Annotated in this window: 60 protein-coding genes and 1 tRNA gene (1 of these 61 running past the window's edge); 37 read left to right on the top strand and 24 right to left on the bottom strand. The window is 62.6% G+C overall.

What is annotated here, in order from left to right; translation table 11 throughout:
- A protein-coding gene (locus ACFOJ9_RS34640; protein WP_109667244.1) for a DUF6481 family protein crosses the window boundary here: on the top strand, positions 1–35 show its final stretch. It extends 394 nt beyond the left edge of the window; the window shows 35 of its 429 coding nt (coding positions 395–429); its start codon lies beyond the left edge, outside the window; the stop codon is at positions 33–35.
- A gap of 73 nt (positions 36–108) precedes the next feature.
- Here ACFOJ9_RS34640 and sugE read toward each other — a convergent pair whose 3' ends face one another.
- Together sugE and ACFOJ9_RS34630 are read right to left on the bottom strand one after the other, a co-directional pair.
- Positions 109–423, bottom strand: a complete 315-nt coding sequence (gene sugE, locus ACFOJ9_RS34635) for a quaternary ammonium compound efflux SMR transporter SugE (protein ID WP_378986025.1) — start codon at positions 421–423, stop codon at positions 109–111.
- 207 nt (positions 424–630) lie between these two features.
- Positions 631–756 carry a hypothetical protein gene (locus ACFOJ9_RS34630; protein ID WP_013528464.1) on the bottom strand — a complete coding sequence of 42 codons (126 nt, stop codon included), beginning with the start codon at positions 754–756 and terminating at the stop codon, positions 631–633.
- Between the two features lie 211 nt (positions 757–967).
- On the opposite strand from ACFOJ9_RS34630, the gene ACFOJ9_RS34625 reads away from it, so the two are divergent.
- From ACFOJ9_RS34625 to ACFOJ9_RS34615, 3 genes are all read left to right on the top strand, one after another.
- Positions 968–1,777, top strand: a complete 810-nt coding sequence (locus tag ACFOJ9_RS34625; RefSeq protein ID WP_378986024.1) for a transglutaminase-like domain-containing protein — start codon at positions 968–970, stop codon at positions 1,775–1,777.
- Positions 1,778–1,875: 98 nt separating this feature from the next.
- Positions 1,876–2,841 (top strand): cation diffusion facilitator family transporter, encoded by a 966-nt coding sequence (locus ACFOJ9_RS34620; RefSeq protein WP_378986022.1) that lies wholly within the window; start codon positions 1,876–1,878, stop codon positions 2,839–2,841.
- 61 nt (positions 2,842–2,902) lie between these two features.
- Positions 2,903–3,307 (top strand): GFA family protein, encoded by a 405-nt coding sequence (locus tag ACFOJ9_RS34615; RefSeq protein WP_378986020.1) that lies wholly within the window; start codon positions 2,903–2,905, stop codon positions 3,305–3,307.
- Positions 3,308–3,313: 6 nt separating this feature from the next.
- On the opposite strand, the gene ACFOJ9_RS34610 is transcribed toward ACFOJ9_RS34615, so the two are convergent.
- Positions 3,314–4,585, bottom strand: a complete 1,272-nt coding sequence (locus ACFOJ9_RS34610; RefSeq protein WP_378986018.1) for a DNA recombination protein RmuC — start codon at positions 4,583–4,585, stop codon at positions 3,314–3,316.
- A 103-nt stretch (positions 4,586–4,688) separates the two neighbouring features.
- On the opposite strand from ACFOJ9_RS34610, the gene def reads away from it, so the two are divergent.
- Complete coding sequence (gene def / locus ACFOJ9_RS34605; RefSeq protein ID WP_378986016.1) at positions 4,689–5,219, top strand: peptide deformylase; 531 nt, start codon at positions 4,689–4,691, stop codon at positions 5,217–5,219.
- 3 nt (positions 5,220–5,222) lie between these two features.
- Here def and ACFOJ9_RS34600 read toward each other — a convergent pair whose 3' ends face one another.
- The gene (locus ACFOJ9_RS34600) at positions 5,223–5,480 is read right to left on the bottom strand and encodes a hypothetical protein (protein WP_378986014.1); all 258 of its coding nucleotides are present in this window, start codon (positions 5,478–5,480) and stop codon (positions 5,223–5,225) included.
- 153 nt (positions 5,481–5,633) lie between these two features.
- Between ACFOJ9_RS34600 and ACFOJ9_RS34595 the strand changes: the two genes are divergently transcribed.
- From ACFOJ9_RS34595 to truA, 5 genes are read left to right on the top strand one after another with little or no spacing between them, the layout of a single operon-like run.
- Entirely contained in the window at positions 5,634–5,921 is a 288-nt protein-coding gene (locus ACFOJ9_RS34595; RefSeq protein WP_378986012.1) for a plasmid stabilization protein, read from the top strand.
- Positions 5,918–6,343 (top strand): type II toxin-antitoxin system VapC family toxin, encoded by a 426-nt coding sequence (locus ACFOJ9_RS34590; protein WP_378986010.1) that lies wholly within the window; start codon positions 5,918–5,920, stop codon positions 6,341–6,343. Before ACFOJ9_RS34595 ends, ACFOJ9_RS34590 begins: the two co-directional genes overlap by 4 nt.
- Before the next feature lie 43 nt (positions 6,344–6,386).
- Entirely contained in the window at positions 6,387–7,340 is a 954-nt protein-coding gene (gene fmt, locus ACFOJ9_RS34585) for a methionyl-tRNA formyltransferase (RefSeq protein WP_378986008.1), read from the top strand.
- The gene (locus ACFOJ9_RS34580) at positions 7,337–7,843 is read left to right on the top strand and encodes a GNAT family N-acetyltransferase (protein ID WP_378986006.1); all 507 of its coding nucleotides are present in this window, start codon (positions 7,337–7,339) and stop codon (positions 7,841–7,843) included. Before fmt ends, ACFOJ9_RS34580 begins: the two co-directional genes overlap by 4 nt.
- A gap of 23 nt (positions 7,844–7,866) precedes the next feature.
- Positions 7,867–8,637 (top strand): tRNA pseudouridine(38-40) synthase TruA, encoded by a 771-nt coding sequence (gene truA, locus ACFOJ9_RS34575; RefSeq protein WP_378986004.1) that lies wholly within the window; start codon positions 7,867–7,869, stop codon positions 8,635–8,637.
- On the opposite strand, the gene ACFOJ9_RS34570 is transcribed toward truA, so the two are convergent.
- Both ACFOJ9_RS34570 and dapE read right to left on the bottom strand, forming a co-directional pair.
- A complete protein-coding gene (locus tag ACFOJ9_RS34570) occupies positions 8,604–9,239 on the bottom strand; it encodes a transporter (RefSeq protein ID WP_378986002.1) in 636 nt (211 codons plus the stop codon). The two genes, truA and ACFOJ9_RS34570, sit on opposite strands and share 34 nt — an antisense overlap.
- A 5-nt stretch (positions 9,240–9,244) precedes the next feature.
- Positions 9,245–10,438, bottom strand: coding sequence for a succinyl-diaminopimelate desuccinylase (dapE, locus tag ACFOJ9_RS34565; protein ID WP_378986000.1), 1,194 nt, complete (start codon positions 10,436–10,438; stop codon positions 9,245–9,247).
- 116 nt (positions 10,439–10,554) lie between these two features.
- Here dapE and ACFOJ9_RS34560 point away from each other — a divergent pair, with 116 nt between their 5' ends.
- On the top strand, positions 10,555–11,598 hold the full coding sequence (locus ACFOJ9_RS34560) for a 2-dehydropantoate 2-reductase (protein ID WP_378985998.1): 1,044 nt from the start codon (positions 10,555–10,557) through the stop codon (positions 11,596–11,598).
- Here the strand turns inward: ACFOJ9_RS34560 and ACFOJ9_RS34555 are convergent.
- The 4 genes from ACFOJ9_RS34555 to dapD form a co-directional block, all read right to left on the bottom strand.
- Positions 11,498–12,274, bottom strand: coding sequence for a hypothetical protein (locus tag ACFOJ9_RS34555; protein ID WP_378985996.1), 777 nt, complete (start codon positions 12,272–12,274; stop codon positions 11,498–11,500). The genes ACFOJ9_RS34560 and ACFOJ9_RS34555 overlap by 101 nt on opposite strands.
- Positions 12,275–12,287: 13 nt before the next feature.
- Positions 12,288–12,665 carry a DUF805 domain-containing protein gene (locus ACFOJ9_RS34550; protein WP_023810766.1) on the bottom strand — a complete coding sequence of 126 codons (378 nt, stop codon included), beginning with the start codon at positions 12,663–12,665 and terminating at the stop codon, positions 12,288–12,290.
- Entirely contained in the window at positions 12,658–13,020 is a 363-nt protein-coding gene (locus tag ACFOJ9_RS34545) for a DUF805 domain-containing protein (protein ID WP_378985994.1), read from the bottom strand. Before ACFOJ9_RS34545 ends, ACFOJ9_RS34550 begins: the two co-directional genes overlap by 8 nt.
- Before the next feature lie 72 nt (positions 13,021–13,092).
- On the bottom strand, positions 13,093–13,947 hold the full coding sequence (gene dapD, locus ACFOJ9_RS34540; RefSeq protein WP_378985992.1) for a 2,3,4,5-tetrahydropyridine-2,6-dicarboxylate N-succinyltransferase: 855 nt from the start codon (positions 13,945–13,947) through the stop codon (positions 13,093–13,095).
- A 145-nt stretch (positions 13,948–14,092) separates the two neighbouring features.
- Here dapD and ACFOJ9_RS34535 point away from each other — a divergent pair, with 145 nt between their 5' ends.
- Positions 14,093–14,938, top strand: coding sequence for an LOG family protein (locus ACFOJ9_RS34535; protein ID WP_378985990.1), 846 nt, complete (start codon positions 14,093–14,095; stop codon positions 14,936–14,938).
- A 125-nt stretch (positions 14,939–15,063) separates the two neighbouring features.
- On the opposite strand, the gene ACFOJ9_RS34530 is transcribed toward ACFOJ9_RS34535, so the two are convergent.
- Positions 15,064–15,777 carry a pyrimidine 5'-nucleotidase gene (locus tag ACFOJ9_RS34530; protein WP_378985988.1) on the bottom strand — a complete coding sequence of 238 codons (714 nt, stop codon included), beginning with the start codon at positions 15,775–15,777 and terminating at the stop codon, positions 15,064–15,066.
- Positions 15,778–15,936: 159 nt separating this feature from the next.
- On the opposite strand from ACFOJ9_RS34530, the gene ACFOJ9_RS34525 reads away from it, so the two are divergent.
- The 3 genes from ACFOJ9_RS34525 to ACFOJ9_RS34515 all read left to right on the top strand — a co-directional run bounded on the left by ACFOJ9_RS34525 (position 15,937) and on the right by ACFOJ9_RS34515 (position 18,534).
- Positions 15,937–16,698, top strand: a complete 762-nt coding sequence (locus ACFOJ9_RS34525; RefSeq protein WP_378985986.1) for a GGDEF domain-containing protein — start codon at positions 15,937–15,939, stop codon at positions 16,696–16,698.
- Between the two features lie 199 nt (positions 16,699–16,897).
- Positions 16,898–17,098, top strand: a complete 201-nt coding sequence (locus ACFOJ9_RS34520) for a hypothetical protein (RefSeq protein ID WP_378985984.1) — start codon at positions 16,898–16,900, stop codon at positions 17,096–17,098.
- Positions 17,095–18,534 (top strand): GMC oxidoreductase, encoded by a 1,440-nt coding sequence (locus tag ACFOJ9_RS34515; protein ID WP_378985982.1) that lies wholly within the window; start codon positions 17,095–17,097, stop codon positions 18,532–18,534. The genes ACFOJ9_RS34520 and ACFOJ9_RS34515 overlap by 4 nt, the downstream gene beginning before the upstream one ends.
- Before the next feature lie 145 nt (positions 18,535–18,679).
- On the opposite strand, the gene phhA is transcribed toward ACFOJ9_RS34515, so the two are convergent.
- Positions 18,680–19,516: a phenylalanine 4-monooxygenase gene (phhA, locus tag ACFOJ9_RS34510; protein ID WP_378985980.1), complete on the bottom strand. Its 837-nt coding sequence runs from the start codon at positions 19,514–19,516 to the stop codon at positions 18,680–18,682.
- A 140-nt stretch (positions 19,517–19,656) separates the two neighbouring features.
- Here phhA and ACFOJ9_RS34505 point away from each other — a divergent pair, with 140 nt between their 5' ends.
- The 3 genes from ACFOJ9_RS34505 to ACFOJ9_RS34495 all read left to right on the top strand — a co-directional run bounded on the left by ACFOJ9_RS34505 (position 19,657) and on the right by ACFOJ9_RS34495 (position 22,417).
- Complete coding sequence (locus ACFOJ9_RS34505; RefSeq protein WP_378985978.1) at positions 19,657–20,133, top strand: Lrp/AsnC family transcriptional regulator; 477 nt, start codon at positions 19,657–19,659, stop codon at positions 20,131–20,133.
- Positions 20,134–20,249: 116 nt separating this feature from the next.
- A complete protein-coding gene (gene bchE / locus ACFOJ9_RS34500; RefSeq protein ID WP_378985976.1) occupies positions 20,250–21,797 on the top strand; it encodes a magnesium-protoporphyrin IX monomethyl ester anaerobic oxidative cyclase in 1,548 nt (515 codons plus the stop codon).
- A 221-nt stretch (positions 21,798–22,018) separates the two neighbouring features.
- Entirely contained in the window at positions 22,019–22,417 is a 399-nt protein-coding gene (locus ACFOJ9_RS34495) for a RidA family protein (protein ID WP_378985974.1), read from the top strand.
- Between the two features lie 36 nt (positions 22,418–22,453).
- Here the strand turns inward: ACFOJ9_RS34495 and argB are convergent, their stop codons facing one another.
- Both argB and ACFOJ9_RS34485 read right to left on the bottom strand, forming a co-directional pair.
- Positions 22,454–23,347: an acetylglutamate kinase gene (gene argB, locus ACFOJ9_RS34490; RefSeq protein ID WP_378985972.1), complete on the bottom strand. Its 894-nt coding sequence runs from the start codon at positions 23,345–23,347 to the stop codon at positions 22,454–22,456.
- 106 nt (positions 23,348–23,453) lie between these two features.
- A complete protein-coding gene (locus ACFOJ9_RS34485; RefSeq protein WP_378985970.1) occupies positions 23,454–24,950 on the bottom strand; it encodes an amidase in 1,497 nt (498 codons plus the stop codon).
- Between the two features lie 152 nt (positions 24,951–25,102).
- Here ACFOJ9_RS34485 and ACFOJ9_RS34480 point away from each other — a divergent pair, with 152 nt between their 5' ends.
- The 4 genes from ACFOJ9_RS34480 to msrB all read left to right on the top strand — a co-directional run bounded on the left by ACFOJ9_RS34480 (position 25,103) and on the right by msrB (position 27,861).
- Positions 25,103–25,642: a sigma-70 family RNA polymerase sigma factor gene (locus ACFOJ9_RS34480; protein ID WP_378988247.1), complete on the top strand. Its 540-nt coding sequence runs from the start codon at positions 25,103–25,105 to the stop codon at positions 25,640–25,642.
- The gene (locus ACFOJ9_RS34475) at positions 25,639–26,364 is read left to right on the top strand and encodes an anti-sigma factor (RefSeq protein ID WP_378985968.1); all 726 of its coding nucleotides are present in this window, start codon (positions 25,639–25,641) and stop codon (positions 26,362–26,364) included. The genes ACFOJ9_RS34480 and ACFOJ9_RS34475 overlap by 4 nt, the downstream gene beginning before the upstream one ends.
- Positions 26,365–26,590: 226 nt before the next feature.
- Complete coding sequence (locus ACFOJ9_RS34470; RefSeq protein ID WP_378985966.1) at positions 26,591–27,148, top strand: fasciclin domain-containing protein; 558 nt, start codon at positions 26,591–26,593, stop codon at positions 27,146–27,148.
- Between the two features lie 209 nt (positions 27,149–27,357).
- Positions 27,358–27,861 (top strand): peptide-methionine (R)-S-oxide reductase MsrB, encoded by a 504-nt coding sequence (gene msrB / locus ACFOJ9_RS34465; RefSeq protein ID WP_378985964.1) that lies wholly within the window; start codon positions 27,358–27,360, stop codon positions 27,859–27,861.
- A gap of 120 nt (positions 27,862–27,981) precedes the next feature.
- On the opposite strand, the gene ACFOJ9_RS34460 is transcribed toward msrB, so the two are convergent.
- Complete coding sequence (locus ACFOJ9_RS34460; RefSeq protein WP_378985962.1) at positions 27,982–29,577, bottom strand: DHA2 family efflux MFS transporter permease subunit; 1,596 nt, start codon at positions 29,575–29,577, stop codon at positions 27,982–27,984.
- 22 nt (positions 29,578–29,599) lie between these two features.
- Positions 29,600–30,790, bottom strand: coding sequence for an HlyD family secretion protein (locus ACFOJ9_RS34455; protein ID WP_378985960.1), 1,191 nt, complete (start codon positions 30,788–30,790; stop codon positions 29,600–29,602).
- A 132-nt stretch (positions 30,791–30,922) separates the two neighbouring features.
- On the opposite strand from ACFOJ9_RS34455, the gene ACFOJ9_RS34450 reads away from it, so the two are divergent.
- Positions 30,923–31,657 carry a TetR/AcrR family transcriptional regulator gene (locus ACFOJ9_RS34450; RefSeq protein ID WP_378985958.1) on the top strand — a complete coding sequence of 245 codons (735 nt, stop codon included), beginning with the start codon at positions 30,923–30,925 and terminating at the stop codon, positions 31,655–31,657.
- Positions 31,658–31,680: 23 nt separating this feature from the next.
- Here the strand turns inward: ACFOJ9_RS34450 and ACFOJ9_RS34445 are convergent.
- The 6 genes from ACFOJ9_RS34445 to rpmH form a co-directional block, all read right to left on the bottom strand.
- A protein-coding gene (locus ACFOJ9_RS34445; RefSeq protein ID WP_378979099.1) for an IS5 family transposase occupies positions 31,681–32,432 on the bottom strand; the annotation gives its coding sequence in 2 pieces (ribosomal slippage) (positions 31,681–32,102 and positions 32,102–32,432; 753 coding nt in all).
- Positions 32,433–32,504: 72 nt separating this feature from the next.
- Positions 32,505–33,164, bottom strand: coding sequence for a ribosome biogenesis GTP-binding protein YihA/YsxC (yihA, locus tag ACFOJ9_RS34440; protein WP_024502094.1), 660 nt, complete (start codon positions 33,162–33,164; stop codon positions 32,505–32,507).
- Positions 33,161–33,799 carry a CatB-related O-acetyltransferase gene (locus ACFOJ9_RS34435; RefSeq protein ID WP_378985955.1) on the bottom strand — a complete coding sequence of 213 codons (639 nt, stop codon included), beginning with the start codon at positions 33,797–33,799 and terminating at the stop codon, positions 33,161–33,163. Before ACFOJ9_RS34435 ends, yihA begins: the two co-directional genes overlap by 4 nt.
- 472 nt (positions 33,800–34,271) lie before the next feature.
- Positions 34,272–36,086, bottom strand: coding sequence for a membrane protein insertase YidC (gene yidC, locus ACFOJ9_RS34430; RefSeq protein WP_378985953.1), 1,815 nt, complete (start codon positions 36,084–36,086; stop codon positions 34,272–34,274).
- A 14-nt stretch (positions 36,087–36,100) separates the two neighbouring features.
- A complete protein-coding gene (rnpA, locus tag ACFOJ9_RS34425; protein ID WP_378985951.1) occupies positions 36,101–36,454 on the bottom strand; it encodes a ribonuclease P protein component in 354 nt (117 codons plus the stop codon).
- Between the two features lie 16 nt (positions 36,455–36,470).
- Positions 36,471–36,605, bottom strand: coding sequence for a 50S ribosomal protein L34 (gene rpmH, locus ACFOJ9_RS34420; RefSeq protein ID WP_008833937.1), 135 nt, complete (start codon positions 36,603–36,605; stop codon positions 36,471–36,473).
- A gap of 273 nt (positions 36,606–36,878) precedes the next feature.
- Here rpmH and ACFOJ9_RS34415 point away from each other — a divergent pair, with 273 nt between their 5' ends.
- The 4 genes from ACFOJ9_RS34415 (at position 36,879) to ACFOJ9_RS34400 (ending at position 40,444) form a co-directional block, all read left to right on the top strand.
- On the top strand, positions 36,879–38,369 hold the full coding sequence (locus ACFOJ9_RS34415) for an ATP-binding protein (RefSeq protein ID WP_057142655.1): 1,491 nt from the start codon (positions 36,879–36,881) through the stop codon (positions 38,367–38,369).
- 285 nt (positions 38,370–38,654) lie between these two features.
- Positions 38,655–38,731, top strand: a tRNA-Arg gene (locus tag ACFOJ9_RS34410).
- Between the two features lie 283 nt (positions 38,732–39,014).
- On the top strand, positions 39,015–40,121 hold the full coding sequence (locus tag ACFOJ9_RS34405; protein WP_378979100.1) for an IS5 family transposase: 1,107 nt from the start codon (positions 39,015–39,017) through the stop codon (positions 40,119–40,121).
- Positions 40,118–40,444, top strand: coding sequence for a hypothetical protein (locus ACFOJ9_RS34400; protein ID WP_378979101.1), 327 nt, complete (start codon positions 40,118–40,120; stop codon positions 40,442–40,444). Before ACFOJ9_RS34405 ends, ACFOJ9_RS34400 begins: the two co-directional genes overlap by 4 nt.
- Here ACFOJ9_RS34400 and ACFOJ9_RS34395 read toward each other — a convergent pair.
- Positions 40,430–42,610 carry a DUF4435 domain-containing protein gene (locus tag ACFOJ9_RS34395; protein ID WP_378985949.1) on the bottom strand — a complete coding sequence of 727 codons (2,181 nt, stop codon included), beginning with the start codon at positions 42,608–42,610 and terminating at the stop codon, positions 40,430–40,432. The two genes, ACFOJ9_RS34400 and ACFOJ9_RS34395, sit on opposite strands and share 15 nt — an antisense overlap.
- A gap of 201 nt (positions 42,611–42,811) precedes the next feature.
- Between ACFOJ9_RS34395 and ACFOJ9_RS34390 the strand changes: the two genes are divergently transcribed.
- Both ACFOJ9_RS34390 and ACFOJ9_RS34385 read left to right on the top strand, forming a co-directional pair.
- A complete protein-coding gene (locus ACFOJ9_RS34390) occupies positions 42,812–43,117 on the top strand; it encodes a hypothetical protein (protein ID WP_378985947.1) in 306 nt (101 codons plus the stop codon).
- A gap of 190 nt (positions 43,118–43,307) precedes the next feature.
- A complete protein-coding gene (locus ACFOJ9_RS34385; protein WP_378985945.1) occupies positions 43,308–44,072 on the top strand; it encodes an SDR family NAD(P)-dependent oxidoreductase in 765 nt (254 codons plus the stop codon).
- Between the two features lie 65 nt (positions 44,073–44,137).
- On the opposite strand, the gene ACFOJ9_RS34380 is transcribed toward ACFOJ9_RS34385, so the two are convergent.
- Positions 44,138–44,839, bottom strand: coding sequence for a GntR family transcriptional regulator (locus ACFOJ9_RS34380; RefSeq protein WP_378985943.1), 702 nt, complete (start codon positions 44,837–44,839; stop codon positions 44,138–44,140).
- A 238-nt stretch (positions 44,840–45,077) separates the two neighbouring features.
- Between ACFOJ9_RS34380 and ACFOJ9_RS34375 the strand changes: the two genes are divergently transcribed.
- From ACFOJ9_RS34375 to gloA2, 8 genes are all read left to right on the top strand, one after another.
- The gene (locus ACFOJ9_RS34375; protein ID WP_378985941.1) at positions 45,078–46,118 is read left to right on the top strand and encodes an ABC transporter substrate-binding protein; all 1,041 of its coding nucleotides are present in this window, start codon (positions 45,078–45,080) and stop codon (positions 46,116–46,118) included.
- A 180-nt stretch (positions 46,119–46,298) separates the two neighbouring features.
- A complete protein-coding gene (locus ACFOJ9_RS34370; protein ID WP_378985939.1) occupies positions 46,299–47,381 on the top strand; it encodes an ABC transporter ATP-binding protein in 1,083 nt (360 codons plus the stop codon).
- Positions 47,381–48,307 carry an ABC transporter permease gene (locus ACFOJ9_RS34365; protein ID WP_378985937.1) on the top strand — a complete coding sequence of 309 codons (927 nt, stop codon included), beginning with the start codon at positions 47,381–47,383 and terminating at the stop codon, positions 48,305–48,307. The genes ACFOJ9_RS34370 and ACFOJ9_RS34365 overlap by 1 nt, the downstream gene beginning before the upstream one ends.
- On the top strand, positions 48,304–49,104 hold the full coding sequence (locus ACFOJ9_RS34360) for an ABC transporter permease (protein ID WP_378985935.1): 801 nt from the start codon (positions 48,304–48,306) through the stop codon (positions 49,102–49,104). The genes ACFOJ9_RS34365 and ACFOJ9_RS34360 overlap by 4 nt, the downstream gene beginning before the upstream one ends.
- A 47-nt stretch (positions 49,105–49,151) precedes the next feature.
- A complete protein-coding gene (gene ggt, locus ACFOJ9_RS34355) occupies positions 49,152–50,738 on the top strand; it encodes a gamma-glutamyltransferase (protein ID WP_378985933.1) in 1,587 nt (528 codons plus the stop codon).
- 87 nt (positions 50,739–50,825) lie between these two features.
- Complete coding sequence (locus tag ACFOJ9_RS34350; protein WP_378985931.1) at positions 50,826–52,352, top strand: acyl--CoA ligase; 1,527 nt, start codon at positions 50,826–50,828, stop codon at positions 52,350–52,352.
- A gap of 2 nt (positions 52,353–52,354) precedes the next feature.
- Positions 52,355–53,335, top strand: coding sequence for a 2-dehydropantoate 2-reductase (locus tag ACFOJ9_RS34345; RefSeq protein ID WP_378985929.1), 981 nt, complete (start codon positions 52,355–52,357; stop codon positions 53,333–53,335).
- Positions 53,336–53,411: 76 nt separating this feature from the next.
- Positions 53,412–53,795 carry an SMU1112c/YaeR family gloxylase I-like metalloprotein gene (gene gloA2 / locus ACFOJ9_RS34340; RefSeq protein ID WP_378985927.1) on the top strand — a complete coding sequence of 128 codons (384 nt, stop codon included), beginning with the start codon at positions 53,412–53,414 and terminating at the stop codon, positions 53,793–53,795.
- The last annotated feature ends 73 nt before the right edge of the window (positions 53,796–53,868 follow it).

Here is a 53,868-nt window from a genome sequence, read left to right as displayed (position 1 = left end):
CCGGCAGGACGCCTCCGGGCTTCTCCGCCCGCTAGCCTCGCGGCAAGCATCAAATTCAAGGTCAGGGTCGCCTCGCAGCGGCCCTGATCGTGTTTGTTTGCCGCTAGCTCAGGCGGCGAACTTCAGCCCCATGATGCCGCAGACGATGAGCGCGATGCAGGCCAGCCTGATCGCGGTGACAGGCTCGCCGAGCAGCCAGATGCCGAGCAGTGCCGTACCGACGGTGCCGATGCCGGTCCACACCGCATAGGCGGTACCGACGGGCAGCGCTTTCAATGCCAGGCCGAGCAGAGTGAGGCTGACGACCATCGAGGCAACGGTCAGCACGGTCGGCACCAGCTTCGAGAAGCCGTCTGTGTATTTGAGGCCGATTGCCCAGCCGATTTCGAACAGGCCGGCAAAAAAGAGAAGAATCCACGACATCGACAACGCTCCATCAGAGCATCGGACCGAAAATGATTTTCGGAGTCCGACGATCAATCAAACAATGGCGGGTCGTCCCGTCCGGATTTTTGGGGAAGCGCGAGGTCGTCCCCGCCACGCCAATATAGGAATTTCGGGCGCTCGATCAACAGCGACCGGCAACAGTGTTGCCGGCCGTAATCTTGTTCCGAAGCGGATGGGCCGGACCTACTTGTCCTTGAGCTTCATCGCCTTGACCGGCGGCGCCTTCAGGGCGGGAGCCGGGGCTGGCTTCTTGGCATCCTTCTTCGGCTTGCGGGCTTCCTTGCCTGCCTTCATCGCACCTTTAGCCATGATTCGTTCCTCCGATTGCGGGAAGCGAAGTGAAACAAGAGAACCGCCCGACTGCAAGGGGTTAGCGACTGCTGCCGCCGTCAGCGGATCGCTTTCAACCGGTTTCTAATTTGCTCGTAAACCCTGGCGGTCCATGTCATGGTCATTTTCGCACTGCAGCATCAACCCGTGCCTTCGCCGGGTGATCGTCAGGCAGGCCGTCAGGACGACAATGCGAATCCACATCGGCTGCGAGATGAGCTTCGACTTTCCGCAGGAAACGCCGCTCATCGCGATGCTGAATGTGCACTATTCGCGTGCCTCCGATCTCGAGCGGCCGGATTTCCTGATCTCCAACCCGCCGGTGCCGATCGAAAGCTATCGCGACAGTTTCGGCAACTGGTGCAACCGGTTCGTCGCCCCGCCCGGGCGTTTCACCTTTGGCACCGATGCCGTGATCCGCGATCCCGGCACCTTCGAGATGGGCGACCTGATGGCCTGGCAGCACGAGGTGCGCGACCTGCCGGCGGACACGCTGCTGTTTCTGCTGCCCAGCCGGTTTTGCGAGAGCGACCTTCTGGCAAGCGAGGCGTGGCGGCTGTTTGGGCATACGCCGCTCGGCATTCCACGCGTACAGGCGGTCTGCGACTTCGTCCACAACCATATCGTCTTCAACTACGGCAATGCGCGGCCGACACGCACCGCGGCGGAAGCCTATCGCGAACAGAGCGGCGTCTGCCGCGACTATGCGCATCTCGCCGTCACCTTCTGCCGGGCACTCAACATCCCGACGCGTTACTGCACCGGCTACATCAGCGACATCGGCATGCCGAAGCCGTGGGCGAGCATGGACTTCTGCGCCTGGATGGAAGTCTATCTCGGCGGCCGCTGGCATGTCTTCGACCCGCGCAACAATGCGCCGCGCATCGGCCGCATCCTGATCGCCTCCGGCCGTGACGCGGCTGATGTGCCGCTGACCCATATTTTCGGGCCGGGCACGCTTGCCGGCTTCAAGGTGTGGACCAGCGAGATCGTCGACTAGCCGTCGTCTTGAACGACCGGGCGGTTCGCGCGTTGTCATGCCTGTAGAGCTTCGGCGGTCTGGTCGTTAGACTGGGTGCCTCGAACGGGGACAACACCATGGCCGGGCATGGCGGCTCAAAAAAGGTGATCTACGCGGCACTCGCCGGCAATCTCGCCATCGCGGTGACCAAGTTCGCCGCCGCCCTCTTCACCGGCAGCTCGGCGATGCTGTCGGAAGGCGTGCACTCGCTGGTCGATACCGGCAATGGCGGCCTGCTGCTCTACGGCATGCACCGCGCCGCCCGTCCGGCCGACCGCACACATCCGCTCGGTCACGGCCGCGAACTCTATTTCTGGAGTTTCATCGTCGCACTTCTCGTCTTCGCGCTGGGCGCCGGCGTGTCGTTCTACGAAGGCGTGATCCACATCATGGCGCCGGAACCGGTCGCCAACGCTGAGGTGAACTACATCGTTCTGGGCCTTTCCTTCCTGTTCGAAGGCAGTTCGTGGCTGGTGGCGCTGAAGGAGTTCCGCCAGCAGAAAGGCAAGCAGGGCTGGCTGCGGGCCGTGCAATCGAGCAAGGATCCGAGCGTCTACACCGTGCTGTTCGAGGATAGTGCGGCGCTGCTCGGCCTGATCGTCGCCTTCGCCGGCATCCTGGCGGCGGAACTGCTGGAGATGCCGGAGCTCGATGGCGCCGCCTCGATCGGCATTGGGCTGATCCTTGGTGCGACGGCGATCTTCCTGGCCCGCGAAAGCAAGGGCCTGCTGATCGGCGAGCCGGCATCGCCCGAAGTGCAGAGACAGGTGCTGGCGATCGCCCAGCAGGATCCAGCGGTGCAGCGGGCGAACGGCGTGCTGACCGTCCATATGGGGCCGACAGAGATCGTCGCCGGCCTGAGCATCGAGTTCGAGGATCATCTGACGGCGCCGGAGATCGAAGCCTGCGTCGAGCGCCTGGAGGCGCGGCTGAAAAAGGAGATGCCGGAGATCACGCGGCTGTTCGTCAAGCCACAGACCACCGGCACCTGGGAACAAAGGCGCAAGCTGATCGAGACCGCATCCGATCCGGCTCTGGACTAGCGCTGCGCCATTGCCTCACGGTCTTCCCCGCTAAGATTAAAGGGACTTTGGAGGAGCGAAGATGAAAATCGACGGCGGCTGCCATTGTGGCGCCATCACTTACGAGGCGGAGGTCGATCCTGAAAAGACGAACATCTGCCACTGCACGGATTGCCAGCAACTGACGGGCACGGCTTTTCGCGTGACGGTTCCGGCGCCCGAAAGCAACTACCGCATCACCAAGGGTACGCCGAAAATCTACATCAAGACCGTGGCGAGCGGCGCCAGGCGCGCCCAGGCCTTTTGCGCCGACTGCGGTTCGCACCTTTACGCCACATCGGTCGGAGACGGTCCAAAGGTCTATGGAATTCGAGCCGGAACCGCGCGGCAACGCCAGGATTTGATCCCGACACAGCAGAAATGGCACCGCTCGGCGCTGCATTGGCTGCCTGAATTTCAAGGCATGACCACGGTGGAGGAGCAGTAGAACCGCTCAGTCGTCGCCTTCGACAACCCTCAGCCTGAGCTGTCCGGTTTTCGAATCGGCAACGCGCGGGCCGGGTTCGACCTTCGCCACCGGAGCCCGTGACGCGGCGTCCGCGGCGGCATCGCCTTCGGGCTGCGCGCCGAACTCCAGCGCCTCGATCTTCTGGCCGCGCTTGGTGACCTTCGACGTCGAAACCAGGATGTCGTCGATGTCCTTGGCCGATTGGCCGAAATGCACCTGCAGCTTGCGCACCCGCTCGTCGACACGCGCAACATCCTCCATCAGCCGGATGACCTCGCCCTGGATCAGGTGCGCCTGTTCGCGCATGCGGGCATCCTTGAGGATCGCCTGGATGACCTGGATCGACAGCATCAGCAGCGATGGCGAGACGATGACGATGCGGGCGCGGTGCGCCTTGTGAACGATCGCCTCGAAATTCTCGTGGATCTCGGCGAACACCGATTCCGACGGCACGAACATGAAGGCGGTGTCCTGCGTCTCGCCCTGGATCAGGTATTTTTCCGAGATATCGCGGACATGGATCTCGATGTCGCGGCGGAAGGCCTGCGAGGCGACCTTCTGCAGGTCGGCGCCGTCGGCGGCGCGGATGGCGTTCCAGGCTTCGAGCGGAAACTTTGCATCGATGGCAAGCGACGGCGCGCCGTTCGGCATCTTCACCAGGCAGTCGGGCCGGCTGCCGTTCGACAGTGTCGCCTGGAATTCGTAGGCGCCATGCGGCAGGCCGTCGGCGACGATCGCCTCCATGCGCGACTGGCCGAAGGCGCCGCGCGTCTGCTTGTTGGAGAGGATCGCCTGCAACTGCACGACCTGGCCGGCGAGCGACTGGATGTTACCCTGCGCGACGTCGATGATCGCCAGCCGCTCCTGCAATTTGGCCAGGCTCTCATGCGTCGATTTCGTCTGCTCGGTCATGGTCTGGCCGAGGCGGCCGGTCATGGCATCGAGGCGCTGGCCGATCGACTGCGTCAGTTCGGCTTGCCGTGCTCCGAACACTTCGGCGATAGCGCCCATGCGGCCCTGCATCTCGGCCTGCGATTGCAGAATGCCGGCCATCCGCGCCTCGGCATCGCGTGCATGATCGGCGGCTTCAGCTGCGGCGACAGCGCGCGCCTTAGCCGACCGCCACAGCGCGATGACAAGCGCCACGAACAGGCCAAGAAACAGCAAAGCGCCGAAGGCCAGCGCATGGCCGAGCGTGATCGTGGTGGCGCCAAGCCGGGCGACAGGCTCCGAAAGGATAGTGCTCAAATCATTCATGTGGACAGCATAGACGATTCGCCCTCATAGCACAGATCAAAACGTGAACGAGCCTCATGCCAACCGGTTGACGCTTTTCGCTGGAGGTCTTAGGTGGAACGCCATGCCGATCAAGCCGCTCATCATCCTTCCCGATCCCATCCTGCGCCAGGTTTCCAAGCCGGTGGAGCGTGTCGACGCGCCCTTGCGCAAATTAGCCGACGACATGCTGGCGACGATGTATGACGCGCCCGGCATCGGGCTGGCGGCAATCCAGATCGGCGAACCGCTGCGCATGCTGGTGATCGATCTGGCCAAGGAAGACGAGACGCCGGCGCCGCAGGTCTTCATCAACCCGGAAATCCTGGACAGCGCCGACGCGCGCTCCGTCTACGAGGAAGGCTGCCTGTCGATCCCGGACTATTACGCCGAGGTCGAGCGCCCGGCATCCGTCCGGGTCAAATATCTCGACCGTGACGGCAAGTTGCAGGAACTGGAAGCCGAGGGCCTGATGGCGACCTGCCTGCAGCATGAGATCGACCACCTCAACGGTGTCTTGTTCATCGACCATATCTCGAAGCTGAAGCGCGACATGGTGGTGAAGAAATTCAAGAAGCTCGCCAGGGACAAGGCGCCGAGTAAGCTGGCGGGATAGGATCTACTCTAGTAACCCGCGCAGAACCCATTCTTTACCTATCTCGATTCCCTTCGCGCCGATTTCGATTGCGAGCGCACGAGATTCCGGTGAGAAAAACAAAACCACGACGATCGCCCCTGCTACCAGAGGCTTGACGTAGACGACGACATTACTTTCCGTTCGCCTCGACAATTTGCCTTTCTCGTATTGCTCTTCAACCTTCTTGAATTCGGCAAAGGGTGGATTGCGTTTCCCAAAAGGCTTTTGATCTGGCTGCATATGGGGCTCCTAGGGATAGGTGCTCGAAATTATATGCCCAAATTATAGGTGTAGAGTTAACGAACTCTCTCGGTGGCAGCGGTGAATGATAGGAGCTCTTGTTGATCAAAGGCTTTGACGATGATATCCTTGATATCATGCATAGAGGTGGCTATGGGCGACATGCTGATCAGAGACATTCCTGAACCCTTGAAGCGCGAAATCGAACACGCGGCGCGCAAGGGCGGCCAGAGCCTGTCGGGCAAGGCGATCGATCTCTTGCGTAAAGGCATGGTCGCGGAGAAAGAAGCCAAACCGGAGCCGGGACTTTCCGCGTGGGATGCCATTCGTTCGGCGTTCGCTGCTGAGAATGCAATCGGTGATGAATTTTCCGAGATAATGGACGAGATCGAAGCAGAGGGGAAACGTGACTTCGGTCATCCGGTCGAGGATTTCGAGTGATCGTCCTCGACACCAATATAGTTTCCGAAGCCAGCAAGCCTGTGCCAGATTCGAATGTTTCCGCCTGGTTCCGCAAACAGGATCTTCTCGCACTCTATATGTGCGGGCCGGTTGTCATGGAGCAGTCTTTCGGGGCCGAACGGTTTTTGAACAAGACGGGATCAGACCGGTATGTTCGCGTGCTCGATCAGCTGATTTCGCAGCAATTCGCCGGTCGTGTCGTGCAATTTTCCGGTTCTATTCCTCGACTTGCCGGCAAGCTGCGGGCAACGCGGGAAAAGATCGGGCGCCCGATCAGCCTTTCTGACGCCATGATTGCCGCGATTTGTCTGGCCCATGACGCCACGCTCGCCACGCGCAACGTTCGCGACTTCGACGGCCTTGACCTGAAGATCATAAACCCGTTTGAAGCGGATGCCTGAGCCGGCGCACGGCGTGAGCAGAAGACAGGATATCGGAAGAAAAATGCCCCTTCGCGTCATCTTCATGGGCACGCCGGAGTTTTCGGTGCCGACGTTGCGCGCGATTGCCGAGGCCGGACATGACGTCGCCGCCGTTTACACCCAGCCGCCGCGTGCCGCCGGTCGGCGCGGGCTGGAGTTGACGCCGTCGCCGGTGCAGCGCGAGGCGGAGCGGCTGGGCATCGAGACACGCACGCCGACTTCGCTCAAAAGCGAGACCGAGCAGGCCGCCTTCAGCGCCCTGCAGGCCGATGTCGCCGTGGTCGTCGCCTATGGCTTGCTGCTGCCGAAGGCGGTTCTGGAGGCAACCCGGCTTGGCTGCATCAACGGCCATGCCTCGCTGCTGCCGCGCTGGCGCGGTGCCGCACCCATCCAGCGCGCCATCATGGCCGGCGACCTGGAAAGCGGCATGATGGTGATGCGCATGGAAGAGGGTCTGGACACCGGTCCGGTGGGAATGGTTGAAAAATGCGCCATCGACCCCGATATGACAGCCGGCGATCTGCATGATCGGTTGATGAGTGTCGGTGCGACCCTGATGGTGGAAGCGCTGGCGCGGCTGGAAAGGAACACCCTGGCATTTACCACACAAGCTGTGGACGGGGTGACCTATGCCAAGAAAATCGATAAATTCGAGACTCGCGTGGACTGGACTCGCTCGGCGAGCGAGGTCCACAATCATATTCGTGGCCTGTCGCCCTTTCCCGGCGCCTGGTCCGAGATAGGAATTGGTGGCCGCCCGGAGCGGCTGAAACTGCTTCGCTCGACGCTGTCGCAAGGCCTGTCGCCTTCGGAAGATTTGGGCGAGTCGGGAGGAATTCTCGATGACCGGCTGACGGTCGCCTGCGGCGCAGGTGCGGTCAGGCTGGTCGAAGTTCAACGGGCGGGCGGAAGGCCCGCTGCCGCGTCGGAATTCCTGCGCGGGGCCAAGATCGAAAAAGGAATGAAATTCTCATGAGCATGATGTCGATACGCGCGGCGACGCCGCGGGATCGCGAGGCCATTCGCCTCGTCGAGGAACACGCTTTCGGCCAGCAGGCGGAGGCCGGGCTGGTCGACGCGCTGGTGACCGGCGGCGACGCCGTTGCCGAACTGGTGGCGGAAGAAGACGGCCAGGTGGTTGGCCACATCCTGTTTTCGCGGCTGTTCGTCCAGAATGGCGGCAAGACCTTCGCGGCCGTGGCGCTCGCGCCGCTGGCGGTGGAGCCTTCGTTCCATGGCAGCGGCATTGGCGGCGCGCTGATCCGCGAGGCGCATATCCGCCTCAAGGATGCCGGCGAAACGCTGGCAGTGGTGCTCGGCGACCCCACCTATTACGGCCGTTTTGGCTACAACCACGCACGTGCCGAGAACTTCGAAAGCGAGTACCAGGGCGAAGCGCTGCAGGCGCTGGCCTGGGGCGACGCACCAGAGGCAGGCAGACTGGTTTACGCCTCCGCCTTCACCGCTCTCGCCGCCTAGGCGAGAGCGTATAGCCGCCCGGCATGCCGCGTTTTCGCCTCGACATCGAATATGACGGCAGCCTGTTTGCCGGCTGGCAACACCAGGCGGATCAGCCTTCGGTGCAGCAGGCGATCGAGCAGGCGATCGTAAAATTCTGTGGCGAAGAGGTGAGGCTGCGCGCCGCCGGCCGCACCGATGCCGGCGTTCACGCGACCGCCCAGGTGGCGCATGTCGACCTCGCCAAGGCGTGGCCCGACGACAAGGTGCGCGATGCCATCAACGCCCATCTGCAGGCGGCCGGCGCGCGCATCGCCGTCCTCAAGGCTGCGGTCGCCTCCGACGACTTCGACGCGCGCTTCTCGGCCACCGGCCGCCACTATCTCTACCGCATCCTCAACCGCCGAGCGCCGGCCGCGCTCGACAAGGGCAAGGTGTGGTGGGTGCCGAAGCGGCTCGACGCCGGCGCCATGCATGAAGCGGCAAAAGTCCTGCTTGGGCGGCACGACTTCACCACCTTCCGCTCGACCCAGTGCCAGGCCAACAGCCCGATCAGGACGCTGGAGCGGCTCGATGTCGCCCGACAAGGCGACCTGATTGAGGTCAGAGCTTCGGCGCGTTCCTTCCTGCACAATCAGGTGCGTTCGATGGTCGGCTCGCTCAAGCGCGTCGGCGACGGCGGCTGGTCCGAGGCCGACCTGAAAGCAGCGCTCGAGGCGCACGACCGCGCCGCCTGCGGCCAGGTGGCGCCACCCGACGGGCTGTTTCTCATTGGCGTCGATTATCCAGTCGAGACGAGCTCGGAAAGGCTCTGAACTCCGACATCGTCCGGCACGGTTATGCCGAGCAGCGTCTGCAGGCCAAACAGCACCAACAGCGAAGCGATGAACATGCCGACGAAAACGGCGGTGCCGACGGTTGCGCCCTTGCCGATGGTGGCATTGGTCATGCGCCAGGTCAGCACCATCGACAGGGCAAACAGAAGCAGCGACACAACGCTCGAAACCTGGCTGGCGGACGACAGGAAAAGCCGGATCAGCGCCGAGGGCAGCATCAGCCAGGCGGTGATGGCCGAAGCCCAGTTGCTGGCAACGACGTAATGGACGAAGCGGCCACCGATGCCGGCGCGCGGCGCGATCAAGGCGAGCGCAATCAACGGCAGCACCCAGGAGCCGATGTCGACCGTCGCCAGGCGCACCAGCATGCTGAAGCGCCCCGCGAAGGCGTCGGGATCGCCGATCTCGTTGGCGATACCGACCCAGCCGACGATCAGCGCCGGTGCGGCAACGACGATGGCGAAGAAGGAATTCCAGAAGCCGTCGGCCGACAGGTCGAGCAGGCGTAGGCCGTCGGCCTTGCCGAGCATCAGTCGCCAGGTGCCCGTCAGCGAAGCTTGGGTTTCGTCTGCCGAAAGCATGCTGCTCAGCCCTGTCCGAACCAGTCTTCGATGAAGCGCTGGTAGATTTGCGTCAGCGTTTCGAGATCGGCAATGGCGACGCGCTCGTCGACCATGTGCATGGTCTTGCCGACCAGGCCGAACTCGACCACCGGGCAATAGTCCTTGATGAAACGGGCGTCGGAAGTGCCCCCGGAGGTCGACAGCGTCGGCTCCTTGCCGACCGCCGACTTGATAGAGCCGCGGAGTGTTTCGATCAGCCTGTCGTCGCGGGTCAGGAAGACATGGCTCGGCCTGTCGCGCCAGACGAGTTCGTAGTCGACCGGCGTCTTCTTGCCCTGCCGGTACTTCTTGCGCCCGGCAGCCTGGTCGAGCCGGTTGTGGATCTCGGCCTGCAGGGTCTCATCAGTCCAGGTGTCGTTGAAGCGGATGTTGAAGGTCGCGGTCGCCTTGGCCGGGATGACATTGGTGGCCGGGTTGCCGACGTCGATGGAAGTGATCTCCAGATTGGTCGGCTGGAAATCCCTGGTTCCCTTGTCGAAGACGGGATGCAGCAAGGCGTCGACCAGGCTCATCAGCCCGCGCACCGGATTGTCGGCAAGCTGTGGGTAGGCGACATGGCCCTGGCGGCCATTGACGGTGACGGCGCCGGACATCGAGCCGCGCCGGCCGATCTTGATCATATCGCCAAGCGCGTCCGGGTTGGTTGGCTCGCCGACAACAGAGGCGTCCCATTTCTCGCCCCTGGAAGCCGCCCATTCGAGCAGCTTGACCGTGCCGTTGATGGCCGGGCCTTCCTCGTCGCCGGTGATCAGCAGCGAGACCGACCCTTTCGGACCGCCATTGGCCTCGACATGGCGCGCCACGGCGGCGATGAAACAGGCGATGCCGCCCTTCATGTCGACCGCGCCACGGCCATACATCTCGCCATTGGCGATTTCGGCGGCGAAGGGCGGATGCGTCCAGGCGGCTTCGTCGCCGACCGGCACCACGTCGGTATGGCCGGCGAACATCAGATGCGGGCCGTTGCCGGAACGCCTTGCATAGAGGTTTTCGATGTCCGGCGTGCCGTCTTCGGAAAACACCGGCCGATCGACCAGGAAGCCGAGCGGCTTCAGCATCGTCTCCAGCGCAGTCAGCGCGCCGCCCTCAGTGGGCGTCACCGAAGCACAACGGATAAGGGCGGCGAGGTTTTCGGCGGGATCTGTCGGCAGCGTCATGGCAAAAGCGATAGTCGAAAGCGGAGGGCCTGTCACGGCCAGACATAAGGGCCAGTGATGGCGCCGACATTATGGTTTTCCTATCGTATAGTTGCGGGCCGGTGCGGAGCGACAGGATGGCAAACGGGGACAGAAGGATCGTCATCGCTGGCGCCGGCAGCATCGGCTGCTATGCCGGCGGCTGCCTGGCGCTCGCCGGGCGCCGGGTGACCCTGCTGGCCCGGCCGCGGATCGAGGCGGCGTTGCGGCAAGGTGGATTGCGGGTCAGCGACCTCGACGGCCGCGATCGCTCGATCGAGCCGGAGGCGCTTGCCGTCACCGCCGATCCGGCCGCCGCCCTGCCGCAGGCGGATGTGATCCTGGTGACGGTCAAGAGCGGCGCCACGCAGGACATCGCAGCCCTCATCAAGGCCCATGCCCGCCCCGATGCGGTGGTGGTCAGCCTGCAGAACGGCGTCGACAATGCCGACAGGCTGCGCGCCGGACTTACCAGGCGCACGGTGCTGGCCGGCATGGTGCCGTTTAACGTCGTGCAGTCGCCCGACGGAGAGTTGCCGCTGCGCGTGCACCGCGCCAGCGACGGCACGGTGATGGTCGAGGACCGCGACGCCGGCCTGGTCAACCTTCTTGGCGTCGAAGGGTTTGCGGTCGAAGCCCATGGCGAGATAAAGGCCGTGCTGTGGGGCAAGCTGCTGATGAATTTGAACAACGCGCTGGTGGCGCTTTCCGGCCTGCCGCTGGCGACCGAATTGGCCGACAGGCGCTGGCGGCTGATCCTGGCCGGTCAGATCGACGAGGCGCTGAGGGCGATGAAAGCGTCCGGCATCGAGCCGGCGCGGATCGCCGGCCTGCGACCAACGCTGCTGCCAAAGGTGCTCAGGCTGCCGGACTGGCTGTTCAAACTGCTGGCGCGACGCCTGCTGGCGATCGACCCGCAGGCTCGCTCGTCGATGTGGGACGATCTGCAGCGCGGCCGGTCGACGGAGATCGACGACTTGCAGGGCGCCATCCTGCGACTGGCTGAAAAAGCCGGCACGCCGGCGCCGACGGTCCGGCGGATCACCGCGCTGGTGCGCGCGGCGGAAGCGGAGCGGCTTGGCTCGCCGGGCCTGGTGCCGGAGCAGGTCGTTGCGCCGCCGGCCGGCCATCGATCAAGGTGATCTTCTGCCAGATTTTCCGCGACAGGTTGGACGCCAGGTTCTCGATGTCGTTGACGCCATCTATGACCACATCGTCATTGACCGACTGCGCGAAGAGCGCTGCGATCTTGCCGGTGATCGACAGCATTTCGGAGCAATAGTCGAGGTAGCGCGCCAGATCGGCGGCATTGGTGATGCGGGCAGGCGAGTGCGCCGTCGGCTTGAAATCGGCCGAAAGGGCTGCCGGATCCTTGGTCAGCTGGTGCATGTCGATGACATGGATCAGCGAACGCAGGCCGTGCAGCTGGCGAAACACCCTTTTGCGCTTGATGCGCTCCTCGGTGCGGATCAGAGCAAGTAAGCCCAACACAGCGAGTATGACGGTGTTGATCGAAGCCTCTATGCCTTGCACCGACTGCAGGGCATCGTGGGTTCCCGAAATGCGGTCGATCGGCAAGATGGTACCGACGAACAGGAACACCAGCACACCGGCGACGAAGGCCGCGACAATGAGCCCGCGCAGCCACCAGATCGGTACTTCGAGCACCTTGGCCGCCTTGGCCAGATCGCGCGACAGCGAGACCAGTTCGGCGGCGACGCCACGCAATCCCGCTTCGGGGAAACGGTCGGCGATCCGCTCTTCCAGCCGCTCGGCGGTTTCGACGATCAGTTTCGGATCAAGCGTACGGTAGCGCATGTCCGATCGGCCCTCAGGATTGTTCCGGCTCGTTGGTGCGCCGGCCATAGCGGTTGGGTCCAGGCTGCCCTGGAAACAGGCACAACACAAGGAAGGCGACGATCGAGACCACCGGCACGAACAGGATCAGCGCGGCAATGCCCGGTTTGTCCAAGTCGTGCAGCCGCTTCACCGCCAGCGCGATGTTCGACCACAGCGAGGCGATGAAGGCGACGAAGAAGATGAACGACCACATGTTGCTCTCGGCCGAGCCTTCCGGCACCAGCGTGAAGCGGTAAAGCGGAAAGGCCTGGATGATGGCGACGAGCAACCCGCCAAGAAAATAGGCCGCGCGACTGACGCGGCCCGATGTCTTGAAGAAAAGCCAGGTGAGATCTGATCTGTCAGGCAAGCGGGTCCGGTCCATATTGATTGGCGCCCCTGGCGCCTTCGAGAATGCCGCATTCCACCAGAAACCAGATCGGGCCGATGAAAGGCACCAGCATGATCAGGCTCCACCAGCCCGACTTGCCGCGATCATGCCAGCGCTTGGCGTAGACTGCGAGTGCGAAATAGATCGAGGCCAGAGCGACGAGAATGCCGATGATGCCGATCTGGGCGCCGCTGGCCGTGGTGATGCGTGTGCCAAGGATCGCATCGAGAATAAAGGCAACGATGCCAATGACGACGAAAACTCCAATCGCGGCCCAGAATTTGGCCCGATTGACGCGACCGTCGAAACTCGTGAGCAGATATTTCCAGTCCATGTCACCCCTCCATATTGAACCAGCGCGACCGATTGTCGCGCCGGCGGAAGGTGCGCTCGCTTTGCGCAAAGATCAATCGCGCAGCAATTCGTTGATCGAGGTCTTGGAGCGGGTCCTGGCGTCGACACGCTTGACGATGACGGCGCAGTAGAGGCTCGGACCCGACACGCCGTTCGGAAAGGGCTTGCCCGGCATCGTTCCAGCGACGACGACGGAATTCGGCGGCACTTCGCCATAGAAAATCTCGCCGGTGGCGCGGTCGACGATCTTGGTCGACTGGCCGATGAAGACGCCCATGCCGAGCACCGAGCCTTCGCGCACGATGCAGCCTTCGACCACTTCCGAGCGCGCGCCGATAAAGCAATTGTCCTCGATGATGGTCGGGCCGGCCTGCATCGGCTCCAGCACGCCGCCGATGCCGACGCCGCCGGACAGGTGCACGTTCTTGCCGATCTGGGCGCAGGAGCCTACCCCGACCCAGGTGTCGATCATGGTGCCTGTATCGACATAGGCGCCGACATTGACGAAGGACGGCATCAGCACGGCGCCCGGCGCGATATAGGCCGAGCGGCGCACGATCGACCCCGGCACGGCGCGAAAGCCCGCCTTTTCGAAATCGACCGCACCCCAGCCGTCGAACTTCGACGGCACCTTGTCCCACCACACGGCTTCGCCGGGACCACCCTTGATGATCTCCATCGGGTTGAGCCGGAAGGACAACAGCACGGCCTTCTTCAGCCACTGGTTGACATGCCATTTGCCGTCGGCCTGCCGCTCGGCGACACGGGCGGCGCCGCGATCGAGCAGGTCGAGCGCGGCCTGGATGGCGTCGCGCGTTTCGCCGCGCGTTGCCGTCGAAATCGCGTCGCGTTCCTCGAAGGCCTTCTCAATGGTCTTTTCGAGGCTCGCCAGATCGGGCTTCGACATGAATTCGCTCCATTACCAAGCTGTTAAGGGGCAACGCCTTAACCTGTTTCCAAAGTCGCGCGGACCCTATGTGAAGCCTTGGTGAGGGTCAATCGCGGCTGCGCCATGGGACGACGCAACTGAAGAATTTGGACGGGTAAAGCATATGACCCCTATGGAAAAGGCGGGGTGGACGCCGCTGCCGCATTCGGACGAGGATCTGGAGCGGTCGAAGAGCGTGCCGGACACGCCGCAGACGCGCGCCGAGACCTACCGGCTGGCCTGGAACGATCCCGACTTCATGACGCGGCGCGAATTGCGTGCGGTCAGGTTGCAGCTCGAACTCTTGAAGCCCGAGATGATCCTGGCCGAACGCGGCATCCGGTCGACGGTGATCCTGTTCGGCGGCGCACGCCTGCCGGAACCCGGCGGCGAGGCCTGGGCGGCCAAGAACGAGACGCAGAGGAAGAACCTCGAGGAGAACAGCAAATACTACGAGGAGGCGCGCAAGTTCGCCCGCCTTTGCTCGCAGCAGTCGGCCATTTCATACTACCGCGAATATGTCGTGGTGACCGGCGGCGGGCCCGGCGTGATGGAAGCCGGCAACCGCGGCGCCGACGATGTCGGCGCGCCGTCGATCGGCCTCAACATCGTCCTGCCGCATGAGCAGGCGCCGAATATCTATGTGACGCCGGAGCTCTGCTTCAACTTCCACTATTTCGCCATCCGCAAGATGCATTTCGTCATGCGCGCGAAGGCCGTGGCGGTGTTTCCCGGCGGCTTCGGCACGATGGACGAGTTCTTCGAGACGCTGACCCTGATCCAGACCGGACGCATGGAGCGCGTGCCGGTGATCCTGTTTGGCAAATCCTTCTGGAAACGGGCGATCGATCTCGATTTCCTCGCCGAACAGGGCACGATCAGCCCCGGCGACCAGGACATCATCGACTTCGTCGACACCGCCGACGAGGCCTGGGGGATCATCAGCCGGTTCTATAAGTTAGGGGAGTAGGGCTGGGAATCGGAGAACTGGGGAATTGAAGAATTGAAGAATTGAAGAATTGAAGAATTGAAGAATTGAAGAATGAGGGGATTACGGTCTCTGCGTTCCGGATCAACTCCCAATTCGTCAGTTCTTCAATTCCCTACCCCCTCCTCCACAATCGCCGTCAGGAACCCGGCCAGATCGTCGGTGACGAAATCGACATCATCCTCGTTGGCCGGGTCGCGCTCCCAGATCTCGGAAAAGGTCGGCTCGAAATTGCGCGGCACGACAAGCACCGTGGTCATGCCGAGCGACTTGGGAACCGAAAGGTTGCGGGCAAGGTCCTCGAACATCACCGCATTGTGGCCGGTGACGGCGTGGAGCTCGGCGAACTTCTCGTAGGTCTGGCGTGCCGGCTTGGGATTGAGCCCGGCGGCGACGATATCGAAGATGTCGTCGAAATGGTCGAGGATGCCGAGCTGGCGCGCGGTGCGTTCGGCGTGCCTGCGGTCGCCATTGGTGAAGATGAACTTGCGGCCCGGAAGCTGGCGGATGGCGGTGCCGAGAACGGGATCGGGCACCAGCCATGAATAATCGATGTCATGGACCTTCTCTAGGAAATCGTCGGGGTCGATGCCGTGGCGCGTCATGAGCCCGTTCAGCGTCGTGCCATATTCGCGGTAGAGCTCCTTCTGCAACTTGCGCGCCTCGTCACGCGGCAGCGCCAGCAGCTCGCCGACATAGGCGGTCATCTTGACGTCGATCTGTGAGAACAGATTCGAGTGGTGCGGATAGAGCGTGTTGTCGAGATCGAACACCCAGTCGGTGACATGGGCGAAGCGGGCGGGATCAGGAAGCATCGTCATTCGCTCTTATGGCATGAAACGGGCATTCCGAAAGCGACTTTATCCACAACTTCTGCTCGTTGAGGTTGCGTAAATCGCCTCACGATTCAAATTTTATGCATCCGGGAAAGGTGGCCTTCAGGGCTTGCTGGCACAGAGACAGTCTTGTGGGAGCAAGCGATGAGCAGCATAATTCTTAGATCCGCCGCCGTTGCTTTCGCCTCTGTCGCGGCCTCTCTCCTGCTGACGCTGATCATCGTTCCGGCGATGGGATTTCCGGTAAACCGCACGATCTGGCTGTCTTCTACGCTCTGTCCTCTGGTGCTGGCATGGGCCGCCAGCGCAAGCACTTTCTGGCAAAGCGACAGACTGAAAAACGCACATCGCGAGCTTGCCCGTGCTCATGCCCAGCTCGCCGCCGCGCATCGCCGTCTGGCGGAAAAGGCGAGCCGCGACGACATGACCGGCATGCTCAACCGGGAAAGCTTCTTTGCCGCGCTCGACGGTTCGCGCCGCAAGTCCGATCGCGGCGCGCTGCTGATCATCGACGCCGACCACTTCAAGAAGATCAACGACAATTTTGGCCACCTGACCGGCGATGACGCGCTGCTTTTGATCGCCAGCGCGATCCAGCGCGGTGTGCGCAGCGGCGATGTGCTCGGCCGTATCGGCGGCGAGGAGTTCGGTGCCTATCTGGTCGGCGCCACCGAGCAGGAGGCCAAGCGCGTCGCCGAGCGCATTCGCCGCGAAGTCGAGCTGATCCGCTTCAGGCCCGTCGACGAGCGGACCATTCCGCTCACGGTCAGCATCGGCGGCACCGTCTGTGGCGATGATGTCAGCGTCTCGGACCTGATGCGCGCCGCCGACCGGCGCCTCTACCAGGCCAAGCATCAGGGCCGCAACCTGACGATCCTCGATACGGACATCTCCGAAGCGGCGTGATCGGGCTGCCGGTTGCCACACCCGGCCCGTTAAGGAATTCTAACCCTGTTTGTACTCGGTTGCACCGTCTACCCGGCTTTTCGATGCTTTGTGGTGAAGCTTGGCACGATACTGGCTTCTGCGGCGATGCATGTGTCGTTCCGGGACTGTCGTTCCGGGAACACCATGCGCAGTCGAAGCCCCCATCGAGAGACCAATCATGAGTTTCTTCATCAAAAAAATGTCGCGCCGCACGCTCGTGCAGGCGCTGATCGCGCTGCCTGCTTTGTCGCTGTTCCGCAAGCTGCCTGGTGCCGATGCCTCCCATGCCGATCCATCTCATACCGGTGCGTCCCGGGCCGACCCGAACGAGATCGTCGAGGTCAATGGCTGGATCCTGAAGCGGAGTGACCTGGCATGATCTTCGACAGCTACGAGGCGTATCGCGTCGCCAACTTCAAACCCAAGGTCTGCATCCTCGGCTCCGGCCCGGCCGGCACCACCATTGCCCGCAAGCTCGGCGCTGCCGGCATCCCGGTCGTGGTGCTGGAGGCCGGCTCGCGTGAGTTCAGCGACGAGTCGCAGGATTTCTACCGGGGCACCACGGTCGGCGATTTCTATTTCGATCTCGACCTCACCCGGCTGCGGTTCATGGGTGGCAGTTCCAATCACTGGGCCGGCTGGTGCCGCGTGCTCGACAAACAGGATTTCGAGCCGAAGGCCTGGGTGCCCGATACCGGCTGGCCGATCCGCCGCACCGACATCGAGCCCTATCTACCAGAAGTGCGCGATATTCTCGACCTTCCGGCCTTCCGGCCGGACATGCCGATCTCGGACGACATTCGATGGGTGCAGCTGATCAAGAGCCCGGCGGTGCGTTTTGCCGAGAAATTCGGCGACGAACTCGACAAAGCCAAGAACATCGCGGTGGTGCTCAACACATGTGCCACTGAACTTGCCGGCGACGGCAAACGCGTGACGGGCGCCAGACTGTGGTCGAACGGGCAGGATGCCGGCTCCTTCAGCGCGGACTATTTCATCGTCTGCACCGGCGGGCTGGAGAATTCGCGGCTGCTTCTATGGTCGAACCAGCGCTCGAACGGCGGCGTCGTGCCGAATGCGACAGCGCTTGGCCGCTACTGGATGGAGCATCCGACCTTCGAGGGCGGCAATGCCATCCTGGCCGACTACAACGCGTTCGAGGTCGACGCCGTCAACGAGGCCTTCTTCTCGCCGACACTTGCCGCCATGGAGCGGCTGCAGATCATGAATTTCGGCATCAGATTGATCGAGGCGCCGTATCCGGGGGTCAAGAGCCTTATCGCCGACCTCGCCTGCACGGCGCCCAGCATGGCCGAGTGGATGTCCTACCAGCTCAGTCAGAGACTGCGCTGCGCTGCCCAGCTCTACGTCGCCTGGGAACAGGCTCCGCTGGCTTCCAACCAGATCGAGCTGTCGAAGACCGATGTCGACCATGCCGGCGTGCCACGCATCGAGCTGCACTGGAAGAAATCCGAGCTGGAACATCGCACCCTGCTCGAAGGGCTCAGACTGTTCGGCACGACGCTGATCGAGAAGAATCTCGGCCGGGTGCGCATCGCCGACTGGATCACCAATGGTCAGGACTATCCGACCAATGACGAGACGGCGGGCCATCACCATATGGGCGGCACGCGCATGGGCACCGACATCAGCAAGAGCGTGGTCGACGCCAGCTGCAAGGTGCACGGCATGGACAATCTCTATGTCGGCGGCTCCTCGGTGTTCTGCACATCGGGCCAATGCAATCCGACAACGACGATCACCGCGCTGGCCTGCCGGCTGGGCGACCATCTGAGCAGGGTGGTCACCGTCTGACGGTTTTGCGGCAACGTCCTGGAGCAGTTTGCCGTTTCACGGAAACGGCGAACCGCTCTAACTCCTTGTTTTGACGCAATTCCCGAGGGAAAGCGCTATGCGCTTTTCCTCGGAAAACCGCCCACACACTTTTCCTGGAATTGCTCTAGACCGTCGCCGGGTCGAGCGCAGGCTGGCCCTTGCGGCGGGCAACGATCGCCTCGAAGTCGGCGGTCTGGAAGGCATCGCGCAAGGCGTCGAACGACGGCAGCACAAAATAGGCGCGCTGGAACTTGTCGATCTCGTAGCCGGTCCGCATCACCGTTTCCAGGTCGAAGGGCACATGGTGGGCGTCCTTGCTGTCGACTGCGAACTGCAATTCGGTGAACGACGACATCAGGCCGGCGCCAAAGGCTTTCAGCGGCTGGCCGGCCTCCTGCATCAGGCCGTATTCGGCCGTGTACCAGTAGAGCCGGGTGATCATCTCGTCGCCGCCCAGCGCGATGATGTCGCCGGCCTTGCGGCCATACATCTGCATGAAGTCGGCGAACACCGGCTGCGACAGCACCGGCACATGGCCGAAGAAATCGTGGAACATGTCGGGCTCGACGATGTAGTCGAGTTCCTGTCTGGTCCGCAGCCAGTTGGTGACCGGGAAGCGACGATTGGCGAGATGGTCGAAGAAGGGGGCGGCGGGAATGAGACCCGGCACGGCAACGATCTCCCAGCCGGTGAGCTCGCGCAGCTTGGCGCTGACCTCCTCGAAATCGGGGATGCGGTCGAGCAGGCCGAGCTTCTCGACGCCATCGAGATAGGAGTGGTGGGCGAGCTTGCGCGTCAGTTTGGTCTGGCGGTCGCACAGCGTGCGCCACACCGCCTGCTCCTCGGCGCTGTAATCGTAGCCCTGCGCCACAGTGAAATCGGCACGGCAGACCGAATAGTCGCCGCGAAGGCCTTGCGCCGCGCAGTCGCGGGCATATTCGGCAACGCTCATCGTCGTCATGGTTTTTCTCCTCGCAAATCATGGATGGCGAATGGTGCTGGAAGGCTAACCGCATTTGCGGAGGCAAATCGGTTTTGATGATGGCTCAAAGGCAGCATTCGAGATAATCTCCACTCAGAAAATTTCTCGGAGGAGTGAAAATGCCTCAATTCGATGAGTTCGAGATCAAGATGCTCGATGTCCTGCAACGCGACGGGCGCAAGCCGGTGTCGGAGCTGGCGCAAGAGATCGGCCTGTCGACGACGCCGTGCGCGCGGCGCTTCGAGGCGCTGCAGGAGGCCGGCATCATCAAGGGCTTTGCCGCGGTGATCAGCCGCCGCGCGGTCGGGCTTATGGTCGAGGTGTTCATCCAGGTTCGCCTTGTCAGCCACAGCGACGGCTCGCCCGAAAGCTTCATCGCCTCCGTCCAGCGCATGGACGAGGTGTCCTCGTGCTGGACGATGACCGGCGACCACGATTTCCTGCTGCATGTCATGGTGCCGTCGGTCGACGAGCTCAACGCCTTCGTCATGCACCGGCTGATGCGGCTCGACGGCGTACGCGACGTCCACACCCAGCTCGTGCTGCAGAACATCAAGGGACCCGGCCACGTGCCGCTCGCCCACCTCCGGCGGTGACAATGCCTACCTTCGCACTCCTTGGGGAAAAGCTGCACGCAAACTGCTGAAACGGGCCAAGCGCGTGTCCACATCGCCGGCCAGCTTGCGCGGACCAACAGCCCAAGAGGTCCGCCATGAAAATCGTCCTGATCAATCCGCCGCACACCGCCATCGGCAGCCGCGTGCCCGACGATCACCTGCCGCCGCTTGGCCTGCTGGCGCTGGGCGGCCCGCTGATCGATGCCGGCCATGAGGTGCGGCTCATCGACGCCGAATTCGGGCCGATGCCACTCGACAGGGTGGTGCGCGACGCGCTCGCCGATCGCCCCGACTTCATCCTGATCGGCCATTCCGGCTCGACCTCGGCGCACCCGACCGCCTTGCTGATCGCTGAGCTGATCAAGGAGCGTGAGCCGGCGACCATCATCATCTATGGTGGCGTCTTTCCGACCTATCACTGGCGCGACATCCTCGCAGCAACGGATGCCTTCGACTTCATCGTGCGCGGCGAGGGCGAGGCAACCGTGGTGGCGCTGGTGGAGGCGCTGGAAATGCACCAGCCGCCGTCGAGTGTGGCCGGCATCGCTTATCGCGACGATCTGCGCCGTCCCTTCGCCACGCAGCCGGCCATGACCATTGCCGACCTCGATGCCTACCGCGTCGGCTGGGAGCTGATCGAGCACTCCCGGTATAGCTACTGGGGCGGCAAACGTGCCGTGGTCATGCAGTTTTCGCGCGGCTGCCCGCATCTGTGCAATTATTGCGGCCAGCGCGGCTTCTGGACCCGCTGGCGGCATCGCGATCCCGTAAAGTTCGCCAGGGAGATCGCCTGGCTGCACCGCGAACACGGCGTCGAGCTGATCAATCTCGCCGACGAGAATCCGACGGTTTCGAAGAAGACCTGGCGGGCCTTTCTCGACGCCCTGATTGCCGAGAACGTGCCGGTGCTGATCGTCGGCTCGACCCGCGCCGACGACATCGTGCGCGATGCCGACATCCTGCATCTCTACCGCAAGGCCGGTGTCATCCGCTGGCTGCTCGGCATGGAAAACACCGACGAACAGACGCTTCAATTGATCCGCAAGGGCGGCAGCACATCATCCGACCGCGAGGCGATAAGGCTGCTGCGCCTGCACGGCATCCTGTCGATGGCGACCTGGGTGGCCGGCTTCGAGGACGAAGGGTTTCGCGACCTGTGGCGCGGCTTTCGCCAGCTGATCGCCTACGATCCGGACCAGATCCAGGCGCTTTATGTGACGCCGCATCGCTGGACACCGTTCTTCCGCATCGCCAAGGATCGCAAGGTGATCCAGCAGGACGCGCGCCTGTGGGACTACAAGCATCAGGTGCTGCAGATGACGCGTCTGAAACCGTGGATGCTGTTCTTCGGCGTCAAGCTGATCGAACTCGCGGTGCAGTCGCGGCCGAAGGCGCTGGCCCGCATCCTGTTCCACAAGGATCCCGAGCAGCGCCACTCGATGCGCTGGTACACGCGGATGGGCCGCCGCGTCTGGTTCCGTGAGGTCTGGGGCTTTCTGGTCCGCGACATCAGGGTGAAAGACGGCCCGACGCTGGCCGAATTCTGGGGCGCGCCGCAGGACGCCGAGGAGGAATCGATGACCGTTCGACGCCCGATGCGCAGGCCGACACCGCCCGAGATTGCGATTTCACCGAGCGCCTGACCGGCCCTTGGAAATCTCGTAAGCACATACGCAACGTATGCGTATTGACATACGAGGCGTATGCACCCAAATCAGACATACGGGACGTATGTCAATAGCCGTCCCGACAGTGGAGCGCAGCGATCCAAACCCTGAAGCCTTGCGGATGGCTCGCCCTCTCGGCGAAGCCCCGTCGCGATCGTCCGGAGGTCGGGCCTGCCTTGTCTAGATGGAGTGAACCAATGACCAAACGCGACGCGATCTTTCCTGCCGGCCGGCAGGCTCTCTACGAGATCAACCGCTATTCGGCGGCGATCCGCTCGGGCGACCTTCTGTTCGTCTCCGGCCAGGTCGGCAGCCGCGAGGACGGGTCACCCGAGCCGATCTTCGAAAAGCAGGTGCAGCTTGCCTTCGACAATCTTGCGGCTGTGCTGAAGGCCGCCGGCTGCACGTTCGACGACATCGTCGACGTCACCACGTTCCACACCGATCCGGCCGCGCAGTGGCAGGCGATCGACGCCGTTCGGCTGAGGGCGTTCGGTGAAGCGCCCTACACGAACTGGACCGCGGTGGGCGTGAACTGGCTGGCGGGCTTCGATTTCGAGATAAAGGTCATCGCGCGCCTTCCTCAAGCCGCCTGAGCGAGCGTCGGCGAGCGGCTAGCGGCCGCTCGTCGCTCAGGGCACGATCAGCGTGCCGGCGCCGTGTTCGGTGAACAGTTCCAGCAGCACCGCATGCGGCGTCTTGCCGTTGAGGATGACGACGCCTTCGACGCCGCGCTCGATCGCTTCGATGCAGGTCTCGACCTTGGGGATCATGCCGCCCGACACCGTGCCGTCCTTGATCAGCGCCTTGGCCTCGGCCACGGTCAGCTCGTCGATCAGCTGCTTGTTCTTGTCGAGCACGCCCGGCACGTCGGTGAGGAACAGCAGGCGGGTCGCCTGGCAGGCGCCGGCGATGGCGCCTGCGAAGGTGTCGGCATTGATGTTGTAGGTGTGGCCGTCGCGGCCGGGCGCCACCGGCGCCAGCACCGGGATCATTTCGGAGCGGGCCAGAAGGTCGAGCAAGGTGCGGTCGACCTCGACCGGCTCGCCGACGAAGCCGAGATCGAGCACGCGCTCGATGTTGGAGTCCGGGTCGATCATGGTCTTGCGCGCCTTTTCGGCGAACACCATGTTGCCGTCCTTGCCGCACAAGCCGATCGCCCATTCGCCCTCGGCGTTGATCAGCGCGACGATCTCCTTGTTGATCGAACCGGCCAACACCATTTCGACGATCTCGACCGTCTTCTGGTCGGTGACGCGCAGGCCGCCCTCGAACTTGGATTCGATGCCCATCTTGGCCAGCATGGCGCCGATCTGCGGGCCGCCGCCATGGACGACGATCGGGTTGACGCCGGATTGCTTCAGGAGCGCGATGTCGCGGGCGAACGCCTTGCCGAGCTCGATGTCGCCCATGGCGTGGCCGCCATATTTCACCACGACCGTCTTGTGTTCGTAGCGCTGCATGTAGGGCAGCGCCCGCGACAGCAGGGCGGCCTGCATTTCGGCGGTGGCAATTATTTCCGTCATCGGCGTGGTTCCCTGGATACGGGTAAAGACGGCGGCGTCTTAGCGGGAATTGGCGCCGCCCGCAAATGGCTTTGCTGTCATATTCGAGCGTCTCACGACCTCGTCATCATGACGGCGCCATCAGCGGCGCCCTGCGACCCAGCCAACCCGAAATCTTCTCCATCTGCGCGGCAAGCGACAAAAGCGTCTCCTCGTCGCCCCGACGGCCCGCTGCCTGGATGCCGATCGGCAGGCCGGCGTCGGTGACATGGACCGGCAGCGCGATCGATGGCTGACCGCTAACATTCTGGATCGCCGGCCAGTGGGTGAACCAGAGGCTCTTGTCCATCAGCTGGCCGAAGAACGGCTTCAGCTTCAGCAAGGGCGTCAGATGAAGCTTGTCGAGCAGGTTCTCGATGAGCTCGTCGGCGCCTTTCGGATCCATGGCGCCGCAGGCGAGCGGCGGGTGGGCGATAACAGGCATCAGCACGGCGTCATACTGCGCGGTATCCGCGATCAGCTGCCGCGAGGCGGCATGCAGTCGCTGCAGGTCGGCATAGGTCTCGCCGGCCGACACCATTTCGCCAAAGCGGGCGAGCACGCGCGTGGCCCGCTCGATGTCACCCATAACGGAACGGCCGACACGCAGCGCTTCAGCCCGCATCGTGCCGGCGACGGCAGAGGCAACCGTTCTGCAGAAGTCGGCGAAGAAATCGCGCCCGATAAAGGGCAGGTCGATCTCCGCGACCGTATGGCCGCCCTCGCGGGCAAGCGCTACCGCAGTGTCGAGCGCTTTGAGCGTCTCGTCCGAGATCGGCAGGCCAAGCGGCGATTTGCGATACACAGCCAGGATGAGCTTGCCGGGATCGCGCGCTGCGGCAGCCGTGAACGTGCCTTTCGGCGGCGGCGCGGCATAAGGCGACAAAAGGTCGGGACCGTGGGTGAGATCGAGCAGCAGCGCGCAATCGCGCACCGAACGGGTGAGCGCATGATCGACCACCATGCCGTACCAGCTTTCGCTCACCAGGGGCGTCAGCGACGTGCGGCCGCGCGAGGTCTTCAGGCCGACAAGCCCGGTGCAGGCGGCAGGCACGCGGATCGAGCCGCCGCCATCCGAGGCATGCGCCACCGGCACGACGCCGGCGGCGACCAGTGCCGCCGCTCCGCCCGACGAGCCGCCGCTGGTATGGCCGGTGTTCCACGGATTGCGGGTGATGCCGAAGGCGTTGGATTCAGTCATCAATCGCAGCCCGTGTTCCGGCGACGTCGAGCTGACGATCGGAATGAGCCCGGCGGCGAGATAGCGGTCGGTCAGCACCGAATTGACATCGGCCAGCCATGCCGGAATGCGGCTGCCGCCATGCGTCGGCACGCCCTTGATGGCGATGCCGAGATCCTTGATGGCGAAGGGAACGCCGGCCAGCGGCAGCGAGCGGTCGACGGTCTTCGCTCGCGCCCGTGCGGCATCGTAGAGCGGCTCGGCCGTGGCGTTGATGTCGGGCCGGGTGGACTCGGCGCGGGCAATCGCGGCTTCGGTCAGCTCGATCGCGGACAGTTCGCCCTTGCGGACCAGATCGGCGAGGCCGGTTGCGTCTTCTTCCCAAAGGATCCGTTCGACCGACATGCGCGCTCCCCCGTCACTGCAGGCAAGCTAGCCAGTGGCGATTTCATTGGCAATCGACGGAAATATCCCGACCTGGGCGATGACGAAGCTTGGGCGTGCACAAGGTTATTTCGGCCGTTGCAAATACATTGCAATCGCCTAATTTGCCTGCGATGACGCCGCAGGACATCACCAAGCTGATCGTCCGGACTTCGATGAAGGACCGGGCAGCGTTCGATCTGCTCTACCGGCAGACCAGCGCGAAACTTTTCGGCGTCTGTCTTCGTGTATTGAACGACCGGGGAGATGCGGAAGAAGCGCTACAGGAAGTCTTCGTCAAGATATGGACGAAGGCGGATCGTTTTGCCGTCTCCGATCTGAGCCCGATCTCCTGGCTGGTGGCAATCGCGCGCAATCATGCGATCGATCGCATCAGAGCGCGGCGCAAGCCTGCCGCCGACTTCGATGCCGCGCTCGCCGTGGCCGATCCGGCGCCGGGGCCAGAAGCGATGGCGGTGGCGGGCGACGAATCCGAACGCATCCATCATTGTCTCGATGAGCTGGAAAAGGACCGGGCGGCGGCCGTTCGGGGCGCCTATCTCAAGGGCGAAAGCTATGCCGAACTGGCGGAGCGCCACGGCGTGCCGTTGAACACGATGCGTACCTGGCTGCGCCGCAGCCTGTTGAAACTCAGAGAATGTCTGGAAAGATGACGCTGGCAGAAGACACAGGCCCGGAACGTGGAGGCGACGACCTGCTCGCCGCCGAATACGTTCTCGGCGTGCTGGATGCCGACGAACGCCAGATCGCCTCCCGTCGCATCGACGGCGAGACGGATTTCGCCCGCCTTGTCGACGGCTGGGAGGTCAATTTTTCGCCGCTGGCCGCCGCCTATCCGGAAATCGAGCCGCCGGCTTCGGTCAAGCCGGCGATCGATCGCCGCCTGTTCGCGTCCGCCGCTTCCGTGGCCACGCCCACTGAATCGCGCGGCCTGTGGTCCAGCCTGGCCTTCTGGCGTGGCCTTGCCGCGGCGGCGGTCGCCGCATTAGCGATCTACATCGCCGTGCCCATTCTCAACCCGCCGGTCGAGCAGCCGCAGGCGCGCCTCGTCGCTTCGCTCGCCGCCGAGGGCAGCGATGTCAAATATCTCGCCGTCTATGATGCCGTGCATCACGAAGTCGGCCTGTCGCACGTCTCCGGTGAGCGTGCCGCAGGCAAGGACTTCGAGCTGTGGATGATCGAGGGCAAGAACCCGCCGGTCTCGATGGGCGTCATTCCGGTCGGATCGACGGCGCATATTGTCGTCTCGCCGGCGGCTCAGCAGAAGCTCGCCCAGGGCGCGGTGCTTGCCGTCAGCCTCGAGCCATCAGGCGGCTCGCCGACCGGCCAGCCGACCGGACCGGTGGTCGCCGCGGGCGACCTGAAGAGTATCTGACCGGCTCTTGACGTCGGCAGGCTCAAAATAGACTACCTGAAGTCTACCTGACGCTTCACATGCCCATAGACAGCATGTTATCCGGCAAGCGGCTGCGCCGCAAAATCTCTCCGGCAGACCTGATAAAATAAAAAAATCAAAATATTTCTGAAACTCCCGCATTTTTGTTCCGTATCTCCTCGCGTCCCCAAAGATGGGAAGAGAAAAACCCGAGGAGTTTGACATCATGCGTAGATACGCCACCCTTTTGCTCGCCGGTACGATCGCCGTTTCCGCCCTTGCCACCGCCGCCTATGCCGAAAATCCGATGGTCGGCGGCGCCGCCATGTATGCCAACAAGACCATCGTCGAAAACGCCGTGAACTCGAAAGACCACACCACGCTGGTCGCCGCGGTGAAGGCAGCCGGCCTTGTCGAAACCCTGCAGGGCGCCGGTCCATTCACCGTGTTCGCGCCGACCAACGAAGCCTTCGCGGCCCTTCCGGCCGGCACGGTCGAGACGCTGCTCAAACCCGAAAACAAGGACAAGCTCACCAAGATCCTGACCTGCCATGTCATCGGTGCCAAGGCGATGGGCGCGGACGTCGCCTCGATGGCCAAGGCTGACGGCGGCGCCCACAAGGTCAAGACGGTTGGCGGCTGCGAGCTGTCGCTCAAGGCCGATGGCGGCAAGGTCACCGTCACCGACGAAAACGGCAATGTCGCCAATGTGACGATCGCCGATGTCGAGCAGTCGAATGGCGTCATCCACGTCATCGACAAGGTTCTTTTGCCCAAGATGTAACAAGGGGCTTGCTGCCGGCGAACTTGCAGCAAGGACCCTCCGTCGATTGCATGGTCTCGCTCCCGTGATCCGCAATTGACCCGCGCACTCCGCGTCGTCCACTTCAAATGTGGGACGGCGCGGAGTGTTCGTTCGAGGGCCACCGTCACCGGCTTTTGATTTCCGTGCGGCGGTATAATTTGGCAAAGAAACATCAGGAGGAATTGGTCATGAACCGTCGCGACTTTCTTTTGAGCGGCGTCGCCGCCATCGGCGTGGTCGGGGCCGCGGCAACGGTGCTGCGCATGAGCAACCCGCAGGCCGCGCAGGCCGCCGAAAAATTCGAAGTCACCAAGACCGACGCCGAGTGGAAAGCCATCCTGTCGCCGGCCGCCTTCGACGTGCTGCGCAAGGAAGGCACGGAATATCCCGGCACCAGCCCGCTGCTCAACGAACACCGCAAGGGCATCTTCGCCTGTGCCGGCTGCGACCTGCCGGTCTACCCGTCGGAAACGAAGTTCGAGTCCGGCACCGGCTGGCCGAGCTTCTGGCAGGAGATCCCCAAGGCCATCGGCACGACCGTGGACCGATCGCTCGGCATGACCCGCACCGAGGCGCATTGCCGCCGCTGCGGCGGCCATCTCGGCCATGTCTTCGACGACGGCCCGGCGCCGACCGGCCTGCGCCACTGCATCAACGGCGTGGCGCTGACCTTCAAGCCTGCCACCGCCTGATAAACTCCAACCTGGATACGAAAAAACTCCGGGCTTTGCGGCCCGGAGTTTTTTTGCGCGGTCAGAGCTTTTCGGGTGTGGACTGGAGGAGCTTCCCGAAACCGCTGCCCACGTTTGGTATCAGTGGCCGCCGCCACCACCGCCACCGGCCGCAGCCGGCTTGCGGATCAGCATGGTGAACAGGCCAAGCGTCGCAAACAGCACCGTCAGCATGAAGAACACATCCATGAAAGACAGCAATGCCGCCTGCTGCTGCACCATGCCCGACAGCTTGGAGATCGCGGCACTTGTCGCGTCCAGGCCGGGGGTCTGCTCGAAATTGAGCGTCATGTTCTGCAGCTTGGTCTGCGCGGCTTCACTGCCCCATTGCACATGCTCGGAGAGCCTTGCGTAGTGGAAGGCATTGCGGTCGATCAGCACGGTGTTGATCAGGGCAAGGCCAACCGCACCGCCAAGGTTACGGGTGAGATTGAACAAGCCCGACGCATTCTTCAGCCGCTCGGGCGGCAAGGTGCCGAGCGCGATGTTGTTGATCGGCACCATGCACAGCATCATCGAACAGCCGCGCAGGATCTGCGGGATGAGCAGTTCGTAGAAATCCCAATCGGCGGTCAGATGCGTCATCCACCAGGTGCCGGTGGCGAAGCCGAAGAAGCCGACCATCATCATCAGCCGCGGATCCATCTTGTTCGACAGGATGCCCGAGATCGGCGCTGTGAAGAACATGGCCAGGCCGCTGACGAACAGCGCCTCGCCGATCATCATCGAATCGTAGCCGCGGATGCGCCCGAGATACACAGGGTAGAGATAGGTCAGCCCGTAGAGGCCGATGCCGATGACGAAGGAAAACAGCGAGCCGAAGGCGAAGTTGATGTTGGTGAACGCCTTCAGGTCGACGATCGGCTCCTCGGCGGTGAACGCACGCCAGAAGAACAGCACCCCGCCAATGGTCATGACGATGGCGCAGATGAACACGCCCTGGTCCTGCAGCCAGTCATTGTTGGGACCTTCCTCGAGCACATATTCCATGCAGCCCAGGAGAGCCGCCATGCCGGCGAGACCCCACCAGTCGAACTTGCTGAACAGCTTGAGGTTGGGCTTGTCGAAATCGATCAACGTCCAGGCCGCCGTCGTCACCAGGATGCCGGGCACGACATTGACCAGGAACAGCCAATGCCAGGACATGGCATGGCTGATATAGCCGCCGACGGTCGGGCCGATGGTCGGCGCCAGCGTCGCCACCAGACCGATCATCGGCGAGACGACGGCGCGGCGCGAGGGCGGGAAGATGGTGAAGGCGGCAGCGAAGACGCTCGGGATCATGCCGCCGCCGATGAAGCCCTGGACGGCGCGGTAGACGATCATCTGGTCGATGTTGGTGGCGGTCGCCGCCAGCGCGCTGGCTGCGGTGAAGCCCGCCGCCGAGATCGTGAACAGCACGCGGGTCGACAGCATCCGGCTGAGGAAACCCGACAGTGGGATCATCACCACCTCGGCGATCAGATAGGCGGTCTGCACCCACGGGATCTCGTCGGAGCTGGCGCTCAGGCCGGCCTGGATTTCCGACAGTGAGGCGGAGACGATCTGGATGTCGAGGATGGCCATGAACATGCCGAACACCATCGCCAGGAAGGCGATGACGCGTCGCGTCGAAATGGTGTCGGGCACGGCCGGCCTCACCGGCGGCGCTCCTGCTGTCAGGGTTGCGGTTGCCATGGCATTGCTCCCCGGCCGCCGCTCAGTTCGACGCCGCCGCTGATGGGGCGGTGCGGCTGTCGACGGCGACGATGACGCTCAGGCCGGCACGCAGCCTGCCACTCTTCAACACGTCGGCCGGCACGTCGATGCGGACCGGAACGCGCTGCACGACCTTGGTGAAGTTGCCGGTGGCGTTTTCTGGCGGCAGCAGCGAGAACACGGCGCCCGAAGCCGGTGCCAGCGACGAGACGATTCCCTCGAAGTCCTGACCGTCGGTTGCATCGACCGAAATCTTGACCTTCTCGCCAGGCACCAGCCGGGCGAGCTGCGTCTCCTTGAAGTTGGCGACGATGTAGAGCTTGTCCATCGGCACGATGACGGCGAGCTTCTGGCCGGGGCTGACGAGATCGCCCTGCTCCACGGAACGGTTGCCGACGACGCCGTCATAAGGCGCCTTGAGCACGGTGAAGGAAAGATCCCGCAAGGCCTTGTCATGGCTGAGTTGCAAGGACGCCAGCGTGCTTGCAGATTCGGCGCGCTGCGCCTGCAGCACGCCGATATTGGCCTGCGCCGCGGCGATCTGCGCGTCGGCGCCGACAAGGGCGGCATCGGCCTGCTGGACCGCCGTCTGGGCGTCGTCCAGCTGCGCCTGCGTGCCGACATGCGTCTTGAGCAGTTGCGAGGCGCGCGCCGCGACCTTGGCCGCATTGTCGGCCGCGGCCTGGTCGGCGACCTTCTGCGCCTGTGCCTGCTGCAGCGAGGCGCGCGCCGCTTGCGTCTGGGCGTCGATACGGTCGAGCGTCTTGCTCAAGGTGGTGATCTGCGCCTCGGCCTGGGCGACAGCGATCTTGTAGTCGCCGTCATCGACGACGAGCAGCGGATCGCCAGCCTTGACCAGCTGGTTCTCGCTCACCTTGACCTGATCGACATAGCCGGAAATCTTGGGCGAGATGAACGCCATGTCGGCCTGGACATAGGCATCGTCCGTCGAGATCATGAAGCGGCCCGTGGTCCAGTAATCGTAACCGTACCAGGCGCCGGCGCTCAGCAAGGCAATGCCGATGATCGGCAGCAGAAAGGAGCGCACCGAACGCTTCTTCTTGGCCGGAACCTCTACCGGCGGCGACGAGACGACCGGCTGGACAGGCATCTCCGGTGCTTCCGTCGCCGGCGCAACCTTGGCGGTAGGGAAGGGACGGACTTCGGCAGTGGTCGGCGCGTTCGAGGACATGACATCTCTCTAAAGTTATGATATAATACTGAACCGTTCGGTTCGATCCGGCCGTTGACATAGCGCGTAAAGAGGACCATATCAAGGGCAATCGAACCGTTTGGTTCGAATTATTTTCGAGGTGTGACCTTCATGGCCGAGACTCCGCCCAACGTCGAAACCGACCCGTGTGGCGACCTGCTGGACAGCCTGCGCCGTGGCCGCCCGGCGGCGGGGCAGGATCCGGTCAAGCGCAGCCAGATCATCGACGGCGCCCGTCGTGTCTTCATCGACAAGGGCTTCGAAGCCGCCTCGATGAACGACATCACCCGCGAGGCCGGTGTCTCCAAGGGCACGATCTATGTCTATTTCGCCAATAAGGAAGAGCTGTTCGAAGCGCTGATCGAGGAAGAGCGCGGCACCATCTTCAAGAACATGTATGACGTGCTGGACAACGCCGACGACCTGCGCGAGACGCTGGTGAAGTTCGGCAAGGTGCTTGCCCTCAAGATCACGTCGGCCAAGGTCATCCAGGCGCAGCGCACGGTGATCGGCGCATCCGACCGGATACCCGACATGGGCGCGCGTTTTTACGAACGCGGTCCCAAGCGCGGTCACGACAAGGTCGCGGCCTTTCTCAATGCCGCCATCGAGCGCGACCTGCTGCGGATCGACGATGTCGATCTGGCCGCCTATCAGTTCACCGAACTGTGCCTGGCCGGTCTGTTCCGCCAGTGCATCTTCGCCTACCGCACCAAAGCTCCGACCCAGGACGAGATCGACCACATCGTCAGGTCAGGCGTCAGCATGTTCCTCAAGGCTTACGGCACCGAAAGGCTTGCGGCGGAAGAAGGCCATCAGACGATTGCTATCGAGGCCAAGCCCTAGACCAGCCTAAGGCTTGTTGAGATTCAGCGTGAGTTTATGACGGCGGCTGCGAGATTGATGAAGGCAGCGAAGCTCTGATCGGTTTTATCGGCTCGCATGGCGATACGCTTGAATTCCTTGAGTTTGCAGAAGAAGTTCTCGATCAGGTGGCGCCATTTGTAGAGTTCCTTGTCGAGTGGCAGGGGAAAAGTACGACGTGAGTGCTGTGAGATAACGATCCTGGCGCCGCGCTCATTCAGGTCGGCAATGATGCTGTTGCTGTCGAACGCTTTGTCGGCAATCAAGCCACCAAAACAGACGCCATCGATGAGCGGTGCGACGCCCACCGTATCGAACCGCTGGCCGGGCAAAAGAACAAAGCGCACAAGATTGCCAAGCGCATCAGTGAGCGCCAGAATTTTGGTGGTCATGCCGCCCTTGGAGCGGCCTATGGCCTGGCTTTGAGTCCCCCTTTTGCGCCCTGTCCATGGCGGTGGACCTTGACGATGGTAGCATCAACCATGGCGTACTCCATGTCCGGCTGGTCCGAACAAGCCTCGAAAAGCCGAATGAAAACATCGGCTTTGACCCAATCGCGGTAGCGTTTGAAAACGGTGTTCCAGCTCCCGAAGAAGGCTGGAAGGTCGCGCCACGGACTTCCTGTCCGCACGATCCAAAGCAAGGCTTCGATGAAGCGGCGATTGTCACCCCCACTTCGTCCGGGATCGGTTGGTTTGCCCAGGCAATGCGGTTCCATCTTCGCCCATTGGGCGTCCGTCAGCACAAATCGTTCCATCCAAAGCTTGAATCACAATCCAAGCTCAGGGGGAATCCTGAATCTCAACAAGCCTTAGGTGTTTTGAGATGCTTAGCCGCCATTGGCGGCGAGCACTATGGCAGCCTGCAATTCCTGGAGGCCCTCGGCTTTTTCCGAAGACGTCGCCAGAACGAACGGAAACGCCGCCGGCCGCTTCTTGATCTTTGCCAGCGTCTCCTCGATCAGCCGCGGCACGCCGGCGGTCTTGATCTTGTCGGTCTTGGTCAGCACGATCTGGTAGGACACCGCCGCCTTGTCGAGCAGCGACAGCACTTCGTCGTCCTTGGCCTTGATGCCGTGGCGGGCGTCGATCAGCACATAGACACGCTTCAGCGTGACGCGGCCCTTGAGATAGTCGAAGACCAGTTTGGTCCACTCGTCGACCTTCTCCTTCGGCGCGGTGGCGTAGCCGTAGCCAGGCATGTCGACCAGCGCCAAGGGCGGCAGGTCGGCACCCTCGCCCGAAAATCCGTCCGGCACGAAATAGTTGAGCTCCTGCGTGCGCCCCGGCGTGTTGGAAGTGCGCGCCAGTCCCTTCTGGTTGACCAGCGCATTGATCAGCGACGACTTGCCGACATTCGAGCGGCCGGCAAAGGCGATTTCCGGCGGTCCTTCCGGCGGCAGGAACTTCATTGCCGGCACACCGCGGATGAAGATCCATCCCCGCGTAAACAGTTCGGTGCCGATTATGCTGCTGTTCAGAGCGTTCAAGCTGCTGCCTCCAGAAGAGAGATATTGGCGCCCCGGATAGCATCGAGGTTGCGGCTGACCTTGTCCACCGGCCAGTCCCACCACGCCACCGCCAGCAGCCGCCTGACCGTTCGGTCGTCGAAACGCATCCTTACCACCTTGGCCGCGTTGCCGGCGACGATCGCATAGGACGGCACGTCGTGCGTCACCACTGATTTCGCACCGACGATGGCGCCATGGCCGATCGTCACGCCAGGCATGATCACCGCCTCCATGCCGATCCAGACGTCGTTGCCGACGATTGTGTCGCCGCGAACCTCCTTCGACCATGTCGCCGGGTCGAAACCCTTTTCCCAGCCATGGCCGAAAATATTGAACGGATAGGTCGAAAAGCCTGACATTGCGTGGTTGGCGCCGTTCATGATGAAGCGCGCGCCCTCGGCGATGGCGCAGAACCGGCCGATGATCAGTTTGTCGCCTATGAACGGATAATGATGCAGGACGCATTTTTCGGCGAATTTGTCCGGCCCATCGGGATCGTCATAATAGGTGAAGTCGCCGATCTCGATGTTCGGCGCGCTCACCAGTCCCTTGAGGAAGCCGACGCGGGTATGCATCGGGATCGGGTGCTTGATGTTGGGGTTGGGTCCGTCCATGTCGATGTCCGTTAAAGAATTGGGGTCCGTCAAAGAAATGGCCGCCAGGCTCATCCGAAACCCGCATGCGCCTGTTCAAAATAGCGTGATCCGCCCTATAGCACCAATCGGCTGACGAGCGAGCTTTCCTTGGCGGCTATGCTCATTTGCCGCCGCGGCACCATCGACTATGAGCAAAAGAACCGGGGCCCCGTGGAGGCCAACAGGACCCCGGTCTGCCGCTACGGCCTCCCAAACACCGGCGCCTTTGCGCCGGAAGCCGTCTTGGCAAGCGTATCTTGCCGCCGTCGGAGAACTCGGTGGTCCACAACGACGCAAAATCCATGGCCAGCGCAAGCCGTGCCGAAGCGCATGCAGTTACGCGGCGCGGCGAGCCAAAGTTTCACCGACCAGCGGAAATGCATCGAATCCCGCCAACGAAAAAGCCCCGCGCGAGGCGGGGCTTTGAATGCTGGAGAAAGCTCGGTGCCTGCTATTCCGCCGGCGACGGTTTCTTTCGGAACAGCGCGACCAGATTGTCCCACAGCTCGATCTTGGCGCCCTGGCGCTTCATGATCATGCCCTGCTGGAGGATCGACAGCGTGTTGTTCCAGGCCCAGTAGATGACCAGGCCGGCCGGGAAACCCGCCATCATGAAGGTGAAGATGACAGGCATCCAGGTGAAGATCGCCGCCTGGGTCGGATCCGGCGGCGTCGGGTTCATGCGCATCTGCAGGAACATTGTGACGCCCATGATCAGCGGCCAGACACCGATCATCAGCATGTGCGGCAGGGTGACCGGGATAAGACCGAACAGATTGAACAGCGATGTCGGATCGGGTGCCGCCAGATCCTGGATCCAGCCGAAGAACGGCGCGTGCCGCATCTCGATGGTGATGTAGAGCACCTTGTAGAGCGAGAAGAAGACCGGGATCTGCAGTGCCACCGGCCAGCAGCCCGCAAGCGGATTGATCTTCTCGGTCTTGTACAGCTCCATCATCGCCTGCTGCTGCTTCATCTTGTCGTCCGCGTATTTCTCGCGGATCTCGAGCATCTTGGGCTGCACCTTCTTCATGTTCGCCATCGATGCGTAGGACTTGTTGGCGAGCGGGTAGAAGATAGCCTTGACGATGACGGTGGTGGCGAGGATCGCCAGGCCGAAATTGCCGAAGAATTTGTAGAGCGTGTCGATCAGCCAGAACATCGGTTTGGTGATGAAGTGGAACCAGCCCCAGTCAATCAGCAGGTCGAAGCGCTTGATGTTTCGGTCTTCCGCATAGGCGTTGATCTTGCCGACCTCCTTGGCGCCGGCGAAGATTTCGCTCTCCACCGTCGCCGACTGACCGGCATCGACGGTGATCGGGTCGGTCAGGAAGTCGGACTGGTAGCGATGGCGGCCGTCCTCGAAAAAAGCGTAGCGCGGCTGGAACGGCTGCTTTTCGGTCGGCACCAGCGTCACCGCCCAATATTTGTCGGTGATTCCCAACCAGCCGTCGGTCGACTTGCCCGGCGTGAACTGCTTGTCCGTCTCGATGGACGCGTATTTGTGTTCCTGCAGGCCTTCGGTGCCGGTGAAGCCGATAAGACCTTCATGCAGCACATAGGTGCTGGCGACGAGCGGCTTGTCGAACCGGGTGACGCGGCCGTAATTGGACAGCGAAACGGCAGCCGTGCCGGAATTTTGCACCGTGTCGGACACCGTGAACATGTAGTTGGTGTCGACGGAGAAGGTGCGCTTGAAGGTCAGGCCCTTGTCGTTCGAATAGGTCAGCGTGACCGGTGTCGTCGGCGTCAGCGTCGCATTGCCGTCGACGGTCCACACAGTCTCCGGACCGGGCACCGCGCCGGTCTTGTCGTTGCCGACAAAGCCGATTTCGGCATAATAGCCATTGGGCAGTGCCGCCGGGTTGAGCAGGCTGATCTCGGGCGAATTCTTGTCGACCGTCTCGGTGTAGTGCTTGAGCTTGAGGTCGTCGAGACGGGCGCCGGTCAGGTTGATCGAACCCTCCAGGCTCGGCGTATCGATCTTGGCGCGGGTCGTGGTGGCGAGTGCCTGTTCGCGGCCGGCCGGCGTCACGGCATCGGTGCCGGGTGCGTTGGGAATGGCGCCAGGTGCGGCGGGCGTTCCGGTGTCGGTGCCGGGATTGGTGCCCTGGACGGCCTTCTTCTGCTCTTCGACGCGCTGCTGTTCGACGCGGGCCGCCTCGCGCTGCGCCTCGCTGCGCGGCAACACGTAAAAATATTGCCATACCGCCAGGATCAGCACCGACAGCGCGATGGTGATGAAGAAGTTCCGGTTGTTTTCCATCGAAAGCCCTTGGCCTATCGTGTTCCGCGCAATCGGCGGGAGAGTTCGGCCTTCAACTGGCCGAACGGAATGGTAAGCACGTCTTCACGCCCGACGATGACATAGTCATTGCCAGGCGCCATGTCACTTGCCGCATGCGTACGGACGGCTTCTCGCAGCCGCCGCCGGACACGGTTGCGGACAACCGCATTGCCGACCTTCTTGGTGACGGTGTAGCCGACGCGCGGCGACAGGCCGTCGCCGCGGTCGAGAGCTTCAACGAGAAAAAGCCGCCCGCGTCGCTTTTCACCACGACGGACGGCCAGGAATTCCGCGCGCTTCAGAAGCCGCTTGGGATTTGGTCCCACTGGCTTGCCGGATGCGGGCAACGATCTCGTCTTCCGTTCAGGCGCTGAGCCGCTTGCGACCGCGGTTGCGGCGAGCTGCGACGACGCCGCGACCACCCTTGGTGGCCATGCGGGCACGAAAGCCGTGCCGACGTTTGCGGACGAGTTTAGACGGTTGGTAGGTACGCTTCATTTGTTTTAATACCGCGGGGTGCGGCCCTTCTTGATTCTGTCACTGTGTAACAGGAGCTTTGCCGGGCCGGCTTTGGCGCGATCGAAACCGCGCCGGGACGAATGGCCCGAGCGTGTGCGGGCTTATAGAAAGAAGGCTTTTGGAAGTCAATCCGGAGTCGTCGGACCGAAGCCGGCGTCGTCCAAGTCGGTTTATGTTTCCGACCAAGGATGAAATTGGCAAAAAAGCCGCAATCGCCTAATCTGCGTTGATCAAGTGATCGTGAAGAGCCGCATGAGCGAAACCATACAAGCGCAGGAAGGGATCGGCACGGCGGCGCCAGCCATCGTGCGCACGGTGCCGCTGTCGCGCGGTCTGTCTACCAAGCTGCTGCTGCTCACCATCGTCTTCGTGCTGCTGGCCGAAGTGCTGATCTTCCTGCCCTGGATCGCCAGCTACCGGCTGAACTGGCTGAAGGAGCGGCTGAGCACGGCGGCGGCGGTGTCGATCGTGCTGGTGCAGGGTGAATCCACCTCGCTGTCGCGCACGGCCCAGAACGACGTGCTGATGGCGATCGGCGCCAAGGCGATCGCGGTGCGCGACGGCGGCGTCTCGCGGCTGCTGGTGGTGGCCGAAATGCCGCCGAAGGTCGACGAACACATCGATATCGCCAGCATCGGCATGATCAAGGGCATGACCGGCGCGCTCGACACGCTGTTTTTCGGCGGCGACCGGATGCTGCGCGTTTTCGGCCCGGTCGGCGACTCGGACAAGGAGTTCGAGTTGATCATGCCGGACAACAGTCTGCGCAATGCGATGCTGCGATATTCGCGCAACGTCGCCTTCGTCTCGCTGCTGATCTCGCTGTTCACCGCCATGCTGGTCTATGCCGCCATCGACCTGATCATGATCGGGCCGATCCGGACGATGACGCGCTCAATGCTGTCCTTCTCCGAAGCGCCCGACGATCCCGGACGCATCATCCATCCGGCCGCCCGCGCCGATGAGATCGGCGTTGCCGAGCGCGAGCTGTCGCAGATGCAGGAGCGGCTGCAAAAGATGCTCTCCGAGCAGAAGCACCTTGCCGATCTCGGCCTTGCGGTCTCCAAGATCAACCATGACATGCGCAACATCCTGGCCTCGGCGCAGCTGATGTCGGACCGCCTGCGCCAGGTCAAGGACCCGACCGTGCAGGCCTTCGCGCCGAAACTGCTGCGCGCACTCGACCGTGCCGTGTCCTATTCCGAAGGCGTGCTCGCCTATGGCCGCACGCAGGAGCCGCCCCCGGCGCGCCGCCGGCTCCGGCTGCGCCAGCTGGTCGAGGACGTGCACGGCCTGCTCGACATCGAGCAAGGCATCGAGTTCGTCAATTCCGTCGAGCCGGCCTTCGAGGTCGACGCAGATTCCGATCAGCTGTTCCGCGTGCTGACCAATCTGTGCCGCAACTCGGTGCAGGCGATGGCGGCAGACAGCGAAAGCGCCCTGGTGCGCCGCCTGGCGGTATCGGCCGTGCGCCTGGGCAGCGTCAGCCGCATTGCCGTCAGCGACACCGGCCCCGGCCTGCCGCCCAAGGCGCGGGAAAATCTGTTCGCGGCCTTTCGCGGTTCGGCGCGCAGCGGCGGCACCGGCCTTGGCCTGGCGATCGCGCACGAACTGATCCGCGCGCATGGCGGCACGGTCGAACTGGTCGAGAGCATTGGCGGGCGCACCACATTCGCCGTCACCATTCCCGACCAGCCGGTCCGGCTCGACCAAGCCCGCAACGGCCTGCGCCGCCCGGCATGAGGTGTATTGATATTCAGCCGAGGCCGGCCTGCAAACGGCGGTTTCCTGCGCTTCCGGTGCTCACGTACCAAAAGTACGCTCCGCTCCGGTTCTCGGACCCCATCGTTTTCGACTCGGCCTAAGCTGAATCTCAACACACCTCAATCTGCACTCGCGAAAGCAGTTGTGACAAAACTTTTACCGGATCGGCTTGCTTTTCGGAAATTCAGTCGCTAGGGAACACGTCTCGTCGCGGCCGGTCGTTCACGATCGGATCGCGGGGTCATGGAAAGCATGGCCTGTTGCGCGCCCGTAGCTCAGCTGGATAGAGCACCAGACTACGAATCTGGGGGTCAGGAGTTCGAATCTCTTCGGGCGCGCCAATACCGTCCATGGATTATGGTTCGTTGATTGCGGCCGCTGCAGTCCGACTGCGCGGACAGGCGGAACCAGCGGAGCAACCGAGGATACGCCGCCCTTGGAGCCCAGCAGCGCGCTGCACGCGAATGGAGCGACTGAAGCTTTCGCTAGCGCTTATGACGACTTCTTTTCTTGGTCGGGAGTAGTGAGTTTCGTCAAGGCCGCCTCTAACAGGCTGTTGAAGAAGTGCTAGCGCAGTTGTTGGGAGCGTGATTCACTGATCCTTGATCGATTGGGGATTCGTGGATGCGCGGATTGGACGAGCGGACAGGGTCGCTGTTTTCGTATGTCGATCTTGAGGAGCGCGTTCGGGGTGATCATCCGCTTCGCACGATCCGGGAAATCGTCAACGCGGCGCTAGCGGAGATGGACGGCGATTTCGCGGTGATTTATCCGCCTGGGCTCGGCCGCCCGTCGATAGCGCCGGAGCGATTACTGCGTGCGATGCTGTTACAGGCCTTCTACGGCATCCGCTCTGAGCGCCAGTTGATGGAGCGGATGGAGTTCGATCTTCTGTTCCGCTGGTTTGTAGGTCTTGGCATTGATGATCCGGCCTGGGACCATTCGAGCTTCACCAAGAACAGGGAGCGTCTGCTCGAAGGCGAGATCGCGGCGAAGTTCCTGCGCGCGGTTCTTGCACAGCCGAAGGTGAAGCGGCTTTTGTCCTCGGACCACTTCTCGGTGGATGGGACGCTGATCGACGCCTGGGCTTCGATCAAGAGCTTCCGGCGCAAGGATGGCGGCGACAATGATCCGGACGGTGCTGGCCGCAACGCCGAGCGCGGCTTTCATAAGGAGAAGCGCTCTAACGACACGCACCAGAGCACGAGCGATCCGCAGGCGCGGCTCTACAAGAAGGGCGACGGCCGGCCGGCGAAGCTCTGCTATATGGGACATGCGCTGATGGAGAACCGCCATGGGCTGGCGGTCGACGGCGGCATCACCCAGGCTACGGGCACGGCCGAGCGGGAGGCCACGCTCGCCATGTTGGACCGCAGGCAATCGCGACGGCGCATCACGCTGGGCGCCGACAAAGCCTACGACGTGCGTCAGTTCATCAAGGACCTGCGCGAGCGCAAGGTTACGCCGCATATTGCCGTCGATGGCCATCTCAGCAAGACGGGCAAGCCCCGCGTAACGGCAATCGATGGCCGCACGAAGCGCCATCTGGGCTATGAAGCCAGCCAGCGCTGCCGCAAGCGGATCGAAGAGGTGTTCGGCTGGATCAAGTCATCCGCCGGCATGGCCAAGGTCAAGCTGCGAGGATGCGCCCGTGTGGGCGCGGCTTTCACCTTGGGCCTGGCGGCCTACAACCTGATCCGCCTGCCCAAGCTGCTGGCGGCGCCAGCATGAGCCTCGTGGGACGCTGGCGGATCGTTGAGATGCCCGACTATGTCGAGGACTATCCCGACATGGCCGAGCCCGCTCACATTCTCTTTGAAGCCAACGGTTCCGGCGAATTCGCCTTCGGCTGCGTCACCGGAGAGATATTCGGCGGAGGCGACGGCAACCATGTCGCCTTCTCCTGGCAAGGCAATGACGAAATGGACGAGGCTCAGGGAGACGGTTGGGCTGAAATCCAACCGGACGGCTCCATCGTAGGCCAAATCTGCTTTCACAACGGCGATGAAGCAGACTTCATCGCTCGCAGATGGACTTCTTCAACAGCCTGCTAAGTCTGCGCAACCCGTCTTCTGGACGATTGACGCCGCATAGGCTTCAGACATACGGGTTTTGATACCGGCGCTCATCGCATTTTTCAGATATGAGATTCCATCGAGCCTCGCTTCCAATCCGCCTTTGGCAACAGCCTCAGCGCTTTTGATAGCTAGGTCAGCCAAATTTTCTGGTGTCATATTGCCGATATTGGCTTCGATCGACGTATAAAGAACGCTTCCCACTCCGTGAAATTGCTCAATCTCCTTAACTAACACGGTATTTGCATTCGGTGTGGTCGGTTCACTGTAGCCCCCGGCTTTCTTGCGCGTTTCGCGTCGCCAGAGCATGTCCTTTGCTTGGGCCGTCGTGACGTGGTCATGCAATACCAAAATCACCGCTTTGACACGCTCGCCATCTTCAACGGGAACCAGGGTAGGCCCGCCCTTGCGAGAACTGCTAGAGCGTGCAAACTCAACGGGAAATGGCGTCGCGATACCGGTTGACATTCGCCGCACGATTACATTTTCGAGTTCTTCGCCAGGATCATTGATAAGCGATCCGTACGCCAGAATGCCTATGGAACGCTTCGGCTCAATGACCGGAAGATGCTTGGAAACGACCTCAACCAATGCGCGACCCTCCGCGATGCTCATAGTGCGTAAAGCGAAATCCTGAAGTTCTGCACGTCCCTTTTTGCCGAGTGTATGTGCGGCAACGTCGAGTAGTCCTTTATTGTCGTAGAGAGCGATGATCTTTTCATATTCGCTCCTTGCGATATGTCCCTGGAATTCCGCCAGCAGGTCTGTATAGATTTTGGCTGGATCTATGTCGGCTGTTGCCGCCGCATATTCGCTTACAAGCGCTGCCGTATCCTTCGATTTCAAGCCGATGCGTTTTAAGCGTTGATCAATCTTCCGCTTTGTTGCGGCCAGGGCATATTTTTCGGCATCGCCGGCCGCAAGCTTAAGTACTTTCTGCTTCAATTCGTCGAAACGCTTTTCCGATGCGGAATCGTCAAAGTGTGCAAGCTTGGCAAGCTTTTTGAACGGCAGCGGCAACAGAAGAATGTTCTCAACTTCCGCGACTTCCAAAGCGTAAACATTTCTCGCTTTGAGATGCGCGATCAACTGGTCATCGCGTCCATCCGCGTCAATTAATCCAGCGCAACCAAGTCTGTGAAATGCCTTCTGGTGCTCCATACTCGCTACCGCGTGGATAACGCTTTCGCAGTTGCCGATCGGGATAACCGTGAAATCTTTGTACGTTGATCGATAGATTGAAACATCGAGGCTTCCTGCGTCACCCTCCGTAAACAAGACCGGCAATCGACTTCCCACGATGCGCGTGATTATTTCGTCTGAAATACCGGTGCCAGTGGGAATTTCCTCCAACTCCCATTGCCCACGCGTACCATCATTTTCATATGAGTTGATAGCGAACTTGCGTGCTACGATTCGAGTCGAAGCGAATTCAACATCATGCGTGAAATAGACGAACACGCAGTCTGAACGCGCGGCTTCGATTGCGTCCCAGAGCTTCGCTAAGATTGATCGATTTAGATGAAGTTCTGGCTCGTCGATCAGAACCAGTGTGTTCGGGCGTGCGAGCAATGCCTGCCCAAGCATGTAAAAGATTGCCCGTTCGCCATCGCTAAGCTCCCCTGCATCGTAGTCGCTGCTGGTGGAACCGGCTGATCGGACCTTTATGTTACCCGCCAGGATCGTGAGCTCACGGTGAGGAAGAAGATTGTCCCAAATCGCCTTTAGGCGATCAAGCTTTGTAGGAGGCGGTGACACCCCCAAATCTTTCAGATGCGCGCGACGATGTTGAACTGAGACTTCGTTCTCATCGGCATACAGTGCGGCGATGACATGATCGAAATCTGAGAGAAGAGCAACGGCCGGATTCGAGTGCCATCTTTGTCCCGGACGATATGCGACACCTTCCTCGTGCCCCCAGTTTAACCGCTTGATCGCTACTTCATAATTTGGGGGTTGAATTTTTGTGTTCAAAGATAGCGCCCGATGAGCGCCTATCCTGTGTGCGTTCTCCCGAGCGCTTTCGATCATTACGCCAAGGCGGCTCTTTCCCGATCCATTTGGACCGAGAAATACGAGTGTCTCGCCTGGTTTAGTGACTATCTTATATTCGTCGCCTGAAGTTGGCACAGTAATGTGGAACATGAGATTCTTTTCCAAATGCTTAAAGTAACCGCCAAACTTATCTATTCGAGAGCTTTCTTGCCATAGATTTTCAACTTCCTATTTGAAAAAAACCTGCCACGCGCGCACGTGCATCCCCAGGGCTGTGGCATTTCCCGAGCATCACGCCCCATCGCTTAATTGAACGGTTCGCCGCCTTCATCCGCTAAGGAAGCGGCGAATGTGACGAAATCGCCGAAGCGATTCGGGCGTCTGGCCACCAAAGCCCGCAGTGTAGTCGTTGACCCGGCGCGCGGGCTTACCCATCTATTCGGACCGCCCCAACCGATCGTGGTCGGCAGAAAGATTTTTGACGGCAAGCACATCCACCGCTCACGCCGCAGCGAACTGATGATCTCGAAATCGGAAGCGATAATCGCCACCAAGTTGCAAAGCGCCGGTCTTGATTGCGCCTATGGCGCTCATCGCCAAGAGCAAGAGGTGCGTGGTATTGCTTTCCTTACTCGCCGTAGTCTGCGGAGATCATAGCGGCTTCCGAGAGCGTCGGGGGGCGCGGCGGCATTCGCTGGCCGGGGCGAGAATGTCATAGCGCTCCAGCGGAGACATGGTTATCCGTGGCGTCCATGCTGACGCGCCAATAGGTCCATGGACTATGGTTCGTTGATTGCGGGGCTACCGCACGACCGTGCGCGACAAGCGGAAACCAGCGGAGCCTGATTTGACCATACCCCCTACCCGCACCAAGCGCGCGCTGATCACCGGGGCTGGTGCGGCCGACGGCATCGGCTTTGCCATTGCCCGGCAGCTCGGCCATGCCGGTCATGCCGTTTTCCTCACCGGCGCCAGTGGGCGTGTGCTTGAGCGCGCCGCCGAGTTGTGCGCCGAAGGCATCGATGCCAAAGCCGTGGTCTCCGATCTCACCATCGCCGCCGATGTCGCGCGGCTGCGGGCTGATGTCGGCGCGGTCGATATCCTGGTCAACAATGCCGGCATGGGCTCGCTGGCATCGCCCTCGGTCGACAAGGCGTTCCTCGCCATGACCGAGGCCGACTGGGATCAGGGGATCGACGTCAGCCTGAAGACGGCGTTCCTAGTCACCCGTGCGTTTCTGCCGGCGATGGTCGAAGCGGGCTACGGGCGCATCGTCAATGTGGCGTCGGTCACCGGGCCGCTGGTGTCTTTCGAAGGCACGGCCGCCTACTCCGCCGCCAAGGCCGGCATGGTCGGCCTGACGCGCACGCTGGCGCTGGAAGTGGCGAAAAACGGCATCACGGCCAACGCCGTGGCGCCCGGCTGGATCGAAACGGGCTCATCGAGCGAAATGGAGCGGCAAGCCGCCCTGCACACGCCGCCGGCGCGGGCCGGGCGGCCGGATGAGGTTGCCGCTGCGGTGGTGTTCCTGGCATCGGAAGGCGCCAGCTACGTCAACGGCGCCCTGCTGGTGGTCGATGGCGGCAACAGCCTTCAGGAGCGCAAGGGCTGAAGGCTCAGTTGGCGTTTGTCGTCGGGGTCAGCCGGCGGGCAGGCCTCGCCCAAGTTCCTCGCCCCTCACGACGCCTTGGCCAAAAAATTCCGATAGTCCGACTTCGCCTGCAGCAGGCGCAGCACGTTGTCTCGCGAGCCCCGCACATGAGCGCGCGCCAGCGTGCCGGCTCTGGCAGCGTCGCCGGCGCAGATGGCGTCGACGATTTCGGCGTGCTCGTCGCGGGCGATCTTCCATTCGTCCAGCCAGAGCAGTTCGGTCCAGACATAGTGCTGGCATTTGTCGAGGATGCCGCACAGCATGCCGTGCAGCATGACATTGCCGCTGATTTGCGCGATGACGCGGTGCAGGTCGATGCCGACTTCCAGTTCCTGGAATTTTTCCCTGTTGGTGCGCTCCGGAATGGCGGCCAGCCGCTCGCATTCGGCCAGCATGGCGCGCAGCCGCGCCTTGTCCGCTTCCGTCGCCGCGACGGCTGCCAGTTCCGTCGCGTGGCCGTCGAGCAGTTCCCGGATCTCGAAGGCCTCGCGGAACATATTGATGTCGAACTCGGTGACGACATAACCCTGGCGCGGCCTGCCGGTGACCAGGCCGTCGCGCTCGAGGCGGTTGAAGGCCTCGCGCACCGGCGTTCGGCTGACATTCAGCTTCACGGCGATGTCGTTTTCGGTGACACGCGAGCCCGGCGGAATCTGGCCGGTCACGATCATCGCCTTGAGCGCGGAGTAGACCGAGTCGCGCAACGTATTTTTGGTTTCCTTGGCCAAGGTTCCCTTCCCACTTCTCCGGCCTTCCAGCCGGAACACGCATAGCTGTAATCGCAGTCGGCGCAATTTGCCACGCCTCCAGCGACGCCGTCCCTCACCAACCTGGTCCGGCACGAAGCGCGTAAAATTCGAGCGCGCCAGCGGTGTTGACAACATCGATCGCTAGGCTACACTCAAAATTGTATACAAAATAGCATGCCAAATCAAAAACAATGGGAACACCGGTGGAGAGCCGAAAATGAACAGGACCAGAAGCGTTAGTATCGTCGCGATGGCGGCCCTCATGGCCTCGCTCGCAGCCCCCGCCATGGCGGGCGACACCATCACCGTCGCCTCGTGGGGCGGCACCTACCAGGAGGCGCAGACCAAGGCGTTCTTCAAGCCGACCGCCGATGCGCTCGGCATCACCATCAAGGAAGACACCACCAACGGCCTCGACGACGTGCGGCTGCAGGTGACCGGCAATGCGGTGAAATGGGACATCACAGAATTGGGCGCCGACGAATGCGCGCGCGGTTCGAAGGAGGGGCTGTTCGAAAAGCTCGACTACGGCATCATCGACAAGAGCGGCATCAACCCGAAGCTCGTCCATGACGACTGGGTCGGCATTTCCTACACCTCCGTCGTGCTGATCTACCGGACGGACGTCTTCGGCGACAAAGGCCCGAAGACATGGGCCGATTTCTGGAACGTGGAAAAGTTTCCGGGACGGCGCGCGCTGAGCGGCAGCCAGGCGACGGAAACGCTGAGCGTTGCCGCACTTGCCGAGGGTATTCCGATCGACAAGGTCTATCCGGTCGACATCGACGGCGCGTTGAAGTCCGTCGACAAAATCCGCGGTAATATCGACGCCTGGTGGACCTCCGGCGCCCAGGCCATGCAGCTGGTGAAAGACGGTGAAGTCGACATGGCGAGCATCTGGAACGGCCGCGCCGGCACCTTGAAAAAGGAAGGCGCGCCGATCAGCTTTTCCTTCGACCAGGGCGTGCTGACCGCCGACTGCATGGTCATTCCCAAAGGCTCCAAGAACAAGGACGCGGCCATGAAGGCGCTGGCGATGTTCGTCAGCCCGCAATTGCAGGCCAATCTGCCGCTCTATGTCGACAATGGCCCGGTCAACGAGAAGGCTTTCGAGACCGGCAAGATCCCACAGGACAGGATCAAGGACATCAATTCGGCGCCCGAAAACGTCAAGAAGCAAGTGTTGCAGGATGCCGAGTTCTGGCGCGACAACCTGGTCGAGGCGACGGAAAAGTTCAACAATCTGGTCCAGCAATAGGGCCATAGGAGCACGGCGGGGCGGCGCAACCAGCAGCTGCCTCGCCACCTCTTGTCAGCCGGCTAGAGCAGTTCACCGTTTCTCGGAAACGTCGAACCACTCTATCTCTTGTTTTCACGCAATTCCGGACGGAAAACCGCTTCACACTTTTCCTGGAATTGCTCTAAGGAGAGAAAAATCTTGTCCATTGCGCCATCCGCGCTGCCGATCAGCATGCGCCGGATCGAGAAACGATTTGGCAGCGTAGCGGTGCTGCGCGACCTGAACCTCGATGTCGAGGCCGGTGAATTCCTGACGCTGCTCGGCCCTTCCGGCTCCGGCAAGACGACGCTGCTGATGATCCTGGCCGGCTTTGTGCGGGCCAATGCCGGCTCGATCAGGGTCGGCGACGACGAGATCATCACCACGCCGCCGCACAAGCGCAACATCGGCATGGTGTTTCAGAACTACGCGCTGTTTCCGCATATGAACGTCTTTCACAACATCGCCTTTCCGCTGAAGCAGCGCGGCGTCGCCCCTGCCGAGACAGCCGAGCGTGTCGAGAAGGCGCTCGATCTGGTGAAATTGCAGGGGCTGGGCGAGCGCCGGGTCGACCAGCTTTCCGGCGGCCAGCGCCAGCGCGTGGCGCTGGCGCGCGCCATCGTCTTCGAGCCGCGCATCGTGCTGATGGATGAGCCCCTGTCGGCGCTCGACAAGGGCCTGCGCGAGCACATGCAGATCGAGCTGCGCGCCCTGCACCGCCGGCTTGGCATGACCACGGTCTATGTCACGCACGACCAGCGCGAAGCCATCACCATGTCGGACCGCATCGCTGTCATGAACGGCGGGCGCATCGAACAGCTCGACAAGCCTGAAACCCTCTACGCCACGCCGCGGACGCGGTTTGTAGCCGGCTTCATCGGCGAATCAAATTTCATTCCGGTCGAATGCCGCAATGGCTCCGTCTGGTACGAGGACCGCAGAATCCACACCGCAGCGCCGGCGCCGACAGCCGGCCAGCACCTGATGGTGGTGCGGCCAGAAAAGCTGCGGCTGCTGGCAAATGCCGAACAGCCAAACGGCGTCAATGTGCTCGAGGCGACGCTCAGCGACATCATCTACCAGGGCGACAGCTTCGTCTGCTACGCGGTGTTGCGCGACGGCCGCCAGCTGACACTGCGCGATTATTGCCGCAGCGATGTGCTGGCGAAAATGCCGGCGCCCGGCCAGCCGGTCAGCCTCGGCCTCGATGCGCAGGACACGATCCTGGTGGCGGCAGACTGATGAGCGCGCAGCCCGCCCTCATGGAAGAGATTGGCAGCGGCGCAGGCCGGGAGCTTAACACGCAGGCACTTCGCGCCGACGCCCGGCGTGAATCACTACGGCTGCTGGCGCTGCTGTCGCCGAGCCTGTTCCTGGTCTTCGCCATCATCATCGTGCCCATCGGCTGGCTGTTCTGGCTGTCGCAGTTCGACGAGGCCGGTGCGCTAAGCGCCGCCAACTATGCGCGCTTCTTCGAACAGGCCTCCTACATCAAGACCTTCGTCACCACCTTCAAGGTCGCCCTCATCGTCACCGGCGCCTGCGTCCTGCTCGGCTACCCCCTGGCCTACATGCTGTCGCAGCTGCCGCGCCGGGCGGCGTCGATCTGTCTGATCTTCGTCATCCTGCCGTTCTGGACATCGGTTCTGGTGCGCACCTATGCCTGGCTGGTGATCCTGCAGCGCAAGGGCCTGATCAACAGCTGGCTGATCGACCTCGGTGTCATCAGCCAGCCGCTGTCGCTCGCCAACAATTTTTCGGGCGTCGTCATCGGCATGACCCACATCTTGCTGCCGTTCCTGGTGCTGCCGCTCTACGCCTCGATGAAGACCATCGACACCGACTGCCTGCGCGCCGGCATGAACCTTGGCGCCGGTCCGGTCGCGACCTTCCGGCAGATCTTCTTTCCGCTGTCGCTGCCCGGCCTCGCTTCGGGCGTGGTTATCGTCTTCGTGCTCTGCCTGGGCTTCTTCGTCACGCCTGCGCTGATGGGCGGCGGCAAGGTCATCATGTGGGCGATGCGCATGGAACAGACCACCAGCCTCTATTCCAACTGGGGTGCGGGCGCCGCACTTGGCGTGGTGCTGCTGGTGGTCACGCTGGCGCTTCTCGGCCTGTTCCAGTGGCTGCTCGGCGCGCGCGCCACCGGTGTGTGGAGTTCGCGATGAGCGAGGATATCGGCCTGCCGATCTCGCACCGGCAACGTCTGTGGCTCTATTGCCTCGGCGGCCTCGTGCTGCTGTTCCTGATCGCGCCGTCGATCATCATCGTCATCATGTCCTTTTCGGATTCGACGCTGCTGCAATTCCCGCCGCAGCAATGGTCGCTGCGCTGGTACCAGGCCTATTTCGGATCGCTGGAATGGCGTGACGCCACGATCGTCTCGGTCAAGGTGGCTGTTATGACAGTGCTGGTGGCGACACCGCTCGGCACTGCCGCAGCCTATGCGATCAACAGGGGCACGCTGCGCTTCAACGGCACCATCAACGCGCTGCTGACGGCGTCGCTGATCGTCCCGGTGATCCTGATCGGCATCGGCACCTTCTTCCTCTATGCACGCATCGGGCTCAACAACACGCTGACCGGGCTGGTCATCGCGCATACGGTGCAGGCGCTGCCGCTGGTGGTGCTGACCGTGCTTTCCGGGCTGCGCTCCTACGACATGAACCAGGAACGCGTGGCGCGCAGCTTAGGTGCCGGCCGCGTCGCCGCCTTCTGGCAGGTGACGATGCCGCAGATCCGCTTCTCGATCGTCTCGGGCGCGCTGTTTGCCTTCATCACCTCCTTCGACGAGGTGGTGGTCTCGCTGTTCATCTCGGGCGGCGAGACGACGACATTGACGCGCCGCATGTTCAATGCGCTGCGTGACCAGATCGACCCGACGATCGCCGCCATCTCGACCTGCCTGATCGTGCTCTCGGTCGTGCTGTTGTCGGTTGCGCAGATCTTCGGCCGGCGGCATTGATTTCAAGTGACCAATTCGCAGAAGTGACCAGGGGATATCCAGACAGAATGCGTGATTTCCAGTTTCCCGGCCGCTCGCCGGTTCGTGCCACCGAGGCGGTTGCCGCGACGTCGCATCCGCTAGCAACCCTTGCGGCGATCGAGATGCTGCGCTCCGGCGGCAACGCCATGGACGCCGCGGTCTGCGCCGCAGCGGTGCAGGCGGTGGTCGAACCGCAGTCGACCGGCATCGGCGGCGATTGCTTCGTGCTCTACAGTCCGGCGGGACAAGGCAATGTGCTGGCCTTCAACGGCTCCGGCCGGGCGCCGGCCAAGGCGACGGTCGACTGGTATCTCGAAAAAGGCTTCGACCGCATCCCGCTGCAGGGACCGCATGCGGTCACCGTGCCGGGCGCCGTCGATGCCTGGAGCCGCTTGCTCGAGGACCATGGCCGCAAGGGCCTTGCCGAGGCGCTGGCGCCGGCCATCCATTATGCCGAAAACGGCTATGTCGTGCATGACCGCGTCGCCTTCGACTGGGCCGAACCGGAGACCGACCTGTCGGCCGACGAACATGCCGCGCGCATCTTCCTGCCCGGCGGCAAGGCGCCGAAGGCCGGCGATGTCCACCGGCAGCCGGAACTGGCGGCCACCTTGCGCATCATCGCCAAACACGGCCGGTCCGGTTTCTACGAGGGCGCCGTCGCCGACGACATAGTGCGCCGGCTCAACGAATTGGGCGGCCTTCATTCGGCTGAGGATTTCGCCTCGACCAGAGGCGACTATGTGGCGCCGGTCAGCATATCCTATGGCGGCCATGACATTCACCAGATGCCGCCGAACAATCAGGGGCTGACGGCGCTTTTGATGCTGAATTTGCTGTCGGGCTTCAAGCTTGGCGGGCTCGACCCCAATGGCGCGGAGCGCCTGCATCTGGAGATCGAAGCCGGGCGGCTGGCTTACCGCGACCGCGACCGTTATGTCGGCGACCAGGACGTTATTCCGGTGCCGGTCAAGCAGCTTCTGTCCGGCGCCTATGCCGACCGGCTACGCGCCGAGATCGACCGCGAACGCGCCATGACGCATCTGCCGCGCGTGGACCTGCCCGGCAGCGACACGGTCTACATCTCCATCGTCGACCGCGACCGCAACGCGGTCTCCTTCATCAACTCGACCTATTATTCGTTCGGCAGCGGCGTCGTCGGCCCGAAGACCGGTGTCGTGCTGCAGAACCGCGGCTCGAGCTTCCGCCTTGAGCCTGCGCACCCGAACGCCATCGCGCCCGGTAAGCGGCCGATGCACACGATCATGCCCGGCATGGCGACGAAGAACGGCCGCGTCGTGATGCCGTTCGGTGTCATGGGCGGTGGCTACCAGCCGTTCGGCCATGTCCATCTGCTCACCAACATGATCGACTTCGGCATGGACCCGCAGCAGGCGCTGGATGCGCCGCGAGTGTTCTACAATGACGACACGGTGGAGGCCGAGCGTGGCGTTCCTCTTGATGCGATCGAGGGCCTGCGCCGGCGCGGCCACCGCATCGCCGAGCCGCATCACCCGCTGGGCGGTGGGCAGGTGGTGCTGATCGACTGGGAGAAGGGGACGCTGACCGGCGCCTCCGATCCGCGCAAGGATGGTTTGGCGCTTGGCTACTGACGCGATCCGTTGTCCAATGGCGTATCCATATCGAGGCAAGCCCGTCAGCGGGGCTCCCAATAGTCCTTCGAAATCCATCCGGTGACCATGACCAATACTGCAAATCCCAAAGACCTCTCCCGCCGTCTCGCCGCCGGCGCCGATGATGCGCCCGCCATCCTGGCTCCCGACAGGGCGACGCTCAGCCATGGCGGATTGCGCGGTCTGATCGCCGCCACGGCCGAACAGCTGCGTGCGCGCGGCATCGGCCGGGGCGACAGGGTGGCGATCGTGCTGCCGAACGGACCCGAGATGGCCACGGCCTTCGTCGCCGTGGCGGCCGCCGCCTCGACGGCGCCGCTCAATCCAGCCTACCGGGCCGACGAACTCGATTTCTACCTGACCGACATCGGCGCCAAGGCGATCCTGGTTGCGGAGGGCGAGACCGGACCGGCGGTGACGGTGGCCGAGCGCCTCGGCATCGGCGTGCTGCGGCTTGTCGCGCAACCTGACGCACCGGCGGGGAGTTTCAGGATAGAGGGCGCGGCGATCGGACCGCCGGCAGCGCCTGATATGGCGCAGGACGGCGACATCGCGCTTCTGCTGCACACCTCCGGCACGACATCGCGGCCAAAACTGGTGCCGCTCAGCCATGCCAACATCGCGGCCTCGGCCGCCCATATCGGCGCGACGCTGGGCCTGACGGCCAATGACCGTTGCCTCAACATCATGCCGCTGTTCCACATTCACGGCCTGATCGCGGCCGTGCTGTCGTCGCTGGCTGCAGGCGGCAGCATCTACTGCACGCCGGGCTTCAATGCGCTGCGCTTCTTCCAGTGGCTGAGCGAGGCACAGCCAAGCTGGTACACGGCGGTGCCTACCATGCATCAGGCGATCCTGCCCAGGGCGGCGCGCAACACCGAGGTGCTGGCGGCAGCGCGTCTGCGCTTCATCCGCTCGTCCTCGGCGTCGTTGCCGGCGCAAGTGATGGCCGAGCTGGAGGCGACCTTCGCCTGCCCGGTCATCGAATCCTACGGGATGACCGAGGCCGCGCACCAGATGGCGTCGAACCGGCTGCCGCCGGGCCAGCGCAAGCCGGGCAGCGTCGGTGCCTCCGCCGGTCCGGATGTGGCTGTGATGGCGCCTGACGGGCGGCTGCTCCAAGCCGGCGAGACCGGCGAGATCGTCATTCGCGGACCCAATGTGACCGCCGGCTACGAGAAGAACCCGGATGCCAACGCCACGGCTTTCGCGCATGGCTGGTTCCACACCGGCGACCAGGGCGTGCTGGACGAGGACTTCTATCTCAGGGTCACCGGACGGCTCAAGGAGATCATCAACCGCGGCGGCGAAAAGATCTCGCCGCTCGAGGTCGACGATGTGCTGATGGATCATCCGGCGGTGGCGCAGGTCGTCACCTTTGCCATGCCGCATGACAAGCTTGGCGAAGAGGTGGCGGCGGCGGTGGTGCTGCGCGAAGGCATCAGTGCCTCCGAGGGCGACATTCGCACCTATGCCGCGACGCGGCTTGCCGACTTCAAGGTGCCGCGCAAGATCCTGATCCTGGATGAGATCCCCAAGGGCGCGACCGGCAAATTGCAGCGCATCGGCCTTGCCGCCAAACTCGGACTTTGACGATGAAGATCACCATCTTCGGCGCCGGTGCGATCGGCGGCTATCTCGCGGCCAAGCTCGCCATCGCCGGCAGGATCGATCTTTCAATCGTCGCGCGCGGCGCGCATCTGGAAGCGATCCAGACAAATGGCCTGCGCCTGATCGAGGATGGCCAGGAGATGTCGGTCCCCGTGCGGGCCTCTGCCAAGGCCGAAGAGCTTGGCGCCCAGGATTATGTCGTGCTGGCGCTGAAGGCTCACTCCCTCACCCCAGCCCTTGACCAGATCGCGCCGCTGCTTGGGGCTCACACATCAGTCGTCACCATGCAGAACGGCGTGCCGTGGTGGTATTTCCACGGCGTCGGCGGGCCGCTCGCAGGCACCAGGCTGAACGCGGTCGATCCGGGCGGCGCGATCTGGCAGCGGATCGGACCGCAGCGTGTCATCGGCTCGGTCGTCTATCCCGCCGTCGAGGTCGACGCTCCCGGCCTCATTCGCCATGTCGAAGGCAAGCGCTTCTCGCTCGGCGAACCCTCCGGCGAGCGCAGCGAACGGGTCACGCTGCTGGCCGAGGAGATGGTCAAGGCCGGGCTGCAGGTGCCGGTGCGCGACGATATCCGCAGCGAAATCTGGGTGAAGCTGTGGGGCAATCTCTCCTTCAACCCGATCTCGGCGCTGACCGGCAGCACGCTGGCGGCAATCGTCGCCGACGAGGGCACCCGCACGCTGGCCCGCACCATGATGCTGGAAGCGCAGGCGATCGGCGAAAGCCTGGGCGTGCGTTTTCCCATCGCGGTCGACCGGCGCATCAAGGGCGCCGGCGATGTCGGCGAGCACAAGACCTCGATGCTGCAGGATCTCGAGCGCGGCCGGCCGATGGAGATCGACGCGCTGGTGACGGCCGTGCAGGAACTTGGCCGGCTAACGGACAAGCCGACCCCCACCATCGATGCCGTGCTGGCGCTGGTGCGGCGGCTGGCGATAGAGCGCGGGTGTTATGTGTGAGGGGCGCTTAGGGGTAAATCAGAGCCGTGGCATGAGCACCTTGGCCTCAAATCCCAGCTTGACTAGAGTTAGTAGCATGCTGAACGCCATTCACCACGTCGCGCTCATCTGCACCGACTACGACCGGTCGCGACGGTTCTACGTCGGACTCCTCGGCCTCGATCTGATCCGGGAGGTCTATCGGGAGGAGCGGCAGTCATGGAAGGCGGATCTGCGGATCGGGTCGGTCCAACTGGAATTGTTCTCCTTCCCTGCACCGCCGATGCGGCCGTCCCATCCAGAGGCGACAGGCCTGAGACATCTGGCATTTGCGGTGGCTAATCTTGATCCCGTAATTATGCGCCTGGAAGCCGCAGGCGTTGCCGTTGAGCCAATCCGGATCGACCCATATACAGACCAACGGTTTACCTTTTTCAGAGACCCAGATGGATTGCCGCTGGAACTCTACGAGGCCCCATAAGGAACGGTTCGCTTTCGCGACGGGCGTTGTGTACTGACGGTCTCATCGGTATCGGCGGAGCCGCGAATCTGTG

This window comes from Mesorhizobium cantuariense (assembly GCF_042647205.1).
Classification (GTDB): domain Bacteria; phylum Pseudomonadota; class Alphaproteobacteria; order Rhizobiales; family Rhizobiaceae; genus Mesorhizobium; species Mesorhizobium cantuariense.
This window is presented reverse-complemented; position numbering and strand designations above follow the sequence as displayed.

Excerpts from the sequence above, each read along its gene's own strand:
- sugE (WP_378986025.1), bottom strand. The coding sequence starts at position 423 with ATGTCGTGGATTCTTCTCTTTTTTGCCGGCCTGTTCGAAATCGGCTGG.
- ACFOJ9_RS34630 (WP_013528464.1), bottom strand. The coding sequence starts at position 756 with ATGGCTAAAGGTGCGATGAAGGCAGGCAAGGAAGCCCGCAAGCCGAAG.
- ACFOJ9_RS34625 (WP_378986024.1), top strand. The coding sequence starts at position 968 with ATGCGAATCCACATCGGCTGCGAGATGAGCTTCGACTTTCCGCAGGAA.
- ACFOJ9_RS34620 (WP_378986022.1), top strand. The coding sequence starts at position 1,876 with ATGGCCGGGCATGGCGGCTCAAAAAAGGTGATCTACGCGGCACTCGCC.
- ACFOJ9_RS34615 (WP_378986020.1), top strand. The coding sequence starts at position 2,903 with ATGAAAATCGACGGCGGCTGCCATTGTGGCGCCATCACTTACGAGGCG.
- ACFOJ9_RS34610 (WP_378986018.1), bottom strand. The coding sequence starts at position 4,585 with ATGAATGATTTGAGCACTATCCTTTCGGAGCCTGTCGCCCGGCTTGGC.
- def (WP_378986016.1), top strand. The coding sequence starts at position 4,689 with ATGCCGATCAAGCCGCTCATCATCCTTCCCGATCCCATCCTGCGCCAG.
- ACFOJ9_RS34600 (WP_378986014.1), bottom strand. The coding sequence starts at position 5,480 with ATGCAGCCAGATCAAAAGCCTTTTGGGAAACGCAATCCACCCTTTGCC.
- ACFOJ9_RS34595 (WP_378986012.1), top strand. The coding sequence starts at position 5,634 with ATGGGCGACATGCTGATCAGAGACATTCCTGAACCCTTGAAGCGCGAA.
- fmt (WP_378986008.1), top strand. The coding sequence starts at position 6,387 with ATGCCCCTTCGCGTCATCTTCATGGGCACGCCGGAGTTTTCGGTGCCG.
- ACFOJ9_RS34580 (WP_378986006.1), top strand. The coding sequence starts at position 7,337 with ATGAGCATGATGTCGATACGCGCGGCGACGCCGCGGGATCGCGAGGCC.
- truA (WP_378986004.1), top strand. The coding sequence starts at position 7,867 with ATGCCGCGTTTTCGCCTCGACATCGAATATGACGGCAGCCTGTTTGCC.
- ACFOJ9_RS34570 (WP_378986002.1), bottom strand. The coding sequence starts at position 9,239 with ATGCTTTCGGCAGACGAAACCCAAGCTTCGCTGACGGGCACCTGGCGA.
- dapE (WP_378986000.1), bottom strand. The coding sequence starts at position 10,438 with ATGACGCTGCCGACAGATCCCGCCGAAAACCTCGCCGCCCTTATCCGT.
- ACFOJ9_RS34560 (WP_378985998.1), top strand. The coding sequence starts at position 10,555 with ATGGCAAACGGGGACAGAAGGATCGTCATCGCTGGCGCCGGCAGCATC.
- ACFOJ9_RS34555 (WP_378985996.1), bottom strand. The coding sequence starts at position 12,274 with ATGCGCTACCGTACGCTTGATCCGAAACTGATCGTCGAAACCGCCGAG.
- ACFOJ9_RS34545 (WP_378985994.1), bottom strand. The coding sequence starts at position 13,020 with ATGGACTGGAAATATCTGCTCACGAGTTTCGACGGTCGCGTCAATCGG.
- dapD (WP_378985992.1), bottom strand. The coding sequence starts at position 13,947 with ATGTCGAAGCCCGATCTGGCGAGCCTCGAAAAGACCATTGAGAAGGCC.
- ACFOJ9_RS34535 (WP_378985990.1), top strand. The coding sequence starts at position 14,093 with ATGACCCCTATGGAAAAGGCGGGGTGGACGCCGCTGCCGCATTCGGAC.
- ACFOJ9_RS34530 (WP_378985988.1), bottom strand. The coding sequence starts at position 15,777 with ATGACGATGCTTCCTGATCCCGCCCGCTTCGCCCATGTCACCGACTGG.
- ACFOJ9_RS34525 (WP_378985986.1), top strand. The coding sequence starts at position 15,937 with ATGAGCAGCATAATTCTTAGATCCGCCGCCGTTGCTTTCGCCTCTGTC.
- ACFOJ9_RS34520 (WP_378985984.1), top strand. The coding sequence starts at position 16,898 with ATGAGTTTCTTCATCAAAAAAATGTCGCGCCGCACGCTCGTGCAGGCG.
- ACFOJ9_RS34515 (WP_378985982.1), top strand. The coding sequence starts at position 17,095 with ATGATCTTCGACAGCTACGAGGCGTATCGCGTCGCCAACTTCAAACCC.
- phhA (WP_378985980.1), bottom strand. The coding sequence starts at position 19,516 with ATGACGACGATGAGCGTTGCCGAATATGCCCGCGACTGCGCGGCGCAA.
- ACFOJ9_RS34505 (WP_378985978.1), top strand. The coding sequence starts at position 19,657 with ATGCCTCAATTCGATGAGTTCGAGATCAAGATGCTCGATGTCCTGCAA.
- bchE (WP_378985976.1), top strand. The coding sequence starts at position 20,250 with ATGAAAATCGTCCTGATCAATCCGCCGCACACCGCCATCGGCAGCCGC.
- ACFOJ9_RS34495 (WP_378985974.1), top strand. The coding sequence starts at position 22,019 with ATGACCAAACGCGACGCGATCTTTCCTGCCGGCCGGCAGGCTCTCTAC.
- argB (WP_378985972.1), bottom strand. The coding sequence starts at position 23,347 with ATGACGGAAATAATTGCCACCGCCGAAATGCAGGCCGCCCTGCTGTCG.
- ACFOJ9_RS34485 (WP_378985970.1), bottom strand. The coding sequence starts at position 24,950 with ATGTCGGTCGAACGGATCCTTTGGGAAGAAGACGCAACCGGCCTCGCC.
- ACFOJ9_RS34480 (WP_378988247.1), top strand. The coding sequence starts at position 25,103 with ATGACGCCGCAGGACATCACCAAGCTGATCGTCCGGACTTCGATGAAG.
- ACFOJ9_RS34475 (WP_378985968.1), top strand. The coding sequence starts at position 25,639 with ATGACGCTGGCAGAAGACACAGGCCCGGAACGTGGAGGCGACGACCTG.
- ACFOJ9_RS34470 (WP_378985966.1), top strand. The coding sequence starts at position 26,591 with ATGCGTAGATACGCCACCCTTTTGCTCGCCGGTACGATCGCCGTTTCC.
- msrB (WP_378985964.1), top strand. The coding sequence starts at position 27,358 with ATGAACCGTCGCGACTTTCTTTTGAGCGGCGTCGCCGCCATCGGCGTG.
- ACFOJ9_RS34460 (WP_378985962.1), bottom strand. The coding sequence starts at position 29,577 with ATGGCAACCGCAACCCTGACAGCAGGAGCGCCGCCGGTGAGGCCGGCC.
- ACFOJ9_RS34455 (WP_378985960.1), bottom strand. The coding sequence starts at position 30,790 with ATGTCCTCGAACGCGCCGACCACTGCCGAAGTCCGTCCCTTCCCTACC.
- ACFOJ9_RS34450 (WP_378985958.1), top strand. The coding sequence starts at position 30,923 with ATGGCCGAGACTCCGCCCAACGTCGAAACCGACCCGTGTGGCGACCTG.
- ACFOJ9_RS34435 (WP_378985955.1), bottom strand. The coding sequence starts at position 33,799 with ATGGACGGACCCAACCCCAACATCAAGCACCCGATCCCGATGCATACC.
- yidC (WP_378985953.1), bottom strand. The coding sequence starts at position 36,086 with ATGGAAAACAACCGGAACTTCTTCATCACCATCGCGCTGTCGGTGCTG.
- rpmH (WP_008833937.1), bottom strand. The coding sequence starts at position 36,605 with ATGAAGCGTACCTACCAACCGTCTAAACTCGTCCGCAAACGTCGGCAC.
- ACFOJ9_RS34415 (WP_057142655.1), top strand. The coding sequence starts at position 36,879 with ATGAGCGAAACCATACAAGCGCAGGAAGGGATCGGCACGGCGGCGCCA.
- ACFOJ9_RS34405 (WP_378979100.1), top strand. The coding sequence starts at position 39,015 with ATGCGCGGATTGGACGAGCGGACAGGGTCGCTGTTTTCGTATGTCGAT.
- ACFOJ9_RS34400 (WP_378979101.1), top strand. The coding sequence starts at position 40,118 with ATGAGCCTCGTGGGACGCTGGCGGATCGTTGAGATGCCCGACTATGTC.
- ACFOJ9_RS34395 (WP_378985949.1), bottom strand. The coding sequence starts at position 42,610 with ATGTTCCACATTACTGTGCCAACTTCAGGCGACGAATATAAGATAGTC.
- ACFOJ9_RS34375 (WP_378985941.1), top strand. The coding sequence starts at position 45,078 with ATGAACAGGACCAGAAGCGTTAGTATCGTCGCGATGGCGGCCCTCATG.
- ACFOJ9_RS34365 (WP_378985937.1), top strand. The coding sequence starts at position 47,381 with ATGAGCGCGCAGCCCGCCCTCATGGAAGAGATTGGCAGCGGCGCAGGC.
- ACFOJ9_RS34360 (WP_378985935.1), top strand. The coding sequence starts at position 48,304 with ATGAGCGAGGATATCGGCCTGCCGATCTCGCACCGGCAACGTCTGTGG.
- ggt (WP_378985933.1), top strand. The coding sequence starts at position 49,152 with ATGCGTGATTTCCAGTTTCCCGGCCGCTCGCCGGTTCGTGCCACCGAG.
- ACFOJ9_RS34350 (WP_378985931.1), top strand. The coding sequence starts at position 50,826 with ATGACCAATACTGCAAATCCCAAAGACCTCTCCCGCCGTCTCGCCGCC.
- ACFOJ9_RS34345 (WP_378985929.1), top strand. The coding sequence starts at position 52,355 with ATGAAGATCACCATCTTCGGCGCCGGTGCGATCGGCGGCTATCTCGCG.
- gloA2 (WP_378985927.1), top strand. The coding sequence starts at position 53,412 with ATGCTGAACGCCATTCACCACGTCGCGCTCATCTGCACCGACTACGAC.